Below are 57,671 nucleotides of genomic sequence, written 5' to 3' on the forward strand. Positions count from 1 at the left end.
AGATGAGGATATTTAATTGTCGCATTTTTCAAACTATTTTATGGCCTAAACCGGGTAGCCGAACGTTGCGCTTTATTCGTCAGCCGGGAATAAGGTAACGGCCCGGACATCGGTTTGAAGGCCAGCTAACCGGTTCGGGGTTGGTTACCAACGGGTCCGAATGCTCATTAATGCGCTCCCATCCTGCTCTCTTGCTTCCGAATTGGTTGAAAGAAATAAGCTAACGAAAACCGCATGGACAAAAACATCCGCGAAGACAACACCCTGGACATCAACGGAAAAGGCGAAAATGAAGCGGGCGATCAGGCTAATGGCGACAATACCCAGCCCAAACGTTGATTGTTTTTCCCACCAATTTCTAATTCCTCATCCAATCCTTATCCCATGAATGTATGGTCTCTACCGGTCAAGGCATCCCCGACTGACGCGGTTTCCAATCCTTTTCGGTCGTTCTGGATGGCCGGTTATGAATGCACGGATAAACTCAATGCCTGGGGAAACCGGGTCGATTTTCTCCAGATCACCGGTCATTTACACTGCCTCGACGAGGATTACCGGGCGCTGGCACCCTTCGGCATCCGGACGGTTCGGGAGGGAATTCGCTGGAGTCAGGTCGAAATCCGGCCTTACCAGTACGACTGGCAGACGCTGGCTCACCTCATCGACCGGGGCCGGGCGACCGGTATTCAGCAGTGCTGGGATTTGTGTCATTTCGGTTTTCCGGACGACCTGACGCCCCTGCATCCGATGTTTGCGCGCCGGTTTGCGGCCCTGTGCCGGAGCTTTGCCCAGTTTTACCGCTCGATTGACCCCGACAGCCCGCTGATTGTCACCCCGATCAACGAAGTCAGTTTTTTGTCATGGCTGGGGGGCGAGGCCCGGGGAACTTCCCCGTATTGCATCGGGCAGGGCTGGGAAGTCAAATACCGCCTGATGCAGGCATATATCGAAGGTGTAGCCGCCCTACGCGAAGTCGATCCCCGCATTCGGATTCTGACGACCGAACCGCTGGTCAATATGGTTCCCGTGCTGCATGCTACCGATGAACAGATTGTCCGGGCCGCGCTGGCGCACGACCATCAGTTCCAGGCAACGGACATGCTCAGTGGCCGTATCTGCCCGGAACTGGGCGGTCGGCCCGAATACCTCGATCTGGTCGGTCTGAATTTTTACTACAACAACCAGTGGATTTGCGACACCGGCGCGTTTCTCCCCTGGCTGAATGAAGAAAACGACCCTCGCTGGCAACCGCTGCGGGCTTTGTTGAACCAGGTTTATCACCGCTACCACCGTCCGATCGTTCTGTCGGAAACGAGTCACCCCGGCGAAGACCGCCCGCTCTGGATTCAGTTTATCGCCAACGAGTGTACGAAAGCCTTGCAACAGGGCATTCCGCTCTGGGGCATCTGCCTGTATCCGATCATCGACCGGCCCGATTGGGATCACCTGACGCCCTGGCACCGGGCCGGGTTGTGGGATACGGAACTAAATCCCGACGGAACGCCCACCCAGTATCCGCCCCGCCGGGTTCTAAACCAACCGTATGCCAGTGCGTTGCGCCTGGCCCAGTACCAAATGGCCGCCCTGACGTACCCTATTCGGGAAAACCGGTTTCCGCTTCAGTTCCGGTAAACCGCCGGAACAGCGGCCTGCTGCAGATGGTTTTCAAGCAGGCTATGCATGGCTTTCCAGGTCTGCTGCCACGATTGCTGGCTCAGCTGGGTATCGACCTGATGCCAGGCCGTTTCATTCTGGTATTTCAACGCTTCATCGATAGCCGTTTCAAACTCTTCCGCTGTTTCGGCAATCCAGAGTAGCCCGCAGGTTCCGTAGGTTCGCACCACATCCCGAATGGGCGCCGAGACGACCGGGAGCCTGGCCGCCAGGTATTCCGGGGTTTTGGTCGGGCTGATAAACCGGGTGGATTCGTTGAGCGCGAAAGGAAGCATGGCCACCTGCCAGTTGCTGAAATAAGCCGGGAGGGCGTCGTACGGTTTCATGCCCAGGTAGTGCAGATTCGGGCCCTGCGGCAGCGTAGCCGGGTCAATTTTCACCACCGGTCCCAGAAAAATAAATTGCCAGTCCGGGCGGTTTTCGGCCAGTTGTCGGAGCAAATTCACATCCAACCGTTCGTCGATGACTCCACTGTAACCGATTCGGGGAAATGGCAAACGCTGTTGGTCAGCCGGATCGTCCAGGTCCTGCCGGGCCTGCCCAAAGTGCTGGGTATCAATGCTGCTCGGAAAAGCGTGAACCGCCGGATGCAACGACTGCTTGGCTTCGAACAGGCTGATACCGCCCGTAAAAACCAGGTCGGCCCGTTCCATCAACTGTTTTTCCCATTCCCGCAGCCGTGGGGGTGCGCCCTGAAAAGCCGACAACTCATCCATGCAGTCGTACACGGTCAACCGGGGCCGTAAGTGCTCGGTAAACGCCAGCGCCATAGGGGTGTAATACCAGGCAATAAAATCGCTGATCTGCTCCTGCAGCCGCCATTCATTCAACCAGCGCCGTTGCAGGCAGTGGCTGGTTTCTTCATTGGTTCCGTGCGGCAGGTGCGGCACCAGAACGTGCAGCCGGGGAGAAAGCGGACGGACTTCCAGCCAGGCATGTTCATCCATAACCGGTTCTTCCCAGAACCAGATCCGGTAGTGCTGGCTGGCCCGGCTTAGCAGGTGCTGCGGGCGCTGGTACACAAAATTCCAGCGCAGGTGCGAAAAACACAGTAAATCGCCGATCGGCTGAATCGAAAAAGGAGACTGGTCGAACGAAGGGGATAAGGTAATTTCCTGAGGCTTTGCCTGGATGCCGGTAACCGTCTGATGATTGGACATACGAAAATAAGTAAAGTGTTAGTTGCGCGCAGGCCAACCGGCTGGCCGAAAGAATCGGGAGGGAACCCACTGCTCTTCCTTTAACTGAATCGACAGGCTAATGGAAATTCCGGAGCGTCGCAAGTGAGGAATCGGCCCCGGAATGGGCCGGTCGGCGCAAAACCGGTCCGAATCCTTGCTTTTTGCCGAAAGCAAAAAACGTTTCGCAAAGAGCTAAAACAAATGGGATATCGGACGTTGGCCGGTGCTTGATACCTGGCCAGCGTCTTGTCCCATACCAACTTAATGTTGTGTTGAAAATTCGGGTCGCCACCGTTCGAGTGCAGGTTCATGGAGCCAATTCCCGTGTGGTGAATTTTTGACGCTCCCCTTCAATCAATCAAACTGTCTTTCTGGACGGAGTAGTCCAGGGTAATCTGGACCGGTTTGTAATCTAACCGTTTACGGAAATGTCGCTTTTTTTCAATACAAACTAAGTTCGTTGGTTTAATTTTACCTGATCTTTCATTATTCATTCGTTTGTGCCCCGGCCATGAATACAAGCTATCAGGAGTTTACACCTTCAACAGCTTTACAGCCTTTTGTGGAATGCTATTGGCTGCATCATTTTGAAGCCATTGGTCAGCAGGAATCGCCGGTACAGCGGTGTTTGCCGTTTGGTGCGCTTGAATTGATCCTGCATCTGGACGATAACCCCGCCTATGTGTTGATGAACAACCAGTGGCAGAAACTGCCGCAGGCCTTCTTCGTCGGGCTCTACCGGGATACGGTGCACTGGAAGGCGGTGGGTACGGGCCGGAAATTCGGCATCCGGCTGAAGCCCGAAAGTATCCTGCAATTGTTTGCGGTTCCGGCGGCTTCGCTCTTCAATAATTTTACTGAACTGGACAGCTTTCTGGGGCGTGATATGAACCGACTGATCGACAACCTGTATGGACTGACGGACATGCAGGCTGTGATTGAGCGAACGGAACAGTTCCTGCTGAAGCAGTTCCGAAATCTGAAGTCCGAGCGGAATTATGTGTTTGAAGCAACGCGGCTCATTCGGCAGGCCAAAGGGAACTTGTCCATTGAGGCACTCAGCACGCATTTATCCATCAGCAAACGACAACTGGAACGGAGTTTTAAGGACAGTTACGGCACCTCACCCAAGATGTATCAGCGCATCATCCGGTTTCGGAATGCTTATGAATCATTCCAGCAGACGGCGACGACGCCAAACTGGCTGGATGTTTCCTACAACTTCGGCTATGCCGATCAGGCGCATTTTATTCGGGACTTTAAGGAGTTTTCGGATGATGTGCCCACGCTGGTGTTTCAAGATACGAATCAATACTTCCGGCGACCTGAAAGGCGACTTGCCTGAAGACATACCTGCTGGAAATAGCTTGTAAGCAATCGATTATCGAATACGGTTTTCCAGGATATTCTTTACCGGGTGCGGGAACGATCAGACCATTACGAGTAAAATGCCGGACAAGCCAATGATCGCCATGACAACCAGCAGGGCCTCCATGATGTGTTCTTTAATAGTAGAATTGCGATGAAACATGATAATAGATTTAGACATTTAAAAGACAATCAAAATTAATATAAATAAACAATAATATGACTGATAATAAGATTATTAACTAACATATAACCGGGATTAATAAGGCATTAAAACCGCCTTTATCAGACATTCTACAGTGGCAGATAGACCGAAAAAGTCGCACCCTGCCCCAGTTGGCTCGAAGCCGTAATGGCTCCCCCGTGATTGGTAACCACTTTCTCACAAATCGCCAGACCGATTCCGGTTCCGGAAAACTCACTCTTGTTGTGCAGTCGCTGAAATACCTGAAAAATGCGTCCCAGGTACTTTTCATCAAAACCGATTCCGTTATCGATCACTTCAATGTGATGGTATTCATCCGCCTGCCGGGCGGGCCGCAGCGAAGGCGGTAATTTGGCGTGGGGTACAATTCCGGACCGGATTGTAATCCGGGGTTTGGCATCCGGCTGATGAAATTTAAGGGCATTGCTCATCAAATTTTGAAATAACTGGCCCAATTGGGATGCATCTCCCCAAACCGTTGGCAGCGGTTCCACATTCACCTGAGCGTCCGACTCCTGAATCGGTAGTTCCAAAGTAATCCGGACCTGATTCACAATATCATCCAGGGAAACGGCAGTACTCGTATTCTGCTGGATGGAAATGCGGGAAAAAGCGAGCAAATCTTTGATCAGCAGCGACATACGGTTTGCGGCCGATTGCATCCGATCGACAAAATCCAGTTCCGGTTCCAGCCCTTCTTCAACCTGTTTTTTCAGTAAGTCGCCAAATTGCTGAATCTTGCGGAGCGGTTCCTGCAAATCATGGGAAGCCACGTAGGCAAATGTCTGCAGGTTTTCATTCGAGCGAATCAGGAGGGCATTCGACTCTTCCAGCTCTTCATTCAACGCGGCATATTCTTCGTTGTTGGCGGCCAGTTCCTCGTTGATCGTGGCCAGTTCGTCATTGGTTATTTTTAACTCTTCCGACAACATCCGGTACCGTTCGTGGCTCTCCCGCAGGGCTTTCTCAGTCTGTTGCCGCTCCGTCAAGTCCCGCGACACCTTGGAAAATCCGATGAGCGTTCCGGCGGAATTGTAAACCGCCGTAATGACGATATTCGCCCAGAATAAACTGCCGTCTTTCCGGATTCGCCAGCCTTCTTCTTCGTACCGGCCCGTTTCGCGGGCAACTTTCAATTCAGTAGCCGGTTTGCTGTTTCGGATATCTTCTTCGGGATAAAAAATCGTAAAGTATTTTCCGATCACTTCCTCTTCGCTGTACCCATTGATTCGTTTGGCTCCTTCGTTCCAACTCACGATCCGCCCTTTTTCATCCATCATGAAAATGCCGTAATCGACGACCTGCTCCACCAGGGAGCGATACAGTTCTTCACTCAGGCGAAGCGATTCTTCACTGGCTTTGCGCTCCGTCAGATCGCGGGTTACTTTAGAAAATCCAACGAGTTGGTTGCGCTCACTGAACAGCGCGGTAATGACCACGTTGGCCCAGAAAACGGAGCCATTCTTCTTGACCCGCCAGCCCTCTTCTTCATACTTACCGGTTTCGGTGGCAATCTTCAGTTCCCGGGCGGGTTTCTGGCTTTCGAGGTCTTCACGAATGTAAAAAGTGGAAAAATGCCGGCCAATGATCTCGTCGCTGGTATACCCATTCGTGCGTTTTGCTCCTTCGTTCCAGGTCAGGATATAACCATCGACATCCAGCATAAAAATCGCGTAATCCTGCACGTTTTCGACCATTAAGCGAAACCGCTCTTCCCGCTGGCGAAGGGCAATCTGCTCATTCTTCTGATCGGAATCATCCCGAAGCAGGCAGCAATATCCTGCCAGATCAGTCTGTTTATCATAAATGGGAGTTACCGTCATGACGGCCCAGAATAAAGTCTGGTCTTTTTTCACCTTCCATCCTTCGGTCACCAGATGGCCGTTTTTAAGAGCCTGACTCAGTTCGTAAGTCATCTTAATCAGGTCATTATCAATAGGATAAAGAACAGAAAGCGAAAGATTCAGCAATTCATGGCCCGGATAACCCGTCAGCGAAGAGGCCGCCGGGTTGCAATAGATAATATAGCCATTGGGGTTGAGCATCAGCACACCTTCGCTGACACTTTGTAGCAATAGATCGGAATTTATCAACATGGCAAACGTCAAAACTACAGCTCTGTAGAATGGACCTGAAAGTAACATAAAATTCAGCGATGAGCTGCAATTCCAGGTTCAAACAGATCACATTCCTTTTTTAGGGTTTAGTATCGCCCTATTTATAGAACCGCTTCCGCCTGTCGTATGTTTTATAACTAACGGTATGGCCTGAACGTTAGCCGGAAAAATAACCTCTGGCAGGAATGTCCCCCAAACCAAACCGGGATAAAATTCGAGTTAACGGAATGTCGGAATGAAATCGGTAATCGACTGAGACCGATAGACGATACCCTGACAAGCGTACGAAAAATGGCCGACGATCCGCGGTTTAATCCGGAAAAGAGTCCGAAAAAGTTACGGAAAATATACCGTCAGCCGTTCCGGTTTTTATTCAGAATCTGGTCAAGAATATTCTTTTCATTCGTTAGGTTTCTTACGGTTTGTCATGTAATCTTATATATTGAAATATATCTATCTATGAGTACAACTAGTAACAAGTCTCGCCTAAAGAATGCCAAATTACTTGTTATTGAAGATAATGAGGACCAATGGCGTCTGATTGAAAAAGCATTGAGGGAATGCCACATCCAACTGGAAACGATTTGGGTGCCTACTGGACAGCAGGCGCTGGCTTATCTGGAAGACTGCCTGTTGGTCGGTCTGGGTCTGCCATTGCTGATTCTGCTGGACCTGTATCTGCCGGAGCGGGCGGATGGCTGGGCCGTCCTGGAGAAAATCCGCTCCCAAAAAACACCGATTGATTGTTTACCGGTTGTGGTGCTGAGTGCCTCCGGGCATCCCGAAGACGTTGCCAGTTCGTATGACCGCGGCATTACGTCCTACGTAGTCAAACCCACTGACTTTCGGGATTGGATCACGACCTTCCAGGCGATGAAGGAATACTGGCTGGAAACCGTGGCCTTACCGGATTTGCATTACCGGTATTAATCCTTCCTTTTCGGAGCGGCTCCTAGGCTTTCCAGTTAATGGGCATTCGAATTCGAAACAGGGTTCCCTGACCCGCTTTGGCCTCGATCTCCAGGCTGGCTCCCAACAGCTCACACAACCGCTTGACAATCGACAGGCCAATGCCTTCCCCCTGTTTAGAGGCCAGGGTGATGGCTTCTTCCCGGGCGTCGGCTTCTGGATTTGGAAGGCCAAAAGCCGACGATGATTCGGGTGAAGGAGCCAATACCTGCGAAAGTGAACCGACTTGCTGATTGGGCAAACCCGGGCCCGAATCCTGAATACTGATGAGCCAGCGGTAATCTCCTTCGGCGGCCCAGGAAACGGAAACCCAGCCTGAGGAAGTGTTTTTCAGCGCATTCAATACCAGATTCTGCACAATCCGCTGCAATTGCAGGGGATCACTTTGAACCTGTAAATCGGACGGCCCGTCGGCTTTCAGAACCAGCCCCCTTTCGATAGCCAGTGGCTGATAGCTGTCCACCAGTTTATTCAGGTGCTGGCTCGCATCAAACGTCTGAATGGTCACCGGCTCCTGGCCCGCTTCCAGCCGCGACAGATCCATCAGTTGGATGACCATTTCGCGAACGGTTGTCAGGTTGCGGTTCAACATTTCGAGCATCTCCTTGCGATCCGATTCCGAGGCTTCCATCAGATTCAAATACGAAGCCGCCCCTTGAATAACCCCAAAACTGCCCCGGAGGTCGTGTGAGGCCGTTCTGAGCAGATCGCCCCGCTGGCGGGTAAGTTCGTTGAGATCATCGAGGGCCTGCTCCAATAGCTGAACCCGGCTGCTGGCATCGCTGCGCTGAAGTTCGGTATATTGCTCCACACTCCCCTGATTGCTCTGGGCACTAAACCAGGACACGTATTCGTAAGATGACATCACCCGTTCGGCATCCGGAGCGGGACTAGCTTGCCAGAATTGACGAAGTTCGGCCAGCAAAATCGTATTCAGATGCCGTATTTCGCCCATCAGCTCCCGCAGGAGGTATCCTTTCTGCCACCGATGCAAACCATGTTCGCCCGCCAGCAATCTAATATCTCCTTGCAGCGGTACCTGACGCAGCCGCTGATCGAGGACATTGAGCATAAACGGGACCTTGTTATTGAACTCCTCCCGGCTCAGTCCCCGGGTTGTATTAAAACCGGGCTCAGCCTGGCAAACCGTTAGCCAGTTGTTCAGGATAGCTTCCCGGCGGGCAGTCAAATAATTGGCCAGGGAGATTAAAGAGGAATCGACTGGAATATCCATTCGTAATCTGCAGGTTTTACGGATTTACGTGTCATGTATTAACCAGAAGAGCAACAAATGGTTCATTTAAAGCTCCTGATCGGGTTCATACAATTCTCATGAAAAAATAATAGCTGGTTATATCAGTTGCGTTGCAGAGCCTGCTTTCCAAACGGGGAAGATGAATCAGGCAATTCCTCCTTTGGCCACAAATTCGGTGGGCGTCATCTGGTAGAGTTCGCGGAAACACTTGGTGAAATAGGCCGGACTGTCGAAACCAACCTGATAAGCGGTTTCCGAACTGGTAAGCCCTTGCCGGAGGTAATAAACCGCTCGTTTCAGGCGGTAATTGCGAATCACCTCGTTCGTGCTTAAACCGGTCAGCGCCTTCATTTTGCGGTAAATGCTCATGCGGCTCATGCGCATTTGCTGGCATAATTCCTCCACGCCGAACATGGAATTATCTAAATTCTTTTCCAGGATCGGATAAAGAATCTCCAGAAAAGGTTCGCTGGTTTCATTCTCCGGATCCGTCACCGGCGAATCGGGATTGATCAGGGACGCCCGAATCCACTCCCGGAGTTTCCGCTGCAGTTCCAGCTGATTCCGGACCCGCAGCCGGAGTTCCTCAACGTGGAAAGGTTTGGTAACATAATCATTCGCCCCGGTCGCCAACCCCTCCATCCGGCTTTCGAAAGCGGATTTGGCCGTTAGCAAAATAACCGGAATGTGGCTGATGCGCACATCCTTTTTTAACTCCCGAACCAGCGAATAACCATTCATCACCGGCATCAGAACGTCAGAAATGATGAGGTCAGGCATTTTTTCCAACGCCAGCGCCAGGCCCTCGGCCCCGTTGGAAGCCCGGAAAATGCGGTATGAGTCGGTAAACGTTTCGGCGATGTACGTGGCCAGTTCCTGATTGTCTTCCACAATCAGCAGGTGATTCACCTCGTCGGTTTCTTCCGCCACGACCGAAACCTCCGGCGTCGGCACAGCCAGAGGAACGGCTGTTCGATAAGGTAGCTCAACCGTAAATTCGGTCCCGGTTCCCAACGTACTCTGCACCCGGATTTCTCCTCCCTGCAACTCCACCAGCTCCTTGACCAATGCCAGGCCAATGCCCGTGCCGCCCTGCTGTTTCGGCTCCGACAACCCGGAAGACGAATCTTCCACCTGATAAAACCGGTCGAAAATATGGGGGAGATGATCGGCAGAAATCCCAATTCCGGAATCACGGATTGTAAATACCACCTTTCCCGAATGGGTCTGGCCCAACCGACAGTCTATTTCCCCACCGGTTTTGGTAAACTTCAGCGCATTGGCAATCAGGTTAAACACAATCCGCTCCAGTTTTCCGGCGTCAAACCAATATTCTTCCGCACTGTTTTCCGGGAAAAACCGCAGGTCAACACCCCGCGCTTCGGCCTGAAACTGAAACGATTGTACGATTGCACCGATAAATTCCCGCAAATTCCCGCGGGACTCTTCGGCTTTCAAGGCTCCCGCTTCCAGCTTCGAAAGATCAAGAAACTGATTGACCAGATCGAGCAGTTGATTGGCGCTTCGGGTGATTGTGGTCAGGCGCTGCTGATCCTGCGGTTCCCGAAAACGCGCCATCAGTTGCTCGGCAGGCGTCATGATCAACGTGATCGGCGTTCGGAACTCGTGGGTGATATTGGCAAAAAACCGGCTCTTCATTTCGTCAACCATGCGCAGTTGTTCGGCTTCTTTCTGGCGGAGTTCCATCGATTGCCGCATCTGAATACGGTTCAGGTAAGCCCGGACAACTCCATAGCCAATGCCGATGAGCAACAAGCCGTACGCCGTCAGGGCCCACCAGGAAGTCCACCAGGGGCGGTGGATCGTGAGGGTGAGGGTGCGCACATGCTGGCTCCAGATTCCGGAGGTGTTGGAGGCATTCAATTTCAGCGTATAGTCGCCGGGCCGCAAATCGGTATAAACCGCAGTGGGCCTTTCGGTTACAATCCAGTCGGGGTCCAGTCCGGTCAGCTGGTAGCGAAACCGGATTTTACTGCGCCGGTTATACTGCATGGCCGCAAAATTCACCGTAATAAAGTTCTGATCATGCTTCAGATCCAACTGGTCCACCCGGGAAACCGTCCGGTTTTGGGTCAATTCACCCGGTAAAAGCGGCCGGTTATTGATCTGAATCGCGGTAATCTGCACCGGCGGCTGATACGTATCTTCCCGCAATTTGCCGGGATCAAAAGCGGTAATGCCTTCCAGGCCGCCCAGCGCAATCCGGTCGTCCGGCAGTTGTAAAAAGTGAAACCGGTTGAATTCATCGGCCAACAAACCGTCCTCATGCGTGTAGATGCGGGTTTGCAAGGTTTGCCGGTTCAGGCGACAAAGGCCTTGATTGGTAGCTATCCAGAGAAATCCCCGGCGATCCGGAATGGCCGTGTAAACGACGTTATTGGGCAGTCCATTTTTCATCGTCAGCCACTGCGACTGGCCCGTTCGCTTGTCGAACCGGTTGAGTCCGCTGCCGTACGTTCCGATCCACAGGCGATTTGCGTCGAGCGGATCGGCAAAAATACAGGTCAGGTTATTTCGGCTGAGTGAGGTTGAATCGCCAGGGTGGTGGGTATAATGGCGACTCTGACCGGTTTTCAGGTCCGTACGAAACAGGCCGTTTGAACCGGTAATGACCCAAATCGCCTGTTGATCAACGACGAACTGCAACGATTGCCGCTGGCGATCGTCATTCGGCCGGATGGTAAACGGCAAAGGCTCCCAGCGGCTGCCTGCTTCGTCGTACCGCCAGGCGGATAAATGACGGGCCAGCCAGATTTTTCCGGCGGGATCGGTAGTCAGCAGCACCGGACGATCAGCCTGATCGTCCGGTGGCAGGGGCGGCATGGGAACTGCCCGGCATTTTTTCGTCTGAAAATCCAGCCGATAAACGCTCGAATTTCCCACGGAAAACCACAAATTTCCCTGCCGGTCGTACGTATAACGGAAGTTGTAGGCATCCGCCCGAGCCAGTCCGGGCGGTAATTCGGAAACCGGTAATTCCAGGATGCGGGTTAATAAATCAGCCGAAAATCCCATCCGGTAGGGCGCTCCCTGAAACAGGCCGGAACGCAGGTTGTATTTGCGGATGCCCGCCCCGTTGGTTGCCACCCACAAGACATCGGATCGATCCACGTAAACACCCCGGCACGCCCGGATACCGGACGAATCAGCCAATAGCCGGAATCCCGTTTTGTCGTTGAACCGGTATAAACCGTCCATAACCACGTAGTCGTTTCCCTGGTGATCGGAGGAAAAACCGAGGACCTTTTCGGCACTCGGTTTGGGCAGTTTTACGCTTTTTAAATCCCCGGTCCGGGATTGCTGAATGGTCAGATGGGATTGGGTAACGATTAATAAATCGCCATCAGGCCGGACGTAAAGCCCCCGAATGGCAGAATCGGGTAGTGCATTCGGGGTTGCTCCGGCCGAATTGGAATGAATAAAGCGGTTACCCGACTCGTCGAACCGGTCGAGACCCCGCCGGGTTGCGAGCCAGATTCGCCCCTGCCGATCCTGAACGATATCGCTGACGGAAGAATGGCTGATGGAATGCGAATTGCCGGGTTGGTGACGAAACCGCCGAAATCGGTTGGTGCGCAAATCGATGCAAACCAGCCCTTCAGTTCCGAAACCGAGCCAGAGCCGGTTCCGGTTGTCCACCAGAAAACATTGAATCGGTTCCCGTTTGAAGTGTTTGAGGTAAAATGGCTGTTGCGTAAACCGGAAAAACGTTTCGGTAGTGGGGTCGAACCGGTCAAGATCCCGCTCATTTCGGGTCCAGAGCCGCCCCTGAGCGTCGGTTTTGATTTCCAGAATAATGGCCGGTTGAAAGATTTTAAATTCCGCGCCATCGTACCGGCTCAAGCCGTCGAGCGTACCCACCCAGATAAACCCCTGCCGATCCTGAACGATGCTCGATATAAAGCCCTGGGATAAGCCTTGCCGCTGGGTGATTATTTCCGGCTGGGGTAATCCGTTCGATTGGGCCGCCACTTTTCCCAACCATCCATAAAGCGTAAGCAGGAAAGAGAGTAAAAGGTAATAATTCCTATTCATGTGGCTGCTCCATCTCATTCAGAGTAACTCACAGAAAATATAGTCATATTTCATCATCCAATCGCATCGGCGGGTGCGATAATTTCCAAAAAGTGACAATCCGGTCATCCGTTTTCCGTTGCCAGTTTCCTTTTTTGTCCGTTTCCCAAGTCAACGAATGGTTAGGAAGAAGGTCGCCGTTTGGCTACGGTATACGGAATTAGCAGCGATTATTCGCTAACCGAATACACCCGAAAACCGCCGAAGGATTCGATGACGGCCGGAGCTAAAAATGATGAATGAGAAGCTATAAAAGACCTGAATACGTCACCCGGTTGCCGGTATAATTCAGTAACGTTTATTTCTTGTTTCCGAAAAACAGCGTCACAAACCCGGAGGTATACACGCTACGGTTATTGGTGGCATTCATGATAATAACTTCTTTGGGAAATGCCTCGGCCAGAAAGCCGATTTCCAGGCCCGTCATGTTGTTGCGGAAAGCACTTAATTCAAACGCAACGGCGGCTTTGAAGTTCAGGCCCACGGTCAGTTTCGATTTGTCGAAGCCCTGAAAAAAACTGCCGGCACCCACAATCAGTTCGGGCTGCAGGCTGGGGTCAAACGGACGGGTATCGACCTGTCCGGGCCGGGCCGTGTACTGCACATAATAGGGTTTAATCACGCCAATGGAAGGTCCGACGGCCAGAATGCCGTTGATGGCGATTCCTTCGTCGGCGGTGCGCGAAAAGAGCGACACTTCCCGACCGTATTGCGGGCGAACCACGAAAAGATAGTTCTGCTTGTTGTAAACGTACCGCGCCCCGGAATAAGGCGTCTGTGACTGTACTTCTTTCGGGTGCTTTACATTGACAATTTCAAGGGCCAGGTACCGGAATTGCCGCTTACCCTGAAACAAGTTGGGCAATAATTTCGAATGTCGAAAAACAAAACCGCCCAAAATGCCCGAATTGGTATTGGTCGTTACGCCGTAGGTGGTTACGGTCGTATACTTATCTTCGTCGGTGTCGGCACTCTGAGCCTGCACGCTGCGAACCGTCAGCAGCAAACCCATTATCGATACAATCTGTAAAACTCGTAACACGGCAGTGGTGGAAAACTTTTGTAAGGATAAAAATAACAGTTTACTTTGATACTACGAAATTATCGCCGGTAACAACCGACGCGTCGTTTGCAACATCTCGCCCTACTGATGTAACGGTCTCACTCATTGGATGGTTGCGTAAAGCAATTTATATTTTTCCATTTATATTTATACAATAACAGGATTTTAGTTTTTGGTACTATGCCCACGATCAAAACGACGTATTTAGGTGACTTACGGACGGAAGCCATTCACCTGCAATCCGGCACCCACATTATCACCGACGCCCCGACCGACAACATGGGAAAAGGCGAGGCTTTTTCGCCCACCGACCTGACCGCAGCTTCGCTGGGAAGCTGCATCATCACCACCATGGGAATTGTAGCCCGGCGCGACGGAATTGAGCTGACGAACGACGAGTTGACGATCACCAAAGTCATGTCAAAAGACGCACCCCGGCGCATTGTTCGGATTGAAGTTGATATCGTGATGCCGCCTTCGGAAGCGCATTCGGAAGAATTTCGGGCTAAAATGGAGCATACCGCCCACACCTGTCCCGTGGCGTTAAGCCTGCACCCGGATCTGGAACAGGTGATCCGGTTTGAGTGGAAAGAACGGGAAAACGTCAGCGTTTAATTTGCCGCATTATTTTTTGAAAGCCGGGCTTTAATTTCGACCAGTTTGTCTTCGTAGGAAGCGCCAACCGGAATTTTAAAATCGGCAACGGTGATTTCGTTCCGGGCAATTTTCTCAATTTTCCGGAACGAAATGCTGTAGGAACGATGGACGCGGATAAACTGATTTTCGGGCAGATTCCGCAGACTATCGGACATCGTTTGCCGACTCAGCAGCTTGCGGTTTTTCAACACGAACGTCACGTAATTGCCGTCGGCTTCCAGGTATAAAATATCGTCCAGCCAGACTTTTTCTTCTTCATAACCGGTTTTGACGAAGATAAACTCTTCGGCCACACCTTCCCGCAAATTCTTGTGATCCAGCGCTTTGTTGCAGGATTTTAAAAACCGCACCAGCGAAAACGGTTTCAGCAAATAGTCGATGGCGTCCAGTTCAAACCCCTGAACGGCGTAATCGGAATAGGCCGTTGTGAAAACAATCATCGGCACGGTTTGCAGGCATTTGACAAATTCAATTCCCGAAATATCCGGCATTTTTATATCCAGAAAGATCAGGTCGATTTTGTTTTTCTGCAAGTAAGGAATGGCTTCAAACGCATCGGTAAAAACCGCTTTTAATTCGAGAAAAGGAACTCTGGCGGCATGTAATCCCACAACTTCTAAAGCCTGGGGTTCGTCGTCGATGGCAATGGCAGTTAACATGCGCTATTTTTAATATCGAATGGTTAGGGCCACAAAAAAATCCTGCTCCGATGCCTGAATGGCCAGGGTATACCGGCCGGGATAAATCAGTTCCAGCCTTTTTTTAACATTTTCCAACCCAATACCGGTACGCTCTTTTTCCGGATCATTAACCGGGGTTGCGTGACGCGAATTGTGCACCTTAAAGTAAATCGTCGAGTCGTCCAGCGTCAGCGTAATGTAAATCCAGGACGGATTGCGCAAACTGATGCCGTGTTTGAACGCATTTTCCACGAATGGAATCAACATCATGGGTGCAATATACAGATCGCGGTTCGGTTCCTGAATCGTCACCCGAATTTCAATGCCGTGGGTTTCGTCCAGCCGCATCCGCTGGAGTTCGATGTAATTCCGCAGGTAATCGACTTCTTTCGGCAACGGAATGCGGTCGCGGTTGTTTTCGTGCAGCATAAACCGCATCATGTCGCCCAGTTTCTGAATACCGTCGGCGGTTTTTTCGCTGTTTTCTTTTAAAGCCGTCGCGTAGAGGCTGTTGAGGGCATTGAACAGAAAGTGCGGATTGATCTGGGATTGCAGGCCCGCCAGTTCGGCCGAGGTGTGCGAAACCTGGGTTTGCAGCTGCACTTTTTCCTTGTTCATCGACCGGCGCACCAGCGCGGTAATGACCGCGGCAAAAAGCACCAGAATAGCCAGGGCGTAATTGGCGCCCGCACTGTAATACATAAAGTGAGAGCGCGCACCCCATACAATGCCCGTGAGCAGGATCCAGAACAGTCCCCCGGTGATGAGCCGCCCCAGAAATTCGGGCGAGCGAAAATCCGGGATATACGGCAGAATCGAGGTGTAGATAAAGAACTGAAGAATGTAAATCTGGAGCGGAATAGTCAGAAAAACCAGTACTTCGCGCACCGGGCTGCGCCAGAGCGTTTCAGGCAGGTTGGCACTCAGCGCAAAGGTGATCAAAAAAACCGCCATCGGAATCCAGATCAGCAGGCTGATGTACCGGAAGTCCTGCCGAACGTTCCGATGGAGGTAATAAGCCAGTTTGCTGAGCAGTTCGTAGGAAAGAATCAGGACGCCGAATCCGATAAAATCGGCCAGCACATTCCGTTTTCGGTATACCGAATATACCTTCAGACCGATCAATTCGCCGACCTCGTCGCGCCGGAACTGCACCTGTAACTTGGCAAAGTGGTAGATGGTTACGCTGCTGAAGAGCAGGAGTATACTCAGTCCGGCATACAACCGGGTTTTCTCGTCATTTTCGATGTTGTTCCAGTTCGGAAAGGTCAGGTAATGAAAACCGTACCAGGAGATCATAAAAAGCACCACACCGGCAATGAGCGGAAAGTTGTTATTGAGTGTATGATTGTAACCGGCCAGGTCGTGCCAGATGGTGGCCGAAGCAATCTGTTTGTCCTCGAGTTGCTGAATCATGTCGTCAATCCGGCGAACTTCATTCAACAACCGCCGAATGACATAAATCGCAGCAATGCTGATCGCAAACCAGAACTCAACGCGTCGGATACCCGCTAATTCCCGCATAGGTCATTTGTTTTTTGAACAAAGCTAGGCAGCCGACGGCAATGCGGAGGAGAAATGGGGTGAAGGCGTTGGAAAATGGGTTGAATGCGTGGCAAAACCGCCAACCGGAACGATCAGCTTTTCTTTTGTTTCGAAGCCAGACTCTGTTTTCCGGCCAGTTCCGTAATCGCTACCACCAGCCGATCCAGTTCTTTCGGAGTCGTATACACGTGGGGCGTCACGCGGACGCCATCGACCGGGCCGAGGGTGATGGGCACCGTATGAATTTTGTACGTTTCGAGAAGCTGCTTTTCCATTTCGGAACTGCTCATGCCGCTGATTCCGACCACGGCCAGCGCCCCGGCGAATTCCGGTTTTAGCGAGGTGAAGAGTTTAACGCCGGGAACGTCTTTCACTTTTTCGGCCCAGTAGTTTTTGAGGTGATGCAAGCGCGCGAATTTCCGGGCGGCTCCAATGCTCAGTTGAAAATCGACCGCTGTACCGATCGCCATTTCAGACGCAAACGAGCGAGTTCCGAGCGTTTCGAACTTCCGGATGTCGGCACCGTCGGGTTCGGGGCTCGACAGCAACGCCCAGACATTCTTGATTTTCTCCTTTCGGATGTACATCATGCCGCTGCCAAACGGCGCACTGAGCCATTTGTGCAGGCTGGTGGCGTAGTAGTCACAACCCAGGTCGGGAATTTTGTAATCCAGGTGCGCAAAGCTGTGCGCGCCGTCGCAAATCACTTCAATACCCTGTTTATGAGCGGCATCCGCAATTTTCCGAACCGGCATGATCTGTCCCGTCCAGTTAACGAGGTGGGTTACGTGAACGACTTTGGTTCTGCTGGTCATCGCGCTGACGTACTGCCGCACCAGTTCATCTTCATTTTCGGAAGGCAGTTTCAGGTCAAGCCAGACGAGTTTGATGCCGTCGCGTTTTTCCCGCTGTTTCCAGGCATTCATCATGTTCGGATAATCCTGTTTGGCCAGAATCACCTCATCGCCCGGTTTTAAGGTCAGGCCGAAAATAACCGTATTCAAGCCTTCCGTGGCGTTCCGGTTAATGGCCAGCTCGTCGGGCGAACAACCACTCAGATCCGCGAGCTTGGCCCGCAACGACTCCCGGCCCTGATCCAGAATCCGCCACATGTAGTAGCTCGGCGCTTCGTTGCAGTACTGGTAAAACCGGATGTGCGCGTCCTGCACCGATTTCGGCTGCGGACTTACCCCACCGTTGTTGAGGTTCAGAATGTTGGGCGAAACCGTATATTCCCTTTTAATCAGCGACCAGAAGTCTTCATCCTGCGCAATTTGCTGCGGACTGCCCGGTTTCTGAAGTTTTTGCAAAACCGTACGGCCTGCTTCACTCAGAAAGTCGGGTAGCACGAGTGGCGTTGCGGCTGCTGCGCCCATTTGGCGAAAGAAAGTACGACGGGTAGACATGGGTCAGAAGGAAATAGTGCGTTCAACCGACAAGGTACATATAAAATTGCCACAACGCTACAACTACCAAATAATATCAAAGCATTTTGCCAACATATGCGGTTTTTCTTCCGGAAAAGTCAGCCAAAACGGGGGTTAGCTATAGTTCTTTCTAAAGTACGTACTTCCAGCAAACCATACGTGGAAACTACGCATTTTTCAGAAAGCGTACTTGTGCGCTAAAACCGCAGCCCGCCCTCCGCTACTTTTGTAACGTCGAATCTGACATATCCACACCATTGATACTATTCTAATAGCAACAAACTAATGAAAACGGTCTTGATTTTCAGTACACTTTGCCTCGCTCTTGCCATTACACTTCGGGCTTCGAGTCATAAAAAAATTACGCTAAAACAAACACTGGAGCAACAAATTGCTTCCTACGTCCTGTATCCGGAAGTATTACAACAAATCGACAACGAAGACTTTGTGGTCATCAAGTTCCGCGTCGACGGTGAACAACGGCTTGCCGACCTGCGCATTTCGAGCGGTGACAACAAAACCTTGAATGCGACGCTTATCAAACAACTGATGGGCAAAAAAGTATTTCTGACCGAACCGAATTCGAACGAAAACCAGGAGTATCTGGCTAAAGTCCGCTTTCGTTTGATCTAACGCATAACCACCGTTCCACCACACCTGATAGCCGTCGGCTCCGTAATTTCGGGAGCCGACGGCTTTTTATTGATAGTCGCTTCTCTCCTTCTGCCTTGCGACAGCCTGAAAGGCAGCCAAACTCCCGGTACCGACTTACCATCTTTGCAGTAATAGATTTTAGCTATTAAATCATAGAATTAATCGATTATGAATATTTTCCCTAATAACATAATTTTATCCCGCTGTCCAATACGCAGCTCACATCGATTTAACATGTAAACTATGGCAACGGAAAACGGATCAAATGACATTAGTAAATGCCCCTTTCACAATGGCAGTATGAAACACAACGTGGGTGGTGGCGGAACCAGAAACCGGGACTGGTGGCCCAACCAGTTAAAACTTTCGATCCTGCGTCAGCATTCGACCTTATCCAACCCGATGGGTGAAGATTTTAACTATGCCGAAGCCTTTAAAAGTCTTGACCTGGAAGCCGTCAAAAAAGACCTGCACGCCCTGATGACCGATTCACAGGATTGGTGGCCAGCCGACTTCGGGCATTATGGTCCTTTGTTCATCCGCATGGCCTGGCACAGTGCCGGAACCTACCGGGTGGGCGATGGTCGGGGTGGCGCCGGTGCCGGACAGCAGCGGTTTGCGCCCCTGAATAGCTGGCCGGATAACGTGAGCCTTGACAAGGCGCGCCGGTTGCTCTGGCCGATCAAACAAAAATACGGCCGCAGCCTTTCCTGGGCTGATTTGATGATCCTGACCGGAAATGTAGCCCTGGAATCGATGGGTTTTAAAACATTTGGCTTTGCCGGTGGACGGGCCGATGTCTGGGAGCCGGATGAGGATGTATACTGGGGCGCTGAAACCACCTGGTTAGGCAACGACCAGCGGTATTCCCGTGGTTCGGAAGGTGTTGACGGGGATGGCGTCGTCTCATCGGACGAAGATCCGGGACGCAACATCCACTCCCGCGACCTGGAAAAACCGCTCGCAGCCGCACACATGGGGTTGATTTACGTGAACCCGGAAGGCCCCGACGGAAATCCTGATCCCGTGGCAGCCGCCCGAGATATCCGCGAAACATTCGGCCGCATGGCCATGAACGACGAGGAAACCGTTGCGCTGATTGCCGGTGGACACAGCTTCGGCAAAACCCACGGTGCTTCCACTTCCGACCATGTGGGCAAGGAGCCGGAAGGCGCTGACGTCGAAATGCAGGGTTTGGGCTGGGGCAACAGCTACGGTTCCGGTAAAGGTGCCGACACGATCACCAGCGGACTGGAAGTGATCTGGACGAAAACGCCCACGCAGTGGAGCAACAATTTCTTCGAAAACCTGTTTGCTTTCGACTGGGAATTGATCAAAAGCCCGGGTGGCGCACACCAGTGGGTTGCCAAAAATGCCGGCGACATCATTCCGGATGCGTACGACAGTTCCAAAAAGCATGCCCCCACCATGCTGACCACCGATCTCGCGTTAAAATTTGATCCGGCTTACGAAAAAATTTCCCGGAAGTTCCTGGAAAATCCCGATGCTTTTGCGGACGCGTTTGCCCGGGCCTGGTTCAAGTTAACGCACCGCGACATGGGCCCCCGCGCACGCTACCTCGGTCCGGATGTACCGGAGGAAGTGTTGCTGTGGCAGGACCCGATTCCAGCGGTCGACCATGCGCTGGTCGATGAAAATGATATGGCCGGTTTGAAGGCAAACATCCTGGCGTCGGGACTGAGCGTCACGGAACTGGTTTCTACCGCCTGGGCTTCGGCTTCTACCTTCCGCGGCTCCGACAAACGCGGTGGTGCCAATGGCGCCCGCATTCGGCTGGCTCCGCAAAAAGACTGGAAAGTGAACAATCCGACGCAATTGCGCAAAGTGCTGAACACCCTGGAAAGCATTCAGAGTGAGTTTAACAGCACACAGGTCGGTGGAAAGAAATTTTCGCTGGCCGATTTGATCGTGCTGGCCGGTTGCGCTGGCGTTGAAAAAGCTGCGCAGGATGCGGGACAGACGATTACCGTTCCGTTCACACCGGGCCGCATGGATGCCTCTCCGGAACAAACCGATATTGAATCAGTTGGCTACCTGGAGCCCGTTGCCGACGGTTTCCGCAACTACCGCAACGCCAGATTCCCGGTATCGACCGAAGAATTGTTAATCGATAAAGCGCAGTTGCTCACGCTCACCGCGCCTGAATTGACGGTATTAGTGGGCGGTTTGCGGGCTTTAAATGCCAATTTCGATGGTTCCAAACACGGCGTTTTCACCGCTCGTCCAGGCCAGCTCACCAACGATTTCTTTGTGAACCTGCTGGATATGAACACGTCATGGAAAGCGATGAGTGAAGACCGCGAACTTTACTTGGGAAGCGACCGTGCCTCCGGCCAGCCCAAATGGACCGCCACCCGCGCCGATCTGGTGTTTGGCTCCAACTCGGAACTGCGGGCGATCGCCGAAGTGTACGCCAGCACAGATGCCCAGAGCAAATTTGTGAAGGACTTCGTAGCGGCCTGGCATAAAGTAATGAATCTGGACCGGTTTGATCTAGCCTGATAGTCAGCGATTTGTTACCAAATACTTTACAAAAAAACCGGACTAATCAGTCCGGTTTTTTTGTAATAAAACAATTGGATGGCGATTTATGCAGAAAGGCCATTCGGCACCGTCGCGCCTATCGTTGACTGTTTGCCAGATCAGTACGTAAACCGCTGTGCTTCGGGCAACTCCGTCACATGGCCCATTTTGCCGTGTCGAAACGCCTGGTACAAACCTTTGATATCACTTTCGGTATCGCCGATGAAGGGCCCGTACGAAACGATCGGATCGTTTTGCGGCTGACCCGCGTACAAAACAACCCGAGCGCCCGACGGCCCAGCGGTTAATTTCAACTCGCTCCCGGCCTTTTCCGAAAACCGGTCGAGCCAGCCGACCTGATTTTGTTTCAGCGGTTTATGCTCCTCGCCAATTTCCACACTTCCTTCAATCACGTACAAAAAGGCGTTGAACGAAGCCGGTAATTGCTGGATCGTCTGAACCCCGGATTCCAGGTGAATATCGGCGATAATGACCGGCACGTAATTTTGAATGGGCGACGAAATCCCGGCCAGGGAACCGCTGTAGAGCCGGATTTCGAGTCCCGGCTGAATTACTTTCGGTACCTTCTCCAACGTAATGTCCTGAACGCGGGGCGTTGTCCAGCGGTCTTTCTTTGGGAGATTCAGCCACAGTTGCAACAGCCGCATCCGGGTTTGCCGGTCGATGGATTCCGTATGAACAATGCCGCTCCCGGCGGTCATCATTTGAAAATCGCCCCCTTTCATCAGGTGTTCAGCATCGCCCATTTCGCCTTCCAGCAGCAACGAAACCGTTTCGAATCCGGCATGCGGGTGCGGACCGCCCACCGGCTCGTTGTCTTTTTTATCGAGAAAGTCGTCCATCAGCACGATAAACGGATCACTCTGCGCAAAGCTGGTGTGGATCACGGCACGGGCCGTGTGATCGGGGCCAAGAAAACCGGGTTGGGCAGGCGGAGTATATACGCTGGCCAGCTTTCTTTTGATCGCCAGTTCGGGTTTTGCAATTACTTGAGTTTCCATGATTTTGGTGAGGAAGTCGATTCAACCGGTTTTGATTAAATCGCTCCCGTTATGTTTTATAGAACAAATTTATGTATATTTACTATCAAATTGTTAGCACTATACTTTTTAATAGCTCTATACTTTAGGATAGTAAAATAGTCAAAATGGAAAACCGGACGGAATTACAACACTCGGAATGCATGGGAATTTTGCGGCCCATTCGGGATGCGCTGGATGTGTTGAATGGCAAATGGAAGCTCCCGATTATTGTCGCGCTCACCTTTGGAGAAAAACGATTTACGGAAATCGCGAAAGAGGTTCACGGCATTACGGATCGCGTGCTTTCGAAAGAACTGCAGGATTTGACAATAAACGGCTTGGTGAAGCGGACAGTTACCGACAGCTTTCCCGTGAAAGTGACGTATTCCCTGACTCCCCACAGTAAATCGCTGGACGAAGTCATTGAAGCCCTGCACAAATGGGGCGTTTTACACCGCGAAATGATCCTGAAAGGGCCGCCCGAAAATTAGTCCGCTACAAATCGTCCAGTTTAAACGGCAGCGTCCGCATCCGCTTGCCGGTCAGGTCAAAAATGGCATTGCACAGGGCGGGCGCGAAAGGCGGCAAACCGGGTTCGCCTACTCCGCCGGGGTTTTCGTCATTGTCCATGATGTGCACGTCAATTTCCGGTGAGTCGGTGATTCGGGGCATCGGGTAGGTATTGAAATTCTGCTCCACGGCTTTTCCGTCTTTAAAGGTAGTCGCGTGTAGAATGGCCGCGCCCAGGCCCATGATGATGCTGCCTTCCACCTGCGCCCGGATGATGTCCGGATTCACGTACCAGCCGCAATCCATCAGGGCGATTACTTTATCGATCTTCAGTTTACCGTCGGTTTTCCGCGATACGCTCACCACGTGCGCGCAAATACTGCCAAAACTTTCCGTAATTGCCACCCCCCAGCCCGCATTTTTCCCCCGCGATTTCCACTGGCTAACGGCTTCGAGTCGATCGATAAAAGCCTGATAACGGGCATCCGGCAGGTGGTTTCGCCGGAATTCCAGCGGATCTTTCGCGGCTGCATGCGCCAGTTCGTCAATAAAACTTTCACTGGCAAAACCGCCGGTGGATGCGTAAACCGAGCGCCACCACATCACCGGAATGGGCGCCCGCGTCGCTACACCGCCAAAACTGTACTGCGGAATCGCTTTTAGGTAGGGACTTAGCAGTCCATCCACGTTACCGTGATTTTCCTTAAGCGGTTCCGGATCGGGAAAAGGCTCAGGACGCCACTCCTGCCAAAACCACTGGGCCGCCGTAACCGTTTGAAAGGCAGTTATGTTTCCTTTCTCGTCAATACCGCCTTTGCAGCTGTAAAAAGCGCCGGTCCGAAAAGGTCCCCCACTCATGTCATCTTCCCGGGTCCAGACCACCTGAACGGGTGCTTTTACGGCCTGGGAAATCAGGGCCGCTTCGTAGGGATAATCGGTGAATCCTTTCCGTCCAAAACCGCCCCCGAGAAAGGTCATGTTGACCATTATATTTTCTTTTGGAACGCCAAACCGCTCACTCAAATCGTTTTGTATCCAGACTGCCTCCTGAATGGGTCCCCAAATTTCAATGCGGTTTTCCTGCACATGCGCAATGCAGTTGAGCGGTTCCATGCAACTATGCGATTGGTAAGGCGTTTCATAAACCGCTTCGAGCTGCTTCGCGGCATTTCGCAAGGCCGTTTCCAACGGGGCGGAGGGCGCCGGTTTTTTCAGGTTTGCCCGCATCTGGGCCGAAAGCTGCTCCGAATCGAGGTGTTCAAAACCGTCATCATTCCACTCAACTTTCAGGACTTTGCGGCCCTGCATCGCGGCCCAGAGCGAAGTAGCCACAACGGCAACTCCTTCGTATAAATTACCAAAAACCGCCCTTTTTACGACGAGAACCTTTTTAACGCCGGGCACAGCTTTGGTTTTTGAGTCGTCAAAACGCTTTACTTTTCCGCGAAACCGGGGATTGCGTTCCACCACGGCATACAGCATGCCCGGCACTTTTTTATCCAGCCCAAATACGGCAGATCCGTTGGTTTTCAGCGGAATATCCTTCCGGGGCAACGATTTTCCAATGAGCTTATACTCCCTGCGTTTTTTTAAGGGGACGTTCTGAGGTGGCGTCTGCCGGGCAGCCACTTCGACGAGTGCGCCGTAACCGAGCTTCCGGCCTGTCGGTCGATGAATGACCTGTCCATTGTCGGCCAAACATTCTGAAACCGGGACATTCCATTGGTTACCAGCGGCTTCGATAAGCATTTGGCGGGCCGTCGCGCCAACTTGTAACAATTGCTTATACCAGCCCCGAACCGAAAAGCTCCCTTCTGTCGGCTGCGGGCCGTATTTTCTCTGATTCGCCGGCGCGGATAAAACCACGACCTGATCCAGATTCACTTCCAGTTCTTCCGCAAGGATCTGGGGAATGGCCTGAAAAGTTCCCTGTCCCATTTCCGAGCGGTGGTTCAGGAGGGTCACCTGGCCAGACTGACTGATAGAAATCCAGGGAATTAGCTCGGTTCCCTGGTCGTCCGCCGACGAGATATTGATTATTTCTGAGGTCGACTTACCCAAACCCGGCACCGAAACCCCAAGCATCAGGGTTAGGCCGGAAAGGCTGGCCGAACGGACAAAATCCCGGCGGGAAAGGGCCTGATCACGGTTTTTCATCAGAATTATTTTAGACCGGTCGCGCCAGCGGCTGATTTGATTGCTTTTCGGATGCGTGGATAGGTGCCGCAACGGCAGATATTGCCCTGCATGGCCGCATCAATTTCTGCATCGGTGGGGTGTGGATTGGTCTTTAAAAGGGCAACGGCCGACATGATCTGTCCGCTTTGGCAATACCCGCATTGAGGTACCTGTTCGGCAATCCAGGCTTTTTGCACGGGATGTGAATTGTCCTTCGAAATCCCTTCAATGGTGGTGATCGGCTGACCGGTGGCGGCTGATACCGGAAACGAACAGGACCGGATCGGCGCCCCGTTGAAGTGGACGGTACAGGCTCCGCACTGGGAAATACCGCAACCGTATTTGGTCCCCGTCAGGCCAACCAGATCCCGGATGACCCAGAGCAGGGGCATTTGGGCGTCGGCTTCTACCGTATGTTTTTTTCCGTTGATCGATAAGGTGTACGTGGGCATGTCAGAAAAAGGAAAGAGTTGCGCCGGACTGGTTTTAAAAGTAACGGTTTTGATTCTGGTGGGGAAATTAGATTGACGATGCGTAGGAAACGATCGGTCAACGGTCTACTTTCGTTGACCACTGGAATTCGCCATTCGCACAAAAACAAAAAACCGCATTGGTCAGACCAATGCGGTTTTTTGTTTTACTATCCGAAAACCTTATTGCGGATTCTTCGTAAAGGCGATGTAATCGGCCAGAACTTTACCGCACTCGTCCAGAAACAAATCTTTTTTCGGGGCCTTTGCATCCTTCGGATCTTTGGCGGGCGTCGACGAATCGTTCGTTGCAACCGGCTCACCGGCAGAAGCACTGATCGACTTCCGGCGTTTTTCGGCCTCATCGCGTTCTTTCTTCCGTTTCGACTCCTGAAGCGACACAACGGTTTTTTCCTTAGCCCGTTTCAGTTCCGCAAAATCGGCAATCAACTGCTTCATGTCGCTGTCAGACTTCAGCCGCTGCTCGTACCGATCGCGCAGTTTGTTAATAATTTTATCGTCCAGACTGCGGGTTACTTCAAAACGCGCCGAAGCGATCTGATCCCAGGGCAATGCGCTGGGTTGCGAGCTTTCGCCGTATTCTTCCGCACTGAAAGCCGACGGGAATTCGATATCCGGCGTTACACCTTTGTGCTGGGTGCTGCTGCCGTTGATCCGGTAGAATTTGGCAATCGTCATTTTGACCTGCCCTACTTTATCGGCTTCTTTCAGCCAGGTGTTCAGATCGACCATCGTTTGAACCGTCCCTTTACCGTAGGTCTGGCTACCGATAATCAATCCGCGCTTGTAATCCTGAATGGCAGCTGCGAAAATTTCAGAGGCCGACGCACTAAACCGGTTAACCATTACCGCCAGCGGGCCATCGTAAACAATCGACGGATCCGGGTCGGTTTGTACTTCGATATCGCCCTGGGCTTCTTTTACCTGAACCACGGGGCCGCGTGAGATGAACAAACCGGTCAGCGTGATGGCTTCCGTGAGTGATCCCCCGCCATTGTCGCGCAGGTCAATCACTACACCGTCCACCTTCTCGGTTTTCAGTTCGTTCAAAAACCGCTGAACGTCGCCGGTAGTGCTGGCGTAGCCTTCTTCGCGTTTGCGGGCACCTTCGAAATCACGGTAGAAAACCGGGATCGTAATCACACCCAATTTGTATTTCTTCTGATTCTGCGTGACTTCAATCACCTCTTTCTTGGCGCGCTGCTCTTCCAGTTTGATTTTTTCGCGCACCAGCTTGATTTCCTTCGGCGGAGCACCGGCAATGGCGTCGAGCGATTGAATCTGCATCCGGACCGTCGTGCCTTTCGGACCTTTAATCAGTTTCACGGCATCATCAACCTGATAGCCAACAATGTTTACGAACTGGCCGTCGCCCTGCGCAACCGCCATGATTTTATCACCTTTCGCCAGCAGCTTGCTTTTGAAAGCCGGACCACCGGGAATCACTTCGGAAATCTTGATGTAATCGCCGTCTTCCTGCAACAGGGCGCCAATGCCTTCCAGCGATGCGCTCATTTCCTGATTGAAGCGGTCGGCCGAACGGGGTGACATGTAATTCGTGTGCGGATCGAGCGACTCGGCAAACGAATTCATGTAAATCTGGAACACGTCCTCGGCTTTAATCCGGTTCATATAGCGGTCGAGGTTTTTATACCGCGACTTCATGCTGTTGACCACCGACGTATCGGCTTTACCGGTCAGTTTCAGCTCCAGCGACTGGTTTTTCAGCAGCTTGCGCCACAGATCATTTTGCTCGTCGATATTTTTCGGCCAGTTGGCTTTCTCGCGATCGGTGTTGAACGACTCATCGACCGTAAAATCGAACGGTTTTACCATGTTTTCCTGGACGAATTTATTGCGCTCCTGATAGCGTTTCCGGAAAACATTGTAAATGTCGTAAGCGGCCGTCAACTCCCCGTTGATCAACTGGTCGTCGATGTTATTGCGGTATTTTTCAAACGAGTTTACGTCCGAAGCCAGAAAATAGGCTTTATTTCCGTCCAATTCTTTCAGATAATTGTCGAAAACGACCGACGACAGCGAGTCGTTCAGTTTCACTTTCCGATAGTGATGGGTCGTCAGCAATTTCGCGACCAGTTGTTCGACATGTTCCTGCGATAACGACGGTTTCAGATCATCAGCGCTGGGGGGAGGCAGCGGTACGGCTGACATCCCTGCCTGTGGACCCGGCTGAAGGCTCAGCATCAGCACCGGGACTAGTGTAATGAGGTACTTTCTCATGTTCCTCTTTCGTATGATTAATGTAGCACCACTCTTAACGAATCGATGGTTGAATGGCTAAGGACGATCAGTTGATTGAATAACTATAAATTGATTAAAACAATCCAACCCCGATTGACCATTCAGCCATTTTTAACCATTATTTAACTACTCAACTACTAACTGATTACTTCTTCACTATTTCCAATAATTCAATGTCAAAAACGAGCGTTGAATTCGGTCCGATCTGTGGACCGGTTCCCTGCGATCCATACGCCAGTGCCGACGGAATATAAAGTTTCCATTTCGAACCAACGGGCATCAACTGCAAGGCTTCGCTCCAGCCCTGAATCACCTGATTGACCGGAATTTCGAGCGGCTGGCCCCGTTCGACGGAACTGTCAAAAACCGTTCCGTCGATCAATCGGCCGGTGTAATGTGCTTTAACGGTATCCGTCGTCGACGGTTTAGGGCCCGTACCCGCTTTTACAATTTCATACTGCAATCCACTGGCCGTGGTTTGAATACCCGGCTTTTTTTTATTTTCGGCCAGAAACTGCTCCCCAATTTTTCGATTGGTTTCAGCCTTGGCGTTCCGCTCCTTCATGAAAAACTCCTGAATAATCCGGTTGGCCTGTTCCGGCGCAATCTGCGTATTCTCAGATTGAAGAGCATCCCGCAAGGCTTTTGTAAGGGCCTGAATATTGGCATTGCCGAGATTCTGCTGTTTCAGCCCTAACCCAACATTCACACCAATACTATAACTAACTGAGTCGATGGCATTGTTTAATTTAAGAGAGGAAGAAGCGCCCGAGGCAGTAGTTGCCGGAGCTTTCGGTTTAGGCTTTGCAGCCGGCTTTTTCGTTTGAGCCACTACCTGACCCGTTACCAATACAGCCGCCAGCAGGCCGGCCAAAGTCCATTTTTTAATCGCCATGTGTTAGTTACAAAAGTTGTATTCAATAAATGCCTAAGCTGAAAACGTAAAGATGCAGGTCAAAAGTTTGGCAATAGCAGGATTTAATAAAACAAATTATTGATGAGTGGTGATGAGAAAGGGTTAGCGGGCACTCCTGGCGGGCTATTCTTTTCTCCAACGAGCCCATTGCCAGACTATGAGATGCTCACAACTCACTAAAGTAAATAACAAATGTTAGTAACTCAACTCGCCAAAGTTAATTATTGTTAATTTTTTTGAGGGACCCACCCAGACCCGTTAAAATGCGATTAAAACCGCATGGGTCAACATATTCAAAAAACAAACCCCCGATTCTTAGAAAAGTATAAACTTTAGCGATGAATTTTCTTGATAACGTCTGTTTTAGTGAAATTTAGTGCGTAACTTTGCACCCGAATTCTTAGAACCATCATAAAACGATTCTTCCACTCATATGGTATCAGTTAGACCCGACGAGGTTTCGGCCATTCTCCGGGAACAGCTATCGAACTCCAGAACCACGACCGAACTCGAGGAAATCGGTACGGTATTACAGATCGGTGACGGAGTAGCCCGCATTTACGGACTTTCCAAAGTCCAGGCCGGTGAATTGCTGGTGTTTGAAAACGGACTACAGGCATTAGCCCTGAACCTCGAAGAAGACAACGTCGGAACCGTATTGCTGGGTGACTACAGCGAAGTTAAAGAAGGTGACACGGTAAAACGTACGAATCAGATTGCTTACGTCAATGTGGGCGAAGGTATTCTGGGTCGCGTTGTCAATACACTCGGTATTCCCATCGACGGTTTAGGTCCCATCGCTGGCGAAACCTTTGCCATGCCGCTGGAGCGGAAAGCACCGGGGGTTATTTTCCGCCAGCCGGTAACCGAACCACTGCAAACCGGTATTAAATCCATCGACGCCATGATCCCCATTGGCCGGGGTCAGCGCGAATTGATCATTGGTGACCGTCAGACGGGTAAAACCGCCGTGGCCATCGATGCCATCATCAATCAGAAAGAATTTTACGACAAAGGGCAGCCGGTTTTCTGTATCTACGTAGCCTGCGGACAGAAAGCGTCGACCATCAAACAGGTAGAAGCGACGCTGCGCCGGGCTGGTGCGATGGCCTATACGGTTATCGTGGCCGCTCCTGCCGCCGATCCTTCGCCGATGCAGTTCTTTGCGCCCTTTACCGGTGCTGCCATCGGTGAATATTTCCGGGATACGGGCCGTCCGGCGCTGGTTGTATATGATGACCTGTCGAAACAGGCTGTAGCTTACCGCGAAGTATCGCTGCTGCTGCGTCGCCCACCGGGCCGCGAAGCGTATCCGGGTGACGTATTCTACCTGCACAGCCGTCTGCTGGAGCGGGCCGCCAAAATCATCAATAATGACGCTATTGCGGCTACCATGAACGACTTGCCGCCTTCGCTGGCCGGTAAAGTTAAAGGAGGTGGTTCGCTGACGGCGCTCCCGATCATCGAAACCCAGGCGGGTGACGTATCGGCCTATATTCCGACCAACGTAATCTCGATTACGGACGGACAGATCTTCCTCGAAACCAACCTGTTCAACTCCGGTATCCGTCCCGCTATCAACGTGGGTATCTCGGTATCGCGGGTAGGTGGTAACGCCCAGATCAAGTCGATGAAAAAAGTGGCCGGAACCCTGAAACTGGATCAGGCGCAGTTCCGCGAGCTGGAAGCGTTTGCCAAATTTGGTTCGGATCTCGATGCTTCGACGAAACTGACCATCGAGCGGGGTCGCCGGAACCAGGAAATCCTGAAACAACCACAGTATTCACCGGTTTTGGTGGAGCAGCAGGTTGCGATCATCCTGGCGTCGACGAACGGTTTCCTGGATAAAGTGCCCGTCAACAAAGTGAAGGAATTCGAAACCGAATTCGGTATTTTGATGACGACCCAACACCAAAGCACGCTCGATCAGCTCCGCGCCGGTAAACTCGACGACAGCATCATTGCTGTCATCAAGAAAGTAGCTACGGAATTAGCGGTTCGTTACGCATAACATTTCAAGTTTTTGAAATTCAGGCTTTTGAGAGTTTGGGAATGTCATTTCCCAACTCTCAAAGCCACAACTAAAAACAATGGCCTCACTAAAAGAAGTACGAAGCCGGATTACTTCTATCATCTCGACGCAGCAGATCACGAAAGCCATGAAAATGGTGGCTGCGGCTAAATTGCGCCGGGCACAGGACAATATCATTCAGATGCGCCCTTACGCCCGCAAACTGAGCGAAATGCTGAGCACAGTGGCGGCCGGTGCCGAACTGGCAGCTGAAAGCCCGTACAACCAGGTTCGTCCGATCGAAAAGGTGCTGATCATTGTGGTAACCTCGGATCGCGGTCTGGCCGGTGCGTTCAACACCAACGTTCTCAAGGAAACGCTTTCCGTGATCAATAACCGCTATGCCGAACAGGCGCGTCGGGGCAATGTTGAAATTTTGGCCATTGGCAAAAAGGGCGCGGAAGCGTTCCAGCGCCGGGGCTTTACGGTCAATACAAATTTCATTGATACCTTCCAGTCGTTGAGCTTTGCCAAAGTTCGGGAGGTTGCCGAAGAGGTGATGGCGGCTTTCACGGCGGGTCGGTATGACGTGGTCGAAATTGTTTTCAATGAGTTCAAAAACGTCGCCACGCAGATTATTCGAACTGAGCAGTTCCTGCCGATCGTGGCAGCACCGACGCATTCGGCGACCAAAGCGAACAATGTCAACTACATTTTTGAACCTTCGGAAGAAGAAATCATTACCGAACTGATTCCGAAAACGTTGAAAATTCAGTTGTACAAAGCCGTTCTGGAATCCAACGCATCGGAACACGGCGCCCGGATGACGGCCATGGACAAAGCCACTGACAATGCCGGTGAGTTGTTGAAAGAACTCAAACTGGTTTACAACCGGACCCGTCAGGCGGCCATTACCAAGGAAATCCTCGAAATTGTTGGGGGAGCCGAAGCACTGTCGCAACAATAATTTGTAGACAAAAAAGAAAACGATTAGTCTTTCTTCTTTTGTCTGAATATAGATGAAACCGTTACTTTACTTCAATAAGTAACGGTTTTTTTATGATGGTAACTTTTTTGAACCACTCAAGCTGATTATCAACCTCTTCGCCAATATTTCCGAACGGTTTTCATGGAGCCCTTATCTTCCGGTTCCTTTTTCAAAAAACCGTCGTTTCAATGAACCTCGAACAAGAAATCGCCAGCCGGTATTCCTGCGTCAAATGCCGGAATAATGTAGTGTATATCAAGCGGATTGCCACAACCGGTACGGGCCTGTCCCGCATATTCGACATCGAACACAATGTTTTTATTGCCTGCTCTTGCACAAGATGCAGCTACACCGAATTTTATAACCCGGAATTTCTGGAAGGGAAAGATAATCTAACCAATATTCTCGATCTGTTATTTGGCTGATTACTAAATTATTATCCTTTTTAATAACCCTTATTCTTCCCTCTCGTTTTACTGCTGGATATTTTTTCCAAAAATTTTCAAGGATATTGAAACATTTTTCAATGATTAAATGTATTAACATTAAATGTCACTACATTATTAACCAAAAATATAATACAATCATGGCAACAACGGCTGCTCCCGAAACCATTACCTGGACGATTGATCAATCGCACTCCGTTATTCAATTTAAAGTACGTCACCTGATGGTGTCAAACGTCACCGGTAAATTCACGTCTTTCGACGGTAAAGTTGAAACGGTTGGCGACGATTTCGAAAACGCATCGGTTTCTTTCTCAGCCGATATCGATAGCATTACAACGGGCAACGAACAACGCGACGGCCACCTGAAGTCGGCCGACTTCTTCGACGCTGCCAACCACCCGCAACTGACGTTTCAATCAACTTCGGTGAAAAAAACCGGTGATGAAACCTATGATATTACAGGCGATCTGACGATCCGTGGAACGACAAAATCAGTCACATTGAAAGCCGAGCATGGCGGACAGATGGGCGATTTCTACGGCAACACCAAAGCCGGTTTTGAAATTACCGGAACCATCAAACGGAAAGAATTTGGCTTATCATGGGACGCCGTAACTGAAGCGGGTGGCGTAGTCGTCAGCGACGACGTCAAGCTGTTACTCGACGTTCAGGTCGGTCACCAATAAGCATTTTAATTTAACTATTTTTTAACCACCCGCCTGTGAAGGACGGGTGGTTTTTTTATGGAATGTCCCCATCCAATTTTAAGACAACGCACTGATTTTTAATAGAATAAAAGCCGGCATTCGAAAAAACCGCCCTCAATTTTCACAAATCAATTATCGAACTAACTTTGTTAAAAATTAGTTATTTAATTGACAAAATACTAATGAGAAATCAGTAAGCGTTAACAAGTAGTTCACTTGAATTTTGAACTTGATTTCATAACTCTTATAACGCAAATCACCTATGAATACCCGGAGCATAATTGCCAGTCTGTTCATGTTGGGTCTGTTGGCAAGTTGTTCGCCATCCATTAATGTCAAATACGACTATGACCCAAAAGTAAATGTTCGCCAGTTCAGCACCTTCCGTGTTGAAGCTGACCAACGCCGTAATAACGCTGACCCGATTGCGGGCAGCAACCTGAACCAACGCCGGATCGCTGACCAGATTGAAAAAGCCATGCTGGCCAAAGGTTACAAGCCCGTTGTGGGCGGAGAAGCCGATCTGGTAATCCGGTTCTTTTCCGATTCAAAAGATCGTCAGCAGGTGCAGTCCAATAATATGTGGTCGCCGTATGCCATGTGGTATAACCCCGGTTATAACAACGTTTATACGCGCCAGTATGAAGAAAACCGGGTGGTTGTGAACGTGTATGATTCCCGCACGAACGACATCATCTGGCAGGGCTGGGCATCGGGTCAGTTGAACCAGAGCAAAAAAGACCGTAGCCGCGATGTTGCGTATCGGACTACCGTTGATAGCATCATGAAACAACTGCCCGAAAGCGCTGGATCGGATTACGGTTCGGCCCGGGAAAGATAAAAAAACCGGTCTAAACGGTTGATCGAAACCGCTTGCTTCCGACGAAGTGAGCGGTTTTTGATTTTTAGGGTGTTTGGGATAACCAGCCCGTTGCCCCACTCACCCGACGAACCAGTTGGTAGGAGCCAAAAACGCCCAGCACGTCCACGGCGGTTCCGGCCGGAAGTGTTTCCATAACGGCCGATTTACTATTGGCGGCTTCCAGCAAATCCGTCCCGACGGGTAGCGCTGCCCGACGCAACGATTTTCGGGCTGGTTCAACGGAGTTGCTGGCAATGTAACCGGTTATGCCATCCGGTAATTCTACCCGCAGCCAGGTGGCGGTGCCGCCCGTAATGGCAAAAGCCGACGAACGCGGCAGGGTGCGCAAAATGGGCGCATCGCCGTTGGGCGACTGGCGAATGACCGCGCGAACGGCGGAAACCCGGACGGAATCACCCAATGTTTCGGCGGCAATCAGCGACTGGCGGGCCGGACCCGTTCCGCGCCGAACGAAGGGTAACGGGTCGACCGCGCCGGTATTTGAGCTGTAAATACCAAAATGAAGGTGCGGGCTGGTCGTTCGGGCGTTACCGGTATTGCCCACAAACCCGACCGTATCGCCAACTGAAACTCTTTGCCCCTGCCGAACCGCCTGGGAATCCAGGTGAGCGTAGTATAAGGTCTGGTTGCGCCGGGAATCCGAAAGATAGACGACATTGCCGCCCAGATTGTTGGTACCAACGCCGGAAACCGTTCCGTCAGATGCGGCCAGAGCGGGCGTGCCCCGGGGCGCAAAAATATCGATGCCTTCGTGACGCCGACGGCCGGCATCGCGCGGAACGCCAAAATAACTGCTGATCTGGCGGCTGTCGCGGCCACTGACCGGAAAGCTCAGTACCGGTTCGCGGCTGATGGAAAGCGTATAGCGGCCGCTGCGCAGCAATTCGGGCTGGATTCGGATGAGATGCGTGCGGGTTCGGCGGATTTCCACTTCCAGTTGATTCGTGTCGGCTTTGGCAGATGCCAATCGATCGGGGTCCTGATTGCGTTCGTCGAGTTCAAACACATCAATAAAAACCTGAACCGGCTCCTGGCCCTGTACGTCGACCTTGATGATGAATTTGTCACCCCGCTGCCCCTTCAACCGATAACCGAGCGCAAAAGGCCGACTGGACGAAAAATAACCGCTTTCGCGGTAAGGGACATTGACAAGAACGGAATCTTTCAGGGCCCGGTCGGCGGAAGCCAGCCAGTCGGTTCCCAAAGCGGTTTGCTCGAGGTGGGCGGTGCGGAGCGATTGGGTGTATTGGTCGTGCGGAGAAGCCGATCGAAAAAGTTGCCCCGGTCCTACACTTTTACAGGCGCCCAGCAAACCCGGCAATACAATAATCAGAAGGCGATACGTGAAGAATCGGTACATGGATGAGTGATCGTTTGGGTAGTAAACGACCACTTCCGTAGCAAGGTTTTTGAAAAAACCGCCCGGTTTACTTATTTGCCCATCCAGATCTTGAAATCGCTGACCTTTTCGCGGCTCACGATGGCTTCCTTTTCAAAAACCGGTTTCAGAGTCAGTGACAGGCGGTTGCCGAAGTACGGCTGAATTTGCTCAACCGTGCCGTGCGTAACGATGACGCCCCGGTTGATGCGGAAAAACATACCCGGATCCAGCGCGTCTTCGAGTTCGTCGAGCGTATAATCGATCAGGTATTTCTGGTTATTCCAGGTTTTGAAAAAACTAAACCGCTCGTCGGTGAAGAAAAAAGCAATGTCCTGCACTTCGACCGACAGCAGCCGCTGGCCCAGCCGCACCAGAAACCGCCGACGGTATTCCTTCGGTTGTTGCAGTTGCAGCTCGCGCAGGAGTTTATCCAGATTAATAGCCTGGTTCGTGGACTCATTGGTCTCGGTCCGCCGAATATTCAGATCCCGGAATTTCTTCAGACTGCGCTGTAAATCATCCTTTTGGATCGGTTTCAGCAGGTAATCGATGCTGTTTACCTTAAACGCCTGGAGCGCGTATTCGTCGTAGGAGGTCGTAAAAATAACCGTGCTATTCACCTCAACCTGCTCGAAGATTTCGAAACTCTGCCCATCGGCCAGTTCAATATCCATAAAAATCAGATCGGGCGACGCGTTCGTTTTGAGCCAGTCAACGGTATCTTCAATACTGGCCGTCACGCCCGCCACCTCGAGCGAAGGATCCACCTCCTGCACCAATTTCCGCAACTTCCGCACGGCCAGGTCTTCATCTTCAACTATCAATACATTCATCAGAACATCTTTTCAGGAAACGGTAGCAAGTAATCGTATTTCTTTCAATTTCTGAAAGGAATACCGACCGAATTGTTTTTTCTGAAGCGTGTATTGCGCAAATACCAGCGGGAATTGCAAAATAGACCCTCCAAACCGCTGCATTATTTCCGCCCCCGCGAGGTCATAAAATAGATGGGGATGCCCAATCCGGCGATCAGTAAACCCATACCGGTATTGAAGGTTTTTTCCTTCAGCAGAATCAGGCAGATGATGACCGCGACCACCATGTAAATGGCGGGAATCAGCGGATAGCCAAACGCTTTGTAGGGCCGCTCGGCATTGGGTTCTTTGCGCCGAAGTAGAAAAAGCCCGCCAATGGTGACGGTATAAAACACGAGCGAAGTAAAAGTGCAATAATCCAGCAAATCGCCGTAGGTCCCTGATAAACAGAGAACGGAAGCCCAGACGCATTGTAACCAGAGCGCAATACCCGGCACGGAATTCCGGTTTAAGTTCGCAGCGGTTTTTAGAAATAAGCCTTCTTTGGCCATCGCGTAATACAGCCGGGCGCCCGACAGGATCAGTCCGTTGTTGCAGCCAAATGTGGAAACCATGATTAAACCCGCCATGATCGCGACGGCCACATCGCCAAAAATAAGCGAAACCGAAGCCGTCGCCACGCGGTCGTACGAAGCAAACTGAATACCCCGGCCCACCACATCCGTGGCCGTTGCCGAACCTTGCAGCGGCAGCAGCGAGAGGTAAGCGATATTGGCCAACGTATAAATCGTCGTAACCAGCAGCGTTCCGACAAACAGACTCAGCGGAATGTTCCGGCGCGGATCCCGGATTTCACCGGCAATAAAGGTCACGTTGTTCCACGAATCGGCGGAGAACAGGGAACCGATCATAGCCACCCCTAACGCCAGCAGCAAAGCCATGCCGCTGATTGGTATGACTGAGCCGTCGGCTGCGGTTTGAGTAGCGGTCCAGGCATTCTGGAAATTCGCCGAGAGTGTTCCGGTATTCGATCCGAAGCCAATGCCAATCACGATCAGGCCCAGCAGCGCCAGCAGTTTGGCCGAGGTAAACACGTTCTGAATCAGTTTCCCGCTTTGAATGCCCTGGCTGTTGATCCAGGTCAGCAGGACAATACTACCAATGGCAAACAGCGCCGACGCCTTGACCGGAAACGACCCAACGCTGAACAGAATATTTTCGGGGTTTAAAGCGGGTACAAAAACCGCCGTGAACTTGGTAAAAGCCACGGCAACGGCCGCAATCGTTCCGGTTTGAATCACCGCAAAAACCGTCCAGCCGTATACGAACCCCAGCAGTGAACCATAAGCGCGCTGAATGTACACAAACTGACCGCCCGCTTTGGGCATCATGCCCGCCAGCTCGCCGTAGCTCAGGGCCGCCGTAACCGTAATAACGCCCGTCAGAACCCAGAGAAAAATCAGCCAGCCCGCCGATCCCACGTTTCGTGACATGTCAGCACTGACAATAAAAATTCCGGAACCAATCATGGAACCGGATACCAGCAGGGTTGCGTCGATAAAACCCAGCGAGCGCTTTAGTTCAGTTTTTTCTTCAACTACGGGGTTTACGGGGTCAGTCATAAATGGGTTTAGCTAGGAACGGATGGAAGCGGAAGATAAAGAAAATTTCGGCGATTTGGTAAAACCGGGCCGAAAAACAAGTTTTGGGTAACCGATCAGAGCGCGGGAAAACCGTTACGAACCGGCATTGAGTGTATGGCTGGTTTCTGTCGGGAAATGACGCTTTTTTGACGTCTTCCGACAGTATGCCGGCAGCCGTAACTCCTTTATTTTGTGCTCATAAACACGAATGAACACACTTACTTACTCCGTATGAAAAAAGTCCTGCGCATCTTCCTGATCATCGTCGGTTTTGTGGTTGTAGCCATCCTCGGCTTTGTCAGTTTTGCCGCCGTTCGGGGTGTTCCCGATTACGATCCGCCGGTGGTTCAGGATCTCAAAATCGAGGCCACACCGGCGCGACTGGCACGAGGGGCGAAAATTGCCCAGATGCACTGCATTGCCTGCCACGCCGACGAAAACAAGCAGTTGACCGGCCGACATTTAAGCGACCTTCCGAGTCTGTTCGGTACGCTGTATTCCATGAATATTACGCAGGACAAAACCGTCGGAATCGGCAGTTGGACCGATGGCGAACTGTATTATTTCCTGCGAACCGGTTTGCGGAAAAACGGCACCTTTGCGCCCATCATGCCCAAATTCGCGACCATGGCCGACGAAGATGTGCAATCCGTGATCGTGTGGCTGAAATCGAACGAAGCACCGGTTCAACCGGTGGCGAAAGAAGCGCCCAAATCCGAGTTTTCGCTGTTCGCCAAATTGCTGGCGAATACGGTGATCAAACCGCTGCCGTTTCCGGAAAAAGCCATTCTGATACCCGACAGCACGGATGAACTGGCCTTTGGGCGCTACGTTGCCGACGGTCTGGGAACCTGTTACGCCTGCCATTCCGCCGATTTCACCAAACAGGACCCGCTGCACCCGGAATTGTCGGAAGGCTACTATGGAGGTGGCAACGAAATGAAAACCGCCGATGGCAAACCCATTTTTACGGCGAACCTGACCTTTGACGAGGAAACCGGTATTGCCAAAAAATACACAAAACCGCAGTTTATTCAAGCCGTAAAAGCCTGCGTACGGCCGGATGGCGGTCTGATTCGCGGGCCCATGTTTCCGCATCAACTGACGGATTACGAAGCCGGAGCCATTTTCGAGTACCTCAAAACCGTACCGAAAATCAAGAACGACATTGCCAACAAGGAAAAAGAAGCCCTGGCGTCCAAATAAAACCGGGTTTATTCGACCGTAATTTCGTCGGCCATCACCCAGGCATCCTGACCGGCTTTGGGCATTCCGGCTGGTACTTTTCCCACATTTCGGGCAATTATCCGCACATAGCGACACGAAACCGGTTCAAAGGTGAGCGTCTGGCGGATGATTGCCTTTTTTCCGCGCTCCGTCGGGTCCATCGGTACGGTTTTAACCGAACGAAACGTTTTTCCATCTTCCGAAACCGCCACCTCAACCGCCTTCGGAAGCAGGATATTTCCCGCCGTTGCCTTCACCAGTCCGATCGTAACCAGTTGAATCACCTGCGATTCCGCCAGATCGATGGTCGCATTCAGGTCGGTGGTTTTTACCCCGGCAACGTTCTGCATTTCTTCCAGGTAGCCAATCGTGCTGCCGTAGCGTCCGTCGATCAACACCGAAGCGTCGATAGTTCGGGGTTTGGTGGCCGCCGTTGCCAATTGAAGGGTTTTTCCGGTTGCCTTCGAAACCGCAAAATTCCACGATTGTACCTCGCCAATAACCCGACCGTTTTGAACCGTAACGGCTTTCACAGCAGCCGGTTTTGTCAATCGAATCGGTTGAACGTAGCGCTCGGACTGAGCGGTAGGTTCCGAACCATCCGTCGAAAACCGGATCTCGGCGGTTTTTTCGTTCGCTTCAAGGCGTACCTGCAAACTACCGTCCGTCAGGGGCGTCTGTTCGGCCAGCACGTCGTAATACGCCCGGGAATACCCGACGCCGAGATTGTCGAGCCGCCGGAACAAAACCGGCAGTCGATGCGTAAAATCCGGCCAGTTTTTCCGCCCGGAAGGCGTCCAGGCCAGTTCCGCAACGGCGGCTGCCCGGGGCCAGACCATGTACTCCACCTGCCCGGGCGTTGCCAGGTATTCCGTCCAGACGCTGGCCTGAACACCGAGAATGTGTTGTTGAACGCTGGCTGGTAAATCTGCCGGAACGGGATCGTACGAATAGGTTTCTTCCAGGGGAGTAAACCGCCCGAACGCCAGCGGTTCCTGCGACCGATCGGCTTGATAATGATCGAGGTACACGAAATTTTCGGGGGTCATAATCACATCGTGCCCCTGCCGGGCGGCTTTCAAACCGCCTTCGGTCCCGCGCCAGCTCATCACCACTGCCCTGGCCGATACGCGGGCCACCGGACTTTCTCCGTCCATGATTTCGTCCCAGCCAATGATTTTCCGCCCTTTCGAATTGACCCAGCGATCGATGCGGGCCGTAAAATAGCGTTGCAGTTGGTTTTCGTTTTTCAACTTTAACTGCTTCATCAACTGCTGACAGAATGCGCTGTTTTTCCAGGCGGTTTTCGGACATTCATCCCCGCCAATGTGAATGTACGGACCGGGAAACAAGTCCATTACTTCCGTCAGCACGTCCTGCAAAAACGTAAACGTCTTTTCGTAAGGACATAAAATATCGCTGAAAATCCCCCATTTCGTCGCGGTTTCGTACGGCCCGGCCGAACAACCGAATTCCGGATAAGCCGCTAAAATCGCCAGCGCATGGCCAGGTGTTTCTATTTCAGGAATAATAGTTACATATTTGGATTTCGCATACCGCACCACCTCACGCACTTCATCCTGCGTATAAAAACCGCCATAAGGCTGACCATCAAACTGTTGCGGATCTGATTCGTAATAATGGCCGATCAGCGTTTCCTTGCGCCAACCGCCGACCTGCGTCAGTTTGGGGTATTTTTTAATCTCAATTCGCCAGCCCTGGTCATCGGTCAGGTGCCAGTGGAAGGTGTTGAATTTGTGAAGGGCCAGCAGGTCAATGTATTTTTTAATGAACGAAACCGGGAAGAAATGCCGGGCCACATCGAGGTGCAAACCCCGGTAATTCAAACGCGGCCGGTCTTCAATCCGGCAGGCCGGAACGGACCAGTTAACGGACGAAACGGCCGGTTTCGAACCGAAAATTTCGGGCGGCAGCAATTGATAAAGAGACTGAACCGCGTAAAAAAAACCGGCTGGTTTGGCGGCTTCAACGGTTATGGCGTTCGATCGGCAATCGATCCGGTAGCCTTCCGAACCCAGAGCCGCGTCATTGACGGACACAAACGAGAGCATATTTCCCGCAGACTGGGTTTCGGAACCGGCCTGAATCCGGATCGCAAAACCGCTGGCGGAGTTGAGTTGACGAACAAAGTTTTCGGCAATCGTTTGAAGTTCCGGCTGCCCCGCAGGAATCCGCACAAGGGTCGAAGCGGTAAACGTAAACCGGCCCTCGCGGGCTTCCAGTCCGGCGGGTTTGGGAATAATCGAATATGTATTGACCGGCTGGCCAAAACCGGTCAGCGACAGGAACAAACCCAGCCAGAACCAGACCATTCGGGACATAACAAGTCAGGTGAAATAGTGATCATTCAAAAGTAACAAAAACAGATTTCAGCGTGCGACACGGATTTCTCCTTATTGCCTTTTCAGTCTTTACCTGTGTACCCGCTTTCTGCCAGACGGTCACGCAAAAATACAACATCGAAGTAGCCGGTTTTCGTATGGGAACGATGACCGTCGCGCAAATCACCAGCCCGAACTCGGTGGTATACGATCAGGTCAGCGACGTCGAATTCTGGTTTTTTGGGAAAGTAAAAATCTACTATAAAACCGTATCCCGCTTCGACCCCACCAACCGGCAACTTCTCCAGTCCAACATCGACGCGGTGTCGAACCATGGAAATTATCAGTCGGCCATTGTCTGGCAGAAAGATCATTATGACATCAACGTCCGGCAATATAAATACGAACGAAAAGCTACTGAATGGCAGCCGATCGAGTTCACCGCGATGCGGCTTTACTACGAAGAACCCGTTGGGCGTACCCGCGTTTTTGCGGAATATTTTGGCAATTATGCCACCATTGAGCGCACAAAAAAAGGGAGCTACCGCGTCCGGATCGACGACCGGGAAGACGAGTATTTTTATGAAAAGGGAAAGCTGATTAAAGTAGTAAAAAAGAACTCTATAAAGAATTTTGTAATACGATTAATCGAATAATTACTTAATGGCGGCATTTTGTACCAAGCATCGATTATTATACAAAATATTATATAAAAGATAAAATTTATACCAATATTTATTTCATAAAACCAGAATTAATTTACCTATTATTTTGACAATTCCAATATTGTCAAAATATAATTTGCACTTTAAGAATAAGTACCTATAATTGCATCGTCAGTTACCTGACCGAGTACCAACAAAACCTACAGGCGCATACCGTCTCTGGCAAACGTTAGATTTGCCCATTCAGACCTCCCCTCACTGAACGATTAAGGTGTCTCCCGGCCATCCGGGAGCAACGGTTTTGTATTGCCTTTACCTCCACCCATTCAGAGTGAATTTCTCAATTTTTATACAACCCAAACTAACAAATGATGAAGCAAATCTATGCATTGCTGCTCGTCTGGATCGTAGTCGGCGGAGTCGGGAAAGCCTGGGCTCAGGACCGAACATTATCCGGAAAAATCTCTAGTGCCGCCGATGGCTCACCCTTGCCGGGCGTAAACGTGGTCGCGAAAGGATCGTCGAAAGGCAGCGTTTCGGACGCAAATGGAAATTATACGCTGCTCGCTCCGGCCGGTACGAAAACACTGGTTTTTTCATACATCGGCTTTCTGACGCAGGAATCGCCCGTATCAGCATCGACGGACGTCTATAACATCACGATGGCGGAGGCCGCCCAGAGTCTGGATGAAGTGATTATCTCGGGTTTGGCAACGAGCGTGAAACGAAGCAACGCGGCCAATGCGGTTTCCCGGATCACGGCGGATGAGTTGGTCGGGAAAACCCGGCCCGTAACGCTGGATGCGGCCATGAGCGGGAAAATCGTCGGGGCCAACATCGTGCAGAACAGCGGGGCGCCCGGGGGTGGTATCTCCGTCAAACTGCGCGGCATTTCGTCCATCAACGGTAGCTCTGAGCCGCTGTATGTGGTCGATGGCGTGTTTGTCAACAACTCCCAGTTTGCCACCGGTGCGGGTTCGGGTTCGTTCAGCGGGGCCGGTACCAACCAGGACCAGGCCCCCAACCGGATTTCGGACATCAACCCCGCCGACATTGAGTCGATGGAAATCTTGAAAGGTCCCAGCGCAGCCGCCATTTACGGAACGCGCGCCAATGCCGGGGTGATCATCATCACGACCAAAAAAGGGAAAGCCGGAAAAACCAAAGTGAGCTTTGGGCAGGACGTCGGTTTTTCATCGGCCATCCGCTTGTTGGGCTCCGAAGGCTGGAGCCTGGACCCGATCGGGCCGGAAGGACAGAACAAATTTGACTATGTATTCGGGAACGGAACGGTTGGGAGTGGTAGCAAAACCGAGATCGAACTCTGGCAAAAAGCCACTGCCGAAGGCAAAATCTACGATTACGAAAAATACATTTACGGCAACACCGGCCACATCACCAACACGCGGCTAAGCGTTTCGGGCGGGAACGACAAAACCAAGTTCTACTTCGCTACCGGCCTGAACGACGAAACCGGGATTCAGAAAGGCACCGGTTTTCAGCGCAAATCCATCCGTCTGAACGTGGACCACAAACTGGCGAAGTGGATCGACTTCTCGATTGGCTCGAATTACATGCGGACCGGTGCGCAACGGAGCTTCAGCGGCAACGACAACCGGGGCGTTTCGATCGGTTATACACTGGCATACACGCCGAATTACGCCCAACTGTTCCCGGTCAACGGCGTCTATCCGCTCTCGCGCTACACCGGCGACAGCCCGATCGCCATTGCCGAACGCACGATCAACGACGAAAACACCAACCGGTTTATCCAGTCGTTCACCAGCAATATTTACTTCCTGCAAAAAGCCAACAGCACGCTGAAACTGGCGGTTCAGGGCGGCTTGGATTACGTCAACACGGAAGCGGAAGTGTATTTCCCGGAAGATTTGCAGTCGCAGCTGACGCGGGCCACGCCGGGGGCGTCGCGGTATTCGAAAAACCGGAGTTTCAACACCAATTTGCAGGCGTTCCTGATTTACAACTGGCAACTGGCGGGCGGTAAAATCGACCTGACTTCGCAGGTGGGAACGGTGCGGTTGACGACCGACAACGACTTTAGCTGGATTCAGGGCGACGGTTTGTTGCCGAAACAGAAAAACCCCAACACCGGTAGCGTGCGGACGTTCAGCGAAACCTGGCAGGCCTGGCAGGATGTGGGTCTGGTGGCCCAGCAGGAAGCCAATTACCAGGACAAGATTATCGGTACGCTCGGGATTCGATTCGATAAATCGAGTTTGAACGGCGACAACGAGAAGTGGTACGGTTTTCCAAGGGCGTCGCTGGCGGTCAACGTAGCTAAATTCGGCTTCTGGGATTACGAACCGATCAGCCAGTTGAAACTGCGGGGCGCGTTCGGTCGCACCGGGGGGGTTCCGGCTTACGGGAACATCTTTACCTCTTTGGGGACAACGATCATCGACGGCCAGTTGGGTTCAGTAACGCCGACGAGCGTGGGCAACCCGACCATTGAGCCCGAAACCGCCCAGGAAGTGGAATGGGGCGTCGACCTCGGTTTGTTCAAAAACCGGATTAATCTGGAAGCGACCTATTACGACAAAAAAGTATTTAATCTACTGAATCCGTACACCTTAGCATCCGGAACCGGTGTCACTCAGTTCAATGCGTATCCGGTCGGTGATTTGCAAAACAAAGGCGTTGAGTTGGGCCTGAACATCGTTCCGGTGGAGATGTCGAACTTTACCTGGACCTCTCAGGTGCAATACTGGTTCAACCGCAGCAAAATCACGCGGCTGGAAATTCCGAACACGACGGTCGGCTCCGGTTTCAGCATCTACGGCCGGAACCAGTTGCGGCTGGGTGAATCGCCGACGCGCTGGTTTGGCTCCCCGAACGTACCGGATGCCCAGGGCGTGGCCCAGGCGACTCGCTACGAAGATGCCCAGCCCCGCTACCAGATTTCGTTCTCGAACCAGTTTAAACTGTTCCAGCACTTCGATCTGTCGTTCCTGCTGCACACCAGCCAGGGTAATTACAATTCGAACCTGACCATCAAGCAGAAAGATACGGGCGGCACGACGACCGACTGGAGCAAAGTCGAAAACCTCTACGGCAACGTGGGACTGCCGAACGGCCGGGCGCGGCTGCCAACCAACCCGAACGTGACGGCCCGGGAGTTTATTCAGGATGCCAGCTACGTGCGGCTGCGGGAAATTTCGCTGTACTACTCGCTCCCGAAAACCCTGTTGAGCAAGGCGTTTGGTACCGTGGTTTCCAACGTAAAGGTTGGGGCGTCAGCGCAGAACCCGTTGACCTGGACCCAGTACAAGGGCTACGATCCGGAGGTTTCCAATTTCGGTAACCAGTCGGTGGGTGCCAGCGTCGATAACGCGGCTTTCCCGAACAGCAAGCGGTTTTTCTTCCACCTGGCGGTCGATTTTTAACTATTGTTCTCAGCCTTTTTGCCCCCGCTTTTAGCCCCCAACCCCCTGAAGGGGGCTTGAACATCCAGATTGGAAAGCCCCCTTTAGGGGGTGGGGGGCAAAAGATCGGGAGCAAAAAAAGGCTACCAACTTCCAACGTATTCACTCATGAAATTTTCTATAAAACATACCATTCTGCTCATTGGACTGGCGTTTGCCCTGCCTTCCTGCAGCTTTTTTGAGGTCGAAAACAGCATCGACCCCAACAACCCTCCGCTCGAATCGGTTTTGACCAATGCCTCGCGGATTCAGATTAATCAACTGGGCATCGGGATTCAGTCGGCCATCCGCAACGGCCGGTCCAACTACGTCCTGGTGGCGGGTTCGATTGGCCGAGAAATCTACAACCTGGCCTCAACCGAGTTGACCTGGACGACCGAGTTGCTCGGCAGCACCAACGGGGGTTTTAGCGCCACGACCCTGTTCAACGGCTATTACGCTGATTTCGCCCAGACCCGTCGCCGGGCGGAGTATTTCCGGATTGCGGCCGAAAACTCCGCGCCGGGTGCCCTGACCGATGCCGAAAAGGAAGGCATTAAGGGTTTTGTGAACACTGTGGATGCCTACACGATGCTGGTTATGCTGAACATGCAGTATAAAAACGGCATCCGGATCAAATACACGGATTTGTACAGCCCGGGCGACATGCTGAAACCGGGGCCGTTTGTTTCGTACGAAGACGGTTTGAAAGAAATCCGGCGGCTGCTCGATGAAGGCGCCACCCAACTGGCGGCTGGTGGAACGGCTTTTGGCTTTACGGTGACGAGCGGTTATGCCGGTTTTAACACCCCAGCCAACTTCCGGAAATTTAACCGGGCGCTGGCGGCCCGCACGGCCATGTACCAATCGGACTGGACCGGTTTGCTGACGCTCCTGAACGACTCGTTTTTTGACCTGAACGGCGCAATGACCACCGGCCCGAACTTCACGTATTCGACCACCTCGGGCGACATTGTGAACCCGCAATTCCAGCAGATGAACACCACGGCGTCGCCCGTTGTGGCGCAGGCGCTGTTCATTTCGCAAGCCGAAGCGGGCGATACGCGCCTGAAAAAAGTGACCAAACGGACGTCATCGCGCGCCCTCAGCGGCATTATTGGTGACTATGATGTGTCCTTGTACACCACCAGCACCGCGCCGATTTCGATCATCCGGAATGAAGAACTGATCCTGATGTACGCCGAAGCGATGATCCAGACCGGGAAACTGGCCGAGGCCGTAACCGCGCTGAATAAGGTGCGGGTGGCCGCCGGATTGAAGGAGCTGGCCACGGCCAAACCGACGATTGTCAACGATAAAAACGGCCTAATCGACGAAATGCTGAACCAGCGCCGGTATTCGCTGTTTTACGAAGGCCACCGCTGGTTCGATATGCGTCGCTATGGTCGGCTGGCCCAGTTGCCCAACGACCAGCCCAACCACAAGGTGTACGACCAGTTGATCCGGCCGTTTGCCGAAGTGCAGTGGGACGCCAAAAATCCGCAGTAAGAATCCAAACCCAATTCCTTCCTATATGACTATGACACGAATCCATTCAACTCCACCGTTTCGGTGGGCGCTGGTGGTGCTGACGTTGCTCAGTTCCCTAACCGGTTTTGCCCAAACGAAACTCAAGTTTGACATCTCATACCCCGCGTCCATCAGTTCGACGCCCCTCACGGGCCGGATGTTCCTGATCATTTCGCGCAAAGACAGCACTGAACCGCGCCTTCAGGTGGGCCGGTATGGCACCCAGTTCTGGGGTGTCGATTTCGAAAAACTGGCTTCGGGCAAAACCGTCACCGTCGACGGCACGACGCTTGGGTATCCCATTAACGCCCTGAAAGACGTCCCCAAAGGCGAGTATTTTGTGCAGGCGGTTTTGAACAAATACACGGAGTTCAAGCGGTCGGACGGGCACACGGTCTGGATGCACATGGACCAGTGGGAAGGTCAGCAGTGGACCCGCTCACCGGGCAATGTCTACAGTGCGGTGCAGAAAATCACGATCGATCCGGCGAAAAGCGAAACCGTCAAGCTGGAAGTGTCGAAAGTGATTCCGCCGATTTCGGTGCCCGCGGACACCAAATGGGTGAAGCACATCAAGATCCAGAGCGAAAAACTGACGAAATTCTGGGGCCATCCGATTTTCATTGGCGCGACTATTCTGTTACCGAAAGGCTATGAAGAAGAACCGGGCCGGCTATATCCGACGGTCTATCAGCAGGGTCATTTCTCAACCGCCCCCCCGTTCCGGTTTGCCGAAAATCCGAACAACGAGTTCTACAAAGACTGGACGGCGGACAATGCTCCCAAGTTTATCGCCGTAACGCTGCAACACCCGTCGCCGTATTTTGACGATTCGTACGCGGTCAACTCGGCCAACAACGGCCCGTTCGGCGACGCCATTCACGAGGAACTGATTCCGGAAATTGAGAAGAAATTCCGTTGTATTCGCGAAGGCTACGCCCGTTTGCTGACCGGCGGCTCAACCGGTGGCTGGGAATCGTTCGCGTTGCAGGTCTGGTACCCGGATTTCTACGGCGGCACCTGGTCGTTTGCGCCCGATCCGCTCGATTTCTGGAACGTGGAAGGTATCGACATTTACAAGGATAAAAATGCCTTCTACAAAGAGTACGAATGGTATAAAGTGCCGACGACGAACACGCGGATTCCGGCCACGGGAGAAGCCCGGCTGACGTCGGAGCAACGGAACACGATGGAGCTGGTAAATGGCACCAAAGGCCGCTCGGGCGGACAACTCGACGTCTGGAGCTCGGTGTTCGGGCCGGTGGGAGCCGATGGGTATTTCAAACCGCTGTTCGATAAAAAAACCGGGGTGATCGATCCCAGCGTGGCCGCTTACTGGAAGGAACATTACGACCTGCACTACTACCTGGAGAAAAACTGGGCCACGGTGGGTCCGAAATTGGTGGGCAAACTGAACATCATTGTTGGTCGGATGGACGACTTCTTCCTTAACTTTGGGGTTTATAAAGTCGACGAGTTTCTGAGCAAAACGACCAATCCGGCCTACGGCGGTTCCGTGACGTACGGCGACCGGGGCGGTCATAGCTGGCGGCCGTATTCCAACGGCGAACTGCTCAAGATCATGGATGCCCATATCAAAAAAATGGCTCCGGCAAAAAGTGCGACTACAAAAGCCAACTAGTTAATCGATCCTATGAAAACTACGTTCAAAATACTGTCGCTGATCCTGCTGCTGATCTTCTGGCGGGGGTTGGAACAGCCGCTGCTGGCGCAATTGGCCGCTAACAAGGCGGATTCGCTGTACATCCTGGAAAATTACACCAAGATGGAACGGATGGTGCCGATGCGCGACGGCGTGAAACTGTTTACGTCGATTTACGTGCCGAAGAACACGTCACTGAAATACCCGATTATGTTCGACCGCACGCCCTACAGCGTTGCCCCGTACGGCGAAGACAAGTATAAGACCTCGCTCGGGCCATCCATGCTGTTTGCCCGCGATGGTTATATCTTTGTTTATCAGGATGTTCGCGGTCGCTGGATGTCGGAAGGAAGTTTCGTTGCCGTTCGGCCGCATATTGCCAGTAAGAAATCGAAAACCGATGTGGACGAGAGCACGGATACCTATGATTCCATCGACTGGCTGATCAAAAACATCCCGAACAATAACGGCCGCGTGGGCACCTGGGGGATTTCGGCACCCGGTTTTTACACGACCATGACGGCCATCGACGCGCACCCGGCGCTGAAGGCGGTTTCGCCCCAGGCGCCGGTGACGGACTGGTACATGGGCGACGACCGACACCACAACGGCGCGTTTTTCCTGATGGGAACCTTCGCCTTTCTGTCGTCGTACGGCCAGCCACGCCCGGTTCCAACCTCGAAAGCTGGCCCGCGTTTTACGGAATACGGCACCCCGGATTCGTACATGTTTTACATGAACGTCGGCCCGCTGTCGAAGGTGAACGCCAAATATTTCAAAGGCGAAAACGCACTCTGGCAGGAGATGATGGTGCACGATAAATACGACGAATATTGGCAGGCCCGGGCGGTTGTTCCGCACCTGAAGAACATCAAACCGGCGGTGATGACCGTGGGCGGCTGGTTCGATCAGGAGGATTTGTACGGCCCGCTCAAGGTGTACGCCGGAATCGAAAGCAAGAATCCAAAGACGACCAACAAGCTGGTGATGGGTCCGTGGATTCACGGCGGCTGGGCGCGGAGCACGGGCGAAGCGCTGGGTAACATTAAGTTCGGCGCTAAAACCGCTCCCTATTACCGGGAAAAGATTGAATTTCCCTTTTTTAATCACTACCTGAAAGACGGCCCCGATCCGCAATTGCCGGATGCTTCGATCTTTTTGACGGGAGCCAACGAGTGGAAACAATACAGCCAGTGGCCGCCGAAAGAGTCGCAGGAGCGGAATATTTACCTGCACACCAGCGGCAAATTATCGTTTGAACCGCCGAAGGAAAGCGAGCCGGTTTTCGATGAATACACCAACGATCCGAAAAAACCGGTTCCGTATACCAATAATGTCCAGATCATTCGCGGCAGTGACTTTATGTACGAAGACCAGCGGTTTGCGGCTGCCCGCCCGGACGTGATGGTGTACGAGTCCGAACCGCTGACCGAAGACCTGACCATTACCGGCAACGTCATGGCGAACCTGTTCGTCTCGACCTCCGGAACGGATGCGGATTTTGTCGTCAAGCTGATCGACGTGTACCCCGACACGACGACGGCCACCAGCCCGATTCCGACGACCAAGATGGCCGGTTTTCAGTTGCTGGTGCGGGGCGAAGTGATGCGGGCCAAATTCCGGAACAGCTTCTCGAAGCCGGAACCGATGAAACCGGGCGAAGTCTCGGAAGTGAAGTTTGACATGCAGGATGCGGCCCATACATTCAAAAAAGGCCACAAACTGATGGTGCAGGTGCAAAGCTCGTGGTTCCCGCTGGTGGACCGCAATCCAGGCAAGTTCATGAACATCTACGACGCGACAGAGGCTGATTTCCAGAAAACCACCCAACGCGTTTACTTCTCGAACAAAAATCCGTCGCACGTCAAAGTGCGGGTGTTGAATAAGAGTATTTGAGGTTATTAACTAAAAACCGCCGGGTCGTAAGCGAGACATTGCTTTACGGCCCGGCGGTTTTTTATGGAAATTCGCCAACAAAGGAAATCTCTTCCATTTACCGGACAACCAAGCGGTTTTCAGCACAGCGCGCAGAAAAAATTGGACAGAAAACCGCCTACTTTCGGAATGTCCTGTATCTTGCAAATCACCACTCCATTCCGGTGTCATTAAACGAGTTACCCGATGAGAAACCGACTTTTACTCTTCCCGATTTTGCTTTTTGGGCTGGCAGCGAGTTCCGCATCGGCCCAGACCAACCGGTTGAAACTCGGTTTTGAAAAAGCCGAATTCATCGAAATGCTGCGGGTGGCGGCTGGCCATGTCGACTCCGTGACGATTGATTTGCCCCAGCGCTGCAAGAAATTGTACCGCTCGCCGACCGTCGGCCTGGACAACAAGTGGGAACTCTGGCAGCGCGACGACGGCGTCGGTATCATCAGCATTCGGGGAACGACCCTCGATCCGCTGGGCTGGGTGGAAAACTTTCATGCCGCGATGGTGCCCGCAACGGGCCAGATTCAACTGAGTTCCACCGAAACGGTTTCCTATAAACTGGCTAAAAATCCCCGGGCGGGTGTGCACGCCGGTTGGCTGATTGGTACGGTTTATCTCGCCAAAGACATTCTTCCCAAACTGGATTCCTGCATTCAGAAAGGGACGAAGGAGTTCATCATCACCGGCGACAGCCAGGGCGGAGCCATTTCCTTTTTGATGAATTCGTACCTGCATAGTCTACTGGGAAACCGCCTGCCCGCCGATCTGCAGTTCAAGACCTACTGCATTGCGGCCCCCAAACCGGGTAACCTTTCGTATGCCTACGATTATGAAGTGATGACCCAGGGCGGCTGGGCCTTCAACGTGGTGAACTCCGCGGATTGGGTGCCCGAATTCCCGATGACGGTGCAAACGACCGACGATTTCAATTTGACCAACCCGTTTACGACGCTCAAAAAAGCTATCAAAAAACAGAAATTCATCAACCGGCTGGCCCTCAACTACGTCTTCAACAAGCTGGACAAACCGAGTCGCAAGGCCCAACGGCGGTATCAAAAAACCCTGGGTGGCTACGTTGGCAAGATCGTGAAGAAAACGCTACCGGATTACCAGCCAGCGGCCTATTTCCCGAGCAGTCATTTTGTTCGGGCGGGCCAGACCATTGTGCTGGATGCCGACGAAACGTATTACCAGCAGTTTCCGGTCGAGGAAAAACAGCTGTTTAAAAACCATTTGCTGAAACCGTATCTGTTTCTTGGCAACCGGTTGAAGTGACGGTTTTTCGGTCAAATCGCCCGGCCTTTTACAATCAATTCAAATTCCTAACCCGCTTAAAACCGTAATTCTTCTCGATGAAAATCCAATTTCTAGTTTTCCTGATCACCCTGTTACCTGGTTTTGTTGTGGCCCAAACCGCCAGCGGCATTGTTAAATCCGAGTTCATTTACGAAACAGCTCCCTTTCCATCCTGCCATGCCTCGACGCTGGCCGAAACACCCCAGGGCGTGGTTGCGGCCTGGTTTGGCGGCACCGCCGAACGCAATCCTGACGTTGGCATCTGGTTCAGTCGCAAAACCGGAAGTGGCTGGACCACTCCCGTCGAACTGGCCAACGGGATTCAGGCCGAAGGGCCGCGGCAACCAACCTGGAATCCGGTGTTGTTTCAGATGCCCAAAGGCCCGCTGCTGCTGTTTTACAAAGTTGGCCCCAGCCCCTCGACCTGGTGGGGCATGCTGATGAGTTCGACCGACGGCGGCAAAACCTGGACAAAACCCACGCGGCTACCCGACGGTATTGCGGGACCGATCAAGAATAAACCGGTTTTGCTGGCTTCCGGCAAACTGCTCTGCCCGTCGAGCAGCGAAGACAACGGCTGGCGGCTGCACATGGAAAGCAGCACCGACGGCGGAAAAACCTGGCAAAAAACCGCTGCGCTGAACGACGGTAAAGAATTCAGCGCCATTCAGCCCAGTATATTGTTCCATCCCAACGGGCGGTTACAACTGCTGTGCCGGAGTAAGAATAAGCAAGTGCTGGAAGCCTGGTCGGACGACGGCGGAACCAACTGGACGGCGTTGAAACCGACGGAATTACCCAATCCGAACTCCGGAACGGATGCCGTAACGCTCCGCGACGGTCGGCAGTTGCTGGTCTATAACCATACGCCGAAAGGACGTTCACCGCTGAACGTGGCCATATCGCCCGATGGCAAACGCTGGCAGGCGGCTGCGGTGTTGGAAAATGAACCCGGTGGGGAGTTTTCGTATCCGGCGGTGATTCAAACTCGAGACGGTTTGGTGCACATTACTTACACGCATCACCGCAAGAAGATAAAATACGTGGTGCTCGATCCGGCCAAACTGAAACTGGCTGACATTCAGAATGGACAATGGCCGAATCCGTAAGAAGCGATTCGGAACGATAAATTATAGTAGGAGAAAAGAAGAGAGAGAATAGATGAATGACTAATTCTCTCTTCTTTTCTCTTTTGTCTGCTTGTCTACTAGTGGAAATCAGCGCGTGGATTGCTGTTGAATAGCGGTTTTCAGGCGTTCGATTTCCTGACTCTGGCTGTCGGCTTTGAAGTAATAATACAAACCGGCAATCAGGAAAATTTTGGATAAAATAAATACGGCAATGAAAGCAATGCGCCAGTATTTATGCACCCGAATGTAGGTATCGCTAAAGGCAACTTCTAAAAAATCCGGTTTTTCGGGTTGAGGTTCAGCGGTTTTCTCGTGACCATTGACCGACTCCCGTTTCTTAATTTCGGTACCAACTGTTCGGGCTTCTATCAATTCCCAGGTGCCCGGTGGCGGTGGAACTGCGCTATCCAAACAATACTGTTCAATTACAATTTCAAGCTCGTTTAATGCGGAAGATACTTCGGGATAAAGCACCTTCATTTCCAACACTTCCCGTTGCTCATCATCGGAAGCTAATCCCAGCAGATAAGCTTCCAAAACGCCACTTTGTATGTATTGCTGCGTGTTCAAGTTTTCTGCTTAATTACGATCTGTGAAACATCTGAAAATAATCCCGAATGGCTCTCAAAATTTCCGGTTTTGAAATGCCGGATTGTTCGGAAATTGCTTCAAATGAATACCCTTGACGAAACGTTAAATCAAAAATAGACTCCGGTGAATAACTGCCAGTTGACGAAATTGGTTCGATTTGTTCCCGCTGGGCCTGCCCGGTTTTTTCTTTGTATTCAAATGCTTTGGCGCGGGCCATTCGGATAATTGTGATCGCCGGACTCACCGCAGGATTTGAAAAAGAAAGTAAATTTACTGATTTAAAAACTTCTAAAAGAACTTCATGAGCCTGATTCTGTGGAAGTATTTGTAAAATAATTCCATATGCCATTGCTCCAAATCGATCATATAAGGCGCGCTGATCAATCGGCTTACGTTGACGCCGTAATGCACCATTTTCTGATGATCTTTCCAGTTCGTTCATGCCATACCGTATTTATAAAACAAAACCGAATTACCCACAGATCCTGTCCACTTAACCAAAGGTTTAATTCGCTTCTGCTCTTATTTAATCTTTGTCTCTCGTTTCCAGTCTTCTAACAGCAAACTTGATACCAACTCAGTAGTAAAAGTATAGAAAACTTTTCAACTAATTACACATTTACCAGACAAATAAGACGAACACAAATTGCTTGCTTAAGCAAAAAAAGGAAAGCCGGGTTGTACTTTCCGGTAGTGCGGTGCGTTCCGCCCAATTTTCCGTATCTTTGCGCTTGATTTCAACTACCAGACTATCGTGAGTTACAAAGAACATAAAAACCTGAATTACGCGCAGGTTGGCGATGCCGTTTTAGCTTTCTGGAAAGCCAATCGCGTCTTTGAACAGTCCGTCGAAACCCGCGAGGGCCGACCTACATTCACGTTTTATGAAGGACCGCCCTCGGCCAACGGAAAACCGGGTATTCACCACGTCATGGCACGGGCGATCAAGGATATTTTTTGCCGGTACAAAACGCTGCAGGGTTTTCAGGTAAAACGCAAAGGCGGTTGGGATACCCACGGTTTGCCCATCGAGTTGCAGGTTGAAAAAGAACTCGGAATCACGAAAGACCACATCGGCAAACCCGAATCCGAAGGCGGAATCAGTATTGAAGAATACAACAAAAAGTGCCGGGAAGCCGTCATGAAATACACGGATCTCTGGAACGACCTGACCGAAAAAATGGGTTACTGGGTCGATCTGGAAAATCCGTATGTGACCTATCAGAGCGAGTATATCGAATCCGTCTGGAATCTACTCAAACAACTCTACGACAAGGGTTTACTGTATAAAGGATACACCATTCAGCCCTATTCGCCCAAAGCCGGAACCGGTCTGTCGTCGCACGAACTGAACATGCCCGGCACGTACAAGGACGTGAAGGACACGACGATTGTGGCGATGTTTAAAGTGGCAGAGGGCAAAGAGCAGAGGGCAGAGGGAAAAGAACCCCATGCCCTTACCCCCCTGCCCCCTGCCACTTACATCCTCGCCTGGACGACCACGCCCTGGACGCTGCCCGCCAACTCGGCGCTTACGGTTGGCAAAGACATCGATTATGTGCTGGTGAAGACGTTCAATCCGTACACTTACGAGCCGGTCAATGTGGTGCTGGCGAAAGCGTTACTGGGTCGCTGGTTCAACGAAAAAGGCCGGGATGGCGATTTTGACGGCTATGCGGCTTCGGACAAAAAACTGCTTCCGTGGACGGTTGTAGGCGAATTCAAAGGGTCGGAACTGGCCGGTATTGAATACGAACAGTTGCTCCCCTACGTCCAGCCTGAAACGCCAGCTTTCCGCGTCATTCTGGGGGATTTTGTCACGACCGAAGACGGTACGGGCGTGGTGCACACGGCTCCGACTTTCGGTGCGGATGACTTCCGGGTTGCCCAGCAAAACGGCATTCCACCGATCATGGTGAAGGACGAGAACGGGAAAGATGTTCCTATCGTCGACAAGCACGGCCAGTTTGTGAAAGAAATCGGCGAGTTTGGTGGCCGCTACGTGAAAGAGCAATATTATTCCGACGAAGAACGGGATGCGCCGGAGTTCAAACCGACGGATGTGCTGATTGCCATTAAATTAAAAGAAGAAGGCAAGGCGTTCCACGTTGAAAAATACGAACACCCCTACCCGCACTGCTGGCGGACCGACAAACCGGTTTTGTATTACCCGCTCGATAGCTGGTTCATCAAAACGACGGCGGTGAAAGACCAACTGGTGGCGCTGAACAAAACCATCAACTGGAACCCCGAAAGCACCGGAACCGGGCGGTTTGGCAACTGGCTAGAAAATCTCGTGGACTGGAACCTGAGCCGCAGCCGGTTCTGGGGAACGCCCCTACCCATCTGGTTACCGGAGCACCCTGTACATAAATATTCCGTTGCACCCAAATGCATTGGAAGTAAAGATGATCTTAAAGAACAAGGTTGGTATTACTTTGAGAAAGAAAGGTTAGATCATTTTAAATTAAAACTTCAACTGTTCCTTGATGAAACATTAGAAATTGCTCTAGGAACATTAGAGAATTATTCGGAGGATTTTTCTGCGTTCCAAGTCGATTCTTTCCATATAGATGCACTTGCATGGCGTAGCCTTTGTGAAACAGAACTATTACCTCAGGATTTTGCCAGGTTAAGAATTGATATGGAACCAGTAATGCAATATCTTACTCCTGTGAGCGAAATTATTGACACTTTAGACTTACATCGACCGTATATCGACCGTATTGCTTGTATAATTGCAATAAATCCAGTTCATCAGGAGTGGGAAAATAAGGGAGACCAATATGTTATTTATTGTCGCGAACCAGATCTGATCGATGTCTGGTTCGATTCCGGGGCTATGCCGTACGCTCAGTGGCATTATCCGTTCGAGAATAAAGATATCTTCAATAAGGCGTATCCCGCCGATTTTATCTCCGAGGGTGTCGATCAGACGCGCGGCTGGTTCTTCACGCTCCACGCCATTTCGACCATGCTCGGCAAAATGGATGGCGAAAACGATTCGTCGGTCGCGTTCAAAAATGTGGTTTCGACCGGTTTGGTACTCGACAAAAACGGCAACAAAATGTCGAAGCGGCTGGGTAACGCCGTCGACCCATTCACCACGCTGGAAACCTACGGTGCCGACGCCACGCGCTGGTACATGATTACGAACGCTGAGCCCTGGGACAACCTGAAATTCAACATCGACGGCATTGCCGAGGTGCAGCGCCGGTTTTTCGGAACGCTCTCGAACACGTATTCGTTCTTCGCACTGTACGCCAACCTCGACCAGTTCGACTTCGATGGCGTGCGCACGATTCCCGTTGATCAACGCCCGGAACTCGACCGCTGGATTCTGTCGAAACTGCAATCGCTGGTGCTGGAAGTGGAACAGCAGTTTGAAAACTATAACCCGACCAAAGCCGGGCGGGCGATTCAGGATTTCGTCAACGATCAGCTTTCCAACTGGTACGTCCGGCTTTCGCGCCGACGCTTCTGGAATGCCCCTAAATCCTCTAAAGGGGATTTCTTAAACGCTGCTGATTCGTCGTCCAAGTCCCCTTCAGGGGATTTAGGGGCTGACACCCGCGCGGCTTACGAAACCCTGCACGAATGTCTGACAACGGTTTCGAAACTGATGTCGCCGATTGCGCCGTTCTATGCCGACTGGCTGTTTCGCAATTTGACCAAAGAAACCGAATTATCGGTTCACCTGACGGAATTCCCGAAAGCCGAAACCGCGTTGATCGACAGCGATCTGGAGACGTCCATGCAACTGGGTCAGGATATTTGTTCGCTGGTTCACTCGCTGCGGAAAGGGCACAAAATCAAGGTTCGCCAGCCACTGACGAAAGTGCTGATTCCGGTTCTGAACGAAACCACCCGGCGGCAGATCGAGCACGTTTCGCCGATCATTCAGTCGGAAGTGAACGTCAAATCCGTTGAATTCATCGACGATGCGTCGGGTATTCTGAAGAAGAAAATCAAGCCCAACTTCAAAACGCTGGGGCCGAAATTTGGTCCGATGATGAAAGACGTGGCGACGACGATCAACACCATGACCGAAGACGACATCCGCAAGCTGGAGGCCGCCGGAAGCATGCAACTGGCCATTGGGGAGATCACGATCGCCGATGTGGAAATCCGGACGGAAGATGTACCGGGCTGGATTGTCGCC

The 57,671-nt window shown here is 51.8% G+C and carries 41 protein-coding genes (2 of these 41 cut by a window edge); 21 read left to right on the forward strand and 20 right to left on the reverse strand.

What is annotated here, in order from left to right; translation table 11 throughout:
* Positions 1-25 carry the start of a glycosyltransferase gene (locus GJJ30_RS00245; protein ID WP_154171942.1) on the reverse strand. It extends 947 nt beyond the left edge of the window, so the window shows 25 of its 972 coding nt (coding positions 1-25); it begins with the start codon at positions 23-25; its stop codon lies beyond the left edge, outside the window.
* A 359-nt stretch (positions 26-384) separates the two neighbouring features.
* Here GJJ30_RS00245 and GJJ30_RS00250 point away from each other — a divergent pair, with 359 nt between their 5' ends.
* Complete coding sequence (locus GJJ30_RS00250) at positions 385-1,632, forward strand: amine oxidase (RefSeq protein WP_154171944.1); 1,248 nt, start codon at positions 385-387, stop codon at positions 1,630-1,632.
* On the opposite strand, the gene GJJ30_RS00255 is transcribed toward GJJ30_RS00250, so the two are convergent.
* Entirely contained in the window at positions 1,620-2,834 is a 1,215-nt protein-coding gene (locus tag GJJ30_RS00255) for a glycosyltransferase (protein ID WP_154171946.1), read from the reverse strand. The genes GJJ30_RS00250 and GJJ30_RS00255 overlap by 13 nt on opposite strands.
* Positions 2,835-3,366: 532 nt before the next feature.
* On the opposite strand from GJJ30_RS00255, the gene GJJ30_RS00260 reads away from it, so the two are divergent.
* Positions 3,367-4,200 (forward strand): helix-turn-helix transcriptional regulator, encoded by an 834-nt coding sequence (locus tag GJJ30_RS00260; RefSeq protein ID WP_154171948.1) that lies wholly within the window; start codon positions 3,367-3,369, stop codon positions 4,198-4,200.
* A 317-nt stretch (positions 4,201-4,517) separates the two neighbouring features.
* Here the strand turns inward: GJJ30_RS00260 and GJJ30_RS00265 are convergent, their stop codons facing one another.
* Entirely contained in the window at positions 4,518-6,524 is a 2,007-nt protein-coding gene (locus tag GJJ30_RS00265) for a PAS domain-containing sensor histidine kinase (protein ID WP_154171950.1), read from the reverse strand.
* A 480-nt stretch (positions 6,525-7,004) separates the two neighbouring features.
* On the opposite strand from GJJ30_RS00265, the gene GJJ30_RS00270 reads away from it, so the two are divergent.
* Positions 7,005-7,475, forward strand: a complete 471-nt coding sequence (locus GJJ30_RS00270) for a response regulator (RefSeq protein ID WP_170299078.1) — start codon at positions 7,005-7,007, stop codon at positions 7,473-7,475.
* 22 nt (positions 7,476-7,497) lie between these two features.
* Here GJJ30_RS00270 and GJJ30_RS00275 read toward each other — a convergent pair whose 3' ends face one another.
* The 3 genes from GJJ30_RS00275 to GJJ30_RS00285 all read right to left on the reverse strand — a co-directional run bounded on the left by GJJ30_RS00275 (position 7,498) and on the right by GJJ30_RS00285 (position 13,906).
* On the reverse strand, positions 7,498-8,748 hold the full coding sequence (locus GJJ30_RS00275; RefSeq protein WP_154171954.1) for a sensor histidine kinase: 1,251 nt from the start codon (positions 8,746-8,748) through the stop codon (positions 7,498-7,500).
* 165 nt (positions 8,749-8,913) lie between these two features.
* Positions 8,914-12,825 (reverse strand): hybrid sensor histidine kinase/response regulator transcription factor, encoded by a 3,912-nt coding sequence (locus GJJ30_RS00280; RefSeq protein ID WP_170299079.1) that lies wholly within the window; start codon positions 12,823-12,825, stop codon positions 8,914-8,916.
* Positions 12,826-13,162: 337 nt separating this feature from the next.
* Positions 13,163-13,906 (reverse strand): hypothetical protein, encoded by a 744-nt coding sequence (locus tag GJJ30_RS00285; protein ID WP_438821585.1) that lies wholly within the window; start codon positions 13,904-13,906, stop codon positions 13,163-13,165.
* 201 nt (positions 13,907-14,107) lie between these two features.
* On the opposite strand from GJJ30_RS00285, the gene GJJ30_RS00290 reads away from it, so the two are divergent.
* Positions 14,108-14,542 (forward strand): OsmC family protein, encoded by a 435-nt coding sequence (locus GJJ30_RS00290; RefSeq protein WP_154171958.1) that lies wholly within the window; start codon positions 14,108-14,110, stop codon positions 14,540-14,542.
* On the opposite strand, the gene GJJ30_RS00295 is transcribed toward GJJ30_RS00290, so the two are convergent.
* The 3 genes from GJJ30_RS00295 to GJJ30_RS00305 form a co-directional block, all read right to left on the reverse strand.
* Entirely contained in the window at positions 14,539-15,243 is a 705-nt protein-coding gene (locus GJJ30_RS00295; RefSeq protein WP_154171960.1) for a LytR/AlgR family response regulator transcription factor, read from the reverse strand. The genes GJJ30_RS00290 and GJJ30_RS00295 overlap by 4 nt on opposite strands.
* A gap of 9 nt (positions 15,244-15,252) precedes the next feature.
* Complete coding sequence (locus tag GJJ30_RS00300; RefSeq protein WP_154171962.1) at positions 15,253-16,788, reverse strand: sensor histidine kinase; 1,536 nt, start codon at positions 16,786-16,788, stop codon at positions 15,253-15,255.
* 113 nt (positions 16,789-16,901) lie between these two features.
* On the reverse strand, positions 16,902-18,215 hold the full coding sequence (locus GJJ30_RS00305; RefSeq protein WP_154171964.1) for an aminotransferase class V-fold PLP-dependent enzyme: 1,314 nt from the start codon (positions 18,213-18,215) through the stop codon (positions 16,902-16,904).
* Between the two features lie 306 nt (positions 18,216-18,521).
* Here GJJ30_RS00305 and GJJ30_RS00310 point away from each other — a divergent pair, with 306 nt between their 5' ends.
* Both GJJ30_RS00310 and katG read left to right on the forward strand, forming a co-directional pair.
* Positions 18,522-18,869, forward strand: coding sequence for a hypothetical protein (locus GJJ30_RS00310; RefSeq protein WP_154171965.1), 348 nt, complete (start codon positions 18,522-18,524; stop codon positions 18,867-18,869).
* A 264-nt stretch (positions 18,870-19,133) separates the two neighbouring features.
* Entirely contained in the window at positions 19,134-21,413 is a 2,280-nt protein-coding gene (gene katG / locus GJJ30_RS00315) for a catalase/peroxidase HPI (protein WP_154171967.1), read from the forward strand.
* Positions 21,414-21,553: 140 nt separating this feature from the next.
* Here the strand turns inward: katG and GJJ30_RS00320 are convergent, their stop codons facing one another.
* The gene (locus GJJ30_RS00320) at positions 21,554-22,456 is read right to left on the reverse strand and encodes a pirin family protein (protein ID WP_154171969.1); all 903 of its coding nucleotides are present in this window, start codon (positions 22,454-22,456) and stop codon (positions 21,554-21,556) included.
* A 146-nt stretch (positions 22,457-22,602) separates the two neighbouring features.
* Between GJJ30_RS00320 and GJJ30_RS00325 the strand changes: the two genes are divergently transcribed.
* Positions 22,603-22,968, forward strand: coding sequence for a winged helix-turn-helix transcriptional regulator (locus tag GJJ30_RS00325; RefSeq protein WP_154171972.1), 366 nt, complete (start codon positions 22,603-22,605; stop codon positions 22,966-22,968).
* A gap of 4 nt (positions 22,969-22,972) precedes the next feature.
* Here GJJ30_RS00325 and GJJ30_RS00330 read toward each other — a convergent pair whose 3' ends face one another.
* The 4 genes from GJJ30_RS00330 to bamJ all read right to left on the reverse strand — a co-directional run bounded on the left by GJJ30_RS00330 (position 22,973) and on the right by bamJ (position 28,813).
* Positions 22,973-25,144 carry a xanthine dehydrogenase family protein molybdopterin-binding subunit gene (locus GJJ30_RS00330; RefSeq protein WP_154171974.1) on the reverse strand — a complete coding sequence of 724 codons (2,172 nt, stop codon included), beginning with the start codon at positions 25,142-25,144 and terminating at the stop codon, positions 22,973-22,975.
* 5 nt (positions 25,145-25,149) lie between these two features.
* On the reverse strand, positions 25,150-25,617 hold the full coding sequence (locus GJJ30_RS00335) for a (2Fe-2S)-binding protein (RefSeq protein ID WP_154171976.1): 468 nt from the start codon (positions 25,615-25,617) through the stop codon (positions 25,150-25,152).
* A gap of 201 nt (positions 25,618-25,818) precedes the next feature.
* Entirely contained in the window at positions 25,819-27,897 is a 2,079-nt protein-coding gene (locus GJJ30_RS00340; RefSeq protein ID WP_154171978.1) for a carboxy terminal-processing peptidase, read from the reverse strand.
* Between the two features lie 166 nt (positions 27,898-28,063).
* Positions 28,064-28,813, reverse strand: coding sequence for a BamJ family beta-barrel-assembly machinery protein (gene bamJ / locus GJJ30_RS00345; RefSeq protein WP_154171980.1), 750 nt, complete (start codon positions 28,811-28,813; stop codon positions 28,064-28,066).
* Between the two features lie 454 nt (positions 28,814-29,267).
* On the opposite strand from bamJ, the gene atpA reads away from it, so the two are divergent.
* The 5 genes from atpA to GJJ30_RS00370 all read left to right on the forward strand — a co-directional run bounded on the left by atpA (position 29,268) and on the right by GJJ30_RS00370 (position 33,830).
* Positions 29,268-30,845 carry a F0F1 ATP synthase subunit alpha gene (gene atpA, locus GJJ30_RS00350; RefSeq protein WP_154171982.1) on the forward strand — a complete coding sequence of 526 codons (1,578 nt, stop codon included), beginning with the start codon at positions 29,268-29,270 and terminating at the stop codon, positions 30,843-30,845.
* Between the two features lie 79 nt (positions 30,846-30,924).
* Positions 30,925-31,812 (forward strand): ATP synthase F1 subunit gamma, encoded by an 888-nt coding sequence (gene atpG / locus GJJ30_RS00355; RefSeq protein ID WP_154171984.1) that lies wholly within the window; start codon positions 30,925-30,927, stop codon positions 31,810-31,812.
* A gap of 209 nt (positions 31,813-32,021) precedes the next feature.
* Positions 32,022-32,258, forward strand: a complete 237-nt coding sequence (locus tag GJJ30_RS00360; protein ID WP_154171986.1) for a zinc ribbon domain-containing protein — start codon at positions 32,022-32,024, stop codon at positions 32,256-32,258.
* A gap of 161 nt (positions 32,259-32,419) precedes the next feature.
* The gene (locus GJJ30_RS00365) at positions 32,420-32,968 is read left to right on the forward strand and encodes a YceI family protein (protein ID WP_154171988.1); all 549 of its coding nucleotides are present in this window, start codon (positions 32,420-32,422) and stop codon (positions 32,966-32,968) included.
* Between the two features lie 283 nt (positions 32,969-33,251).
* Positions 33,252-33,830, forward strand: a complete 579-nt coding sequence (locus tag GJJ30_RS00370; protein ID WP_154171990.1) for a DUF4136 domain-containing protein — start codon at positions 33,252-33,254, stop codon at positions 33,828-33,830.
* A 64-nt stretch (positions 33,831-33,894) separates the two neighbouring features.
* Here the strand turns inward: GJJ30_RS00370 and GJJ30_RS00375 are convergent, their stop codons facing one another.
* From GJJ30_RS00375 to GJJ30_RS00385, 3 genes are all read right to left on the reverse strand, one after another.
* A complete protein-coding gene (locus GJJ30_RS00375; RefSeq protein WP_154171992.1) occupies positions 33,895-35,232 on the reverse strand; it encodes a M23 family metallopeptidase in 1,338 nt (445 codons plus the stop codon).
* Between the two features lie 71 nt (positions 35,233-35,303).
* Entirely contained in the window at positions 35,304-36,086 is a 783-nt protein-coding gene (locus GJJ30_RS00380; RefSeq protein ID WP_154171994.1) for a LytR/AlgR family response regulator transcription factor, read from the reverse strand.
* Positions 36,087-36,229: 143 nt separating this feature from the next.
* Positions 36,230-37,690 (reverse strand): APC family permease, encoded by a 1,461-nt coding sequence (locus GJJ30_RS00385; RefSeq protein WP_154171996.1) that lies wholly within the window; start codon positions 37,688-37,690, stop codon positions 36,230-36,232.
* Between the two features lie 252 nt (positions 37,691-37,942).
* Here GJJ30_RS00385 and GJJ30_RS00390 point away from each other — a divergent pair, with 252 nt between their 5' ends.
* The gene (locus tag GJJ30_RS00390) at positions 37,943-38,917 is read left to right on the forward strand and encodes a c-type cytochrome (RefSeq protein WP_154171998.1); all 975 of its coding nucleotides are present in this window, start codon (positions 37,943-37,945) and stop codon (positions 38,915-38,917) included.
* 8 nt (positions 38,918-38,925) lie between these two features.
* On the opposite strand, the gene GJJ30_RS00395 is transcribed toward GJJ30_RS00390, so the two are convergent.
* Positions 38,926-41,280 (reverse strand): beta-N-acetylhexosaminidase, encoded by a 2,355-nt coding sequence (locus tag GJJ30_RS00395; RefSeq protein ID WP_154172000.1) that lies wholly within the window; start codon positions 41,278-41,280, stop codon positions 38,926-38,928.
* A gap of 53 nt (positions 41,281-41,333) precedes the next feature.
* On the opposite strand from GJJ30_RS00395, the gene GJJ30_RS00400 reads away from it, so the two are divergent.
* The 7 genes from GJJ30_RS00400 (at position 41,334) to GJJ30_RS00430 (ending at position 52,897) form a co-directional block, all read left to right on the forward strand.
* On the forward strand, positions 41,334-41,936 hold the full coding sequence (locus GJJ30_RS00400) for a DUF6134 family protein (RefSeq protein WP_205880514.1): 603 nt from the start codon (positions 41,334-41,336) through the stop codon (positions 41,934-41,936).
* Between the two features lie 377 nt (positions 41,937-42,313).
* Positions 42,314-45,349 carry a SusC/RagA family TonB-linked outer membrane protein gene (locus GJJ30_RS00405; protein ID WP_154172002.1) on the forward strand — a complete coding sequence of 1,012 codons (3,036 nt, stop codon included), beginning with the start codon at positions 42,314-42,316 and terminating at the stop codon, positions 45,347-45,349.
* Positions 45,350-45,496: 147 nt separating this feature from the next.
* Positions 45,497-46,876, forward strand: coding sequence for a RagB/SusD family nutrient uptake outer membrane protein (locus GJJ30_RS00410; protein WP_154172004.1), 1,380 nt, complete (start codon positions 45,497-45,499; stop codon positions 46,874-46,876).
* A gap of 31 nt (positions 46,877-46,907) precedes the next feature.
* Positions 46,908-48,539: an alpha/beta hydrolase-fold protein gene (locus GJJ30_RS00415; protein ID WP_170299080.1), complete on the forward strand. Its 1,632-nt coding sequence runs from the start codon at positions 46,908-46,910 to the stop codon at positions 48,537-48,539.
* Between the two features lie 12 nt (positions 48,540-48,551).
* Positions 48,552-50,456 carry a CocE/NonD family hydrolase gene (locus GJJ30_RS00420; protein ID WP_154172008.1) on the forward strand — a complete coding sequence of 635 codons (1,905 nt, stop codon included), beginning with the start codon at positions 48,552-48,554 and terminating at the stop codon, positions 50,454-50,456.
* A 225-nt stretch (positions 50,457-50,681) separates the two neighbouring features.
* The gene (locus tag GJJ30_RS00425; protein WP_154172010.1) at positions 50,682-51,767 is read left to right on the forward strand and encodes a lipase family protein; all 1,086 of its coding nucleotides are present in this window, start codon (positions 50,682-50,684) and stop codon (positions 51,765-51,767) included.
* Positions 51,768-51,844: 77 nt separating this feature from the next.
* On the forward strand, positions 51,845-52,897 hold the full coding sequence (locus GJJ30_RS00430) for a sialidase family protein (protein ID WP_154172012.1): 1,053 nt from the start codon (positions 51,845-51,847) through the stop codon (positions 52,895-52,897).
* A 108-nt stretch (positions 52,898-53,005) separates the two neighbouring features.
* On the opposite strand, the gene GJJ30_RS00435 is transcribed toward GJJ30_RS00430, so the two are convergent.
* Positions 53,006-53,488: a hypothetical protein gene (locus tag GJJ30_RS00435; RefSeq protein WP_154172014.1), complete on the reverse strand. Its 483-nt coding sequence runs from the start codon at positions 53,486-53,488 to the stop codon at positions 53,006-53,008.
* 13 nt (positions 53,489-53,501) lie between these two features.
* On the reverse strand, positions 53,502-53,951 hold the full coding sequence (locus tag GJJ30_RS00440) for a hypothetical protein (RefSeq protein ID WP_154172016.1): 450 nt from the start codon (positions 53,949-53,951) through the stop codon (positions 53,502-53,504).
* A 312-nt stretch (positions 53,952-54,263) separates the two neighbouring features.
* Here GJJ30_RS00440 and GJJ30_RS00445 point away from each other — a divergent pair, with 312 nt between their 5' ends.
* Positions 54,264-57,671 carry the 5' portion of an isoleucine--tRNA ligase gene (locus GJJ30_RS00445; protein ID WP_170299081.1) on the forward strand. 321 nt of this gene lie beyond the right edge of the window, so the window shows 3,408 of its 3,729 coding nt (coding positions 1-3,408); the start codon lies at positions 54,264-54,266; the stop codon falls past the right edge of the window.

Origin of the sequence: Larkinella terrae, from assembly GCF_009668025.1 — a bacterium.
Classification (GTDB): domain Bacteria; phylum Bacteroidota; class Bacteroidia; order Cytophagales; family Spirosomataceae; genus Larkinella; species Larkinella terrae.

Bases quoted from the DNA above. Each gene is read 5' to 3' on its own strand.
- GJJ30_RS00250 (WP_154171944.1), top strand. From the start codon at position 385: ATGAATGTATGGTCTCTACCGGTCAAGGCATCCCCGACTGACGCGGTT.
- GJJ30_RS00255 (WP_154171946.1), bottom strand. From the start codon at position 2,834: ATGTCCAATCATCAGACGGTTACCGGCATCCAGGCAAAGCCTCAGGAA.
- GJJ30_RS00260 (WP_154171948.1), top strand. From the start codon at position 3,367: ATGAATACAAGCTATCAGGAGTTTACACCTTCAACAGCTTTACAGCCT.
- GJJ30_RS00265 (WP_154171950.1), bottom strand. From the start codon at position 6,524: ATGTTGATAAATTCCGATCTATTGCTACAAAGTGTCAGCGAAGGTGTG.
- GJJ30_RS00270 (WP_170299078.1), top strand. From the start codon at position 7,005: ATGAGTACAACTAGTAACAAGTCTCGCCTAAAGAATGCCAAATTACTT.
- GJJ30_RS00275 (WP_154171954.1), bottom strand. From the start codon at position 8,748: ATGGATATTCCAGTCGATTCCTCTTTAATCTCCCTGGCCAATTATTTG.
- GJJ30_RS00280 (WP_170299079.1), bottom strand. From the start codon at position 12,825: ATGAATAGGAATTATTACCTTTTACTCTCTTTCCTGCTTACGCTTTAT.
- GJJ30_RS00290 (WP_154171958.1), top strand. From the start codon at position 14,108: ATGCCCACGATCAAAACGACGTATTTAGGTGACTTACGGACGGAAGCC.
- GJJ30_RS00295 (WP_154171960.1), bottom strand. From the start codon at position 15,243: ATGTTAACTGCCATTGCCATCGACGACGAACCCCAGGCTTTAGAAGTT.
- GJJ30_RS00300 (WP_154171962.1), bottom strand. From the start codon at position 16,788: ATGCGGGAATTAGCGGGTATCCGACGCGTTGAGTTCTGGTTTGCGATC.
- GJJ30_RS00305 (WP_154171964.1), bottom strand. From the start codon at position 18,215: ATGTCTACCCGTCGTACTTTCTTTCGCCAAATGGGCGCAGCAGCCGCA.
- GJJ30_RS00310 (WP_154171965.1), top strand. From the start codon at position 18,522: ATGAAAACGGTCTTGATTTTCAGTACACTTTGCCTCGCTCTTGCCATT.
- katG (WP_154171967.1), top strand. From the start codon at position 19,134: ATGGCAACGGAAAACGGATCAAATGACATTAGTAAATGCCCCTTTCAC.
- GJJ30_RS00320 (WP_154171969.1), bottom strand. From the start codon at position 22,456: ATGGAAACTCAAGTAATTGCAAAACCCGAACTGGCGATCAAAAGAAAG.
- GJJ30_RS00325 (WP_154171972.1), top strand. From the start codon at position 22,603: ATGGAAAACCGGACGGAATTACAACACTCGGAATGCATGGGAATTTTG.
- GJJ30_RS00330 (WP_154171974.1), bottom strand. From the start codon at position 25,144: ATGAAAAACCGTGATCAGGCCCTTTCCCGCCGGGATTTTGTCCGTTCG.
- GJJ30_RS00335 (WP_154171976.1), bottom strand. From the start codon at position 25,617: ATGCCCACGTACACCTTATCGATCAACGGAAAAAAACATACGGTAGAA.
- GJJ30_RS00340 (WP_154171978.1), bottom strand. From the start codon at position 27,897: ATGAGAAAGTACCTCATTACACTAGTCCCGGTGCTGATGCTGAGCCTT.
- bamJ (WP_154171980.1), bottom strand. From the start codon at position 28,813: ATGGCGATTAAAAAATGGACTTTGGCCGGCCTGCTGGCGGCTGTATTG.
- atpA (WP_154171982.1), top strand. From the start codon at position 29,268: ATGGTATCAGTTAGACCCGACGAGGTTTCGGCCATTCTCCGGGAACAG.
- atpG (WP_154171984.1), top strand. From the start codon at position 30,925: ATGGCCTCACTAAAAGAAGTACGAAGCCGGATTACTTCTATCATCTCG.
- GJJ30_RS00360 (WP_154171986.1), top strand. From the start codon at position 32,022: ATGAACCTCGAACAAGAAATCGCCAGCCGGTATTCCTGCGTCAAATGC.
- GJJ30_RS00365 (WP_154171988.1), top strand. From the start codon at position 32,420: ATGGCAACAACGGCTGCTCCCGAAACCATTACCTGGACGATTGATCAA.
- GJJ30_RS00370 (WP_154171990.1), top strand. From the start codon at position 33,252: ATGAATACCCGGAGCATAATTGCCAGTCTGTTCATGTTGGGTCTGTTG.
- GJJ30_RS00375 (WP_154171992.1), bottom strand. From the start codon at position 35,232: ATGTACCGATTCTTCACGTATCGCCTTCTGATTATTGTATTGCCGGGT.
- GJJ30_RS00380 (WP_154171994.1), bottom strand. From the start codon at position 36,086: ATGAATGTATTGATAGTTGAAGATGAAGACCTGGCCGTGCGGAAGTTG.
- GJJ30_RS00385 (WP_154171996.1), bottom strand. From the start codon at position 37,690: ATGACTGACCCCGTAAACCCCGTAGTTGAAGAAAAAACTGAACTAAAG.
- GJJ30_RS00390 (WP_154171998.1), top strand. From the start codon at position 37,943: ATGAAAAAAGTCCTGCGCATCTTCCTGATCATCGTCGGTTTTGTGGTT.
- GJJ30_RS00395 (WP_154172000.1), bottom strand. From the start codon at position 41,280: ATGTCCCGAATGGTCTGGTTCTGGCTGGGTTTGTTCCTGTCGCTGACC.
- GJJ30_RS00405 (WP_154172002.1), top strand. From the start codon at position 42,314: ATGATGAAGCAAATCTATGCATTGCTGCTCGTCTGGATCGTAGTCGGC.
- GJJ30_RS00410 (WP_154172004.1), top strand. From the start codon at position 45,497: ATGAAATTTTCTATAAAACATACCATTCTGCTCATTGGACTGGCGTTT.
- GJJ30_RS00415 (WP_170299080.1), top strand. From the start codon at position 46,908: ATGACACGAATCCATTCAACTCCACCGTTTCGGTGGGCGCTGGTGGTG.
- GJJ30_RS00420 (WP_154172008.1), top strand. From the start codon at position 48,552: ATGAAAACTACGTTCAAAATACTGTCGCTGATCCTGCTGCTGATCTTC.
- GJJ30_RS00425 (WP_154172010.1), top strand. From the start codon at position 50,682: ATGAGAAACCGACTTTTACTCTTCCCGATTTTGCTTTTTGGGCTGGCA.
- GJJ30_RS00430 (WP_154172012.1), top strand. From the start codon at position 51,845: ATGAAAATCCAATTTCTAGTTTTCCTGATCACCCTGTTACCTGGTTTT.
- GJJ30_RS00440 (WP_154172016.1), bottom strand. From the start codon at position 53,951: ATGAACGAACTGGAAAGATCATCAGAAAATGGTGCATTACGGCGTCAA.